The organism is Streptomyces sp. NPDC026515 (genome assembly GCF_055567595.1).
This window is the reverse complement of the sequence record NZ_JBVHQD010000009.1, coordinates 1-56,570: the sequence shown is the minus strand read 5'-3', so window position 1 is coordinate 56,570 and position 56,570 is coordinate 1. Positions and strand designations below refer to the sequence as shown.

Sequence of the window (56,570 nt, the reverse complement as noted above, 5' to 3'; positions counted from 1 at the left end):
GACTCGGCGATCGGCTCGGTGCTCTCCCAGCCGACGCGGGAGGGGGCGTAGGCGTTCTTGGCGGCGGTGAGGTCGCCGGCCTTGATGGCGTCGACGAACGTCTCCACCTTCGGGATCGTCGCGTCGGCCTCGCCCTGGGCCCACTCGCGGTAGTCGGCGACGGCCTTGTCGAGCGTCGGGTTGCGCTTGGCGGCCGCACCGGAGCCGGTGACGGTCAGCTTCTGCCGCACGCCGTGCCCCTTCATCCCGGGGCGGCAGGCTATCTCGTACGACCCCGCCTTCACCTCGGCGGTCAGCGTGTACTTGGTGCCCGGGCCGATGTTCTCCTTCTCCGAGACGATGCGGTCGTCGGGGAAGAGGATCTCGACCTCGGTGGCCTTGGAGCCCGTGTTCTCGATGGCGAGCGTGACCTGCCCGGCCGGCACGGACTTGACCGACGTCTCGCACTTGGCGTCGGCAGCGGTCACCTGGATCGCGTCGTCGCCCTTGGCGTCGCTCTTCGCCGTGCAGGCCGAGAGGGCGGTCAGAGCGGCCACGGTGGCGGCAGCGGTGACGGTGAGTCGGACGGCACGCATGCAGGCTCCAAGCAGGGGAGGTGTGGTGAGGCTGACCTAAGTTACATGAGGCTTACCTCACTGGTACCCACCCGGGTCGGGATTGACCGGACACGGATAGATCACAGATACGGCTTGATCTCGGCGGCGAAAAACCGCCACCAAGGAATGGTCAAGGGAAGGTCAAGCAAGCCGTTTCGGGCTTACGACGGGCCGGCTCCGCCGGTCTGACGCGGAGGACGACCGCCACGGACGCAGCCGGCTCGGCGAGCGGCGGCGTCACCGGTTCCATCACCGGCGGCACCGGCGGCAGTCTCGCCTCCACCGGCTCGGCCCTTCCGGCCGCCGCCCTCGGCACGGCCGCCGCCGTCACGGTTTCGGCGGGCGCGGGCGTGGTGTTCGCGATGCGCAGGCGCCGCACCGAGGCGTGATCCCCGCCCGGCGGCGGCCGCAGAGCCCTCGCAAGGGGCGACCCGGCCGCCGCCGCGGTGCTTGAATGCCGGAGTGACTGACTACGACGTGCTGCGGGTCTTCTGCGCGGCGAACGGCGGATACGGCAACGAACTCGGGGTCGTCCGGGACGGCTCGCTGCTGCCCGCGCGGGAGGACCGGCAGGCGCTGGCGGCGAAACTCGGATTCAGCGAGACCGTGTTCGTCGACGACCCCGAGCGCGGGGTCGTCGACATCTACACCCCCACCCTGCGGCTGCCCTTCGCCGGCCACCCCTGCGTCGGCACCGCGTGGCTGCTGGACGTGCCCGAACTGGTCACACCGGCCGGTGTGGTCGGCGCCCGGCTGGACGGGGAGTTCAGCTGGATCGAGGCACGCCCCGAGTGGGCCCCGCCGCGCACCCTGCGCCAGTACGCGACGGCCGCCGAGGTGGACGCCCTGCCGGTGCCCGGGCCCGGGGAGTGGGTGTACGCCTGGGCGTGGGAGGACGAACCGGCCGGGCGGGTCCGGGCCCGGGCCTTCCCCGGCCGCGGCGACGGCATCGACGAGGACGAGGCGACCGGCGCGGCCGCGCTGCTGCTCACCGACCGGCTGGGCCGCGCCCTGAACATCACCCAGGGCCGGGGCTCGCAGATCCTCACGGCACCGCAGCCGTACGGCTGGGTGGAGATCGGCGGGCGGGTCCTCCTGGAGGGCGCCGAACGGCAGCCGGGTCTCAGCTAGCGACCGGCTTGTCCGCGCGCCCGCGCCGCACGTAGTACCAGGTCATGTTCGACGACAGCCCCGTCAGCAGCACCCAGACGACACCGATCGGCCAGCTGCCCCGGACGAAGGAGACGACGGCGGCGACGACGGCGAGGACGCAGACGGCCAGGGAGTAGAGGGCGAGGCGGGGCATGGCGGAGTCACTTTCGGGATCGGTCGGCCGGGGGACACCGGTGGGGGCAGCCACCAGTGTCCCCCATCCGCTCAGACGTCCGTGACGCGGAGCCCGGCGTGTGCCTTGTAGCGCCGGTTGACCGAGATCAGGTTGGCGACCAGCGACTCCACCTGGTGGGCGTTGCGCAGCCGCCCCGCGAAGATGCCCCGCATCCCCGGGGTGCGCCCGGCCAGCGCCTGCACGATCTCCACGTCCGGGCGCGCCTCGCCCAGCACCATCACATCGGTGTCGATCTCCTCGACCTCCGGGTCCTGGAGCAGCACCGCCGACAGGTGGTGGAAGGCTGCCGTGACCCGGGAGTCCGGCAGCAGCGCCGCGGCCTGCTCCGCCGCGCTGCCCTCCTCCGGCTTGAGCGCGTAGGCGCCCTTCTTGTCGAAGCCGAGCGGGTTGACGCAGTCCACGACCAGCTTCCCGGCCAGTTCCGCGCGCAGCGACTCCAGCGTCTTGCCGTGCCCGTCCCACGGCACGGCGACGATCACGATGTCACTGCGCCGCGCGCACTCGGCGTTGTCGGCACCCTCGACACCGTGCCCGAGTTCGCCGGCGGCGGCCTGCGCGCGCTCCGCGGCCCGGGAGCCGATGATCACCTTCTGGCCGGCCCGGGCCAGCCGGTAGGCGAGGCCCTTGCCCTGCGGGCCGGTGCCACCGAGCACACCCACGACCAGGCCGGAGACGTCGGGCAGGTCCCAGGGATCCTTGGCGGGGGCCTTCTCGGCCGCCGCCTGCTGTGCACTGTCGGAAGTGTCGGAAGAGGTCATGGGCCGACTCTACGTGCGTGGTGGCGGCCGCACCCGGTCAGGTGAGCCGGTTCACGGGCACCCTGCGGAAGGTGATCGTCGTGTACGCGCTGAAGTCGCCCGTCTCGTACAGGAGGCCGACCGTTTCGGCGTCGACCCGGGTCAGGTCGGAGTAGGCGGCGGGCAGCCCGTCGACCGTGTACACCGGCCGCCAGGTGGTCCCGCCGTCGGCGGAGGCGCGGATCGTCATCAGGGCACGGGTCGCCGGGTCCGCGGGGCCGGAGTACAACAGCACGTCGGGACCGAGGAGTTGCAGCACGCTGGCCTCGCAGACCGGCGCGGTGAGCCCGGCCTGCGGCCGGAACGGCTTCACCAGCGTGCGCCCGCCGTCCGCCGAGTGCGCGTCGGCCCGGCTGCCCGGCGACGGCGAGTCGTTGCGGGTGTTGAAGTAGACCCGCCCGTCGGGGAGTTCGGCCGCGGAGGTCTCGTTAACATTGATGTAGCCGTCGGTGTTCTCGTCGACGTAGCCGAGGTACCAGGTCTCGCCCCGGTCGTCGCTGAGCAGACAGTGCCCGCTGTTGTACCTGGCCTCGGTGCCGTTGTCGGTCCCGGTCGGCGCGAGGGTGTGGTTCGCGGCCACGACGACCCGTCCGGTGCGCAGTTGGACGGCGTGCCCGGGTGTGGTCGCGTACCACCGCCACCCGGCCCTCTTCACCGTCTCGGTGATCTCCGTAGGGGCGGACCACGTCATCCCGTCGTCGTCGCTGTGCCGCACCCACACCCGCCGCCCGTCCGCCTCCGGCACCTGTCCGCGCAGGATGGCGTCCTCGGTGGCGGAGGCGGCGTTGCGGACGTGGACCAGCAGGATCCGGCCGGTGTCCAGCACGACCGGGGCGGGGTTGCCGGCGAGGTCGGTGCCGTTGCCCGCGGCGACCTGCAGCGCCCCCCAGGTACGCCCCCCGTCGGTGGACCTCTTCAGCACCACCTCGATGTGCCCGTGATCGGCGGCGGAGTCGACCCTGCCCTCGCAGAAGGCGAGCACGGTGCCCGCCCGGGAGACCACCACGGCCGGGATCCGGAAACTGGCGTAGCCCTCGGTGCCCGCGCGAAAGGGAACGCTTGCCTCTACGTCGCTCATGGGCCGCCTTCTCCCCGGGTCGGGCGAATTCGCGGTGAACTCCGCGTCACGAGTGACCGATTGCGGCAGTATGCCGGGACATGGACGCCGTACGGGTCGCACTGCTGCGTGAAGTGCTCGCCGGAACCGAGTGGCTGGGGGCGACGCGGCGCTTCGCGGGCGCGCTGCGGGGCTCGGTGGTGAATCACGGCGGCGGACTGCTGCTGCTCGGCACCCCGGAGTACGAGCCGTGGCACCTCGCCGCGCACCTCGTGGACGAGGCCACGTGGTCCGGTACGCCGGAACTGGCGCCGACGCTGGTACGGCACGGGGCCCGCCCCACGGACCCGGCGCATCTCGCCGCCGGCCTCGGCCGCATCGGGGCGGCCCGCCGGGGGGAGACGCTGCTGGTGGTGGCGCCGGCCGCGTCGGCACCGCTCCTGGACCACGTGCACACCGCCCGCCGGGCCGGCGTGACGGTACTGGCGCTGTCCGCCACGGCCGACGACGCGCTGACGGCGATGGCCCACGAGACGCTCACCGTCCCGGACGGCGCGGAACTGGACCTGGACACGGTCCAGCACCTGGTCAGCGCGGCGACGGGGGAGAACGGACCGTCTCCGCGAGCCCGCCGCCGCTTCAGGGACCGCCTGTCCAGGCTGGCCGAGACGGTGACGGCCCCGCCCCCGACCCCCTGGTGATCTCCGCCCGCCCCGGCCGGCCACCTGCCTCCGGCCGCACCGGAGAAGGTTCTTCCCCGCCCCTGCGCCGACCGAGTCGGGTGGGTGACGGAAAAGCGGTTGAGGCGGCGTCGGCGGCCGTTCAGCATGGCTCAGCGTGACCGTGCTTCCCGACCTCGCCCCCTGGCGGGCCTCCGTCGACTTCCGTCGGCTGTGGGCCTCCGGCCTGATCAGCAACTTCGGGACCTTCCTGACGTTCGTGGCGCTCCCGGTGCAGATCAAGGACCTCACCGGGAGCGCGACCGCCGTGGGGGCCATCGGCGCGGTGGAGCTGATCCCGCTCATCCTCTTCGGCCTCTACGGCGGGGCCCTCGCCGACGCCCTCGACAAACGGCTGCTCATCCTGTGGACCGAGGCCGGTCAGGGCCTGCTCAGCGCGGCCCTGCTGCTCAACGCCCTGCTGCCGCGCCCGGCCGTCTGGCCGCTGTACGCCGTCGCCGCGCTCTCGGCCGCACTGGGCTCGGTCCAGCGCCCCGCCCTCGACTCGCTGTGGCCGAGGATCGTCGCCCACGACGACCTCCCGGCCGCCGCCGCCCTCAACTCGTTCCGCTGGACGGTCGGCGGCGTCGCCGGGCCCGCCGTCGCCGGTCTGGTCGTGGCGTACGCGGGCCTCGGCTGGGCGTACGGCGCCGACCTCGTCACGTTCGCCGTCTCGGTCGTGCTGATCGTGCCGATCGCGGCGTCCCCCGCCGCCCACGAGGCCGTGAAGCCCTCGCTGCGCTCCATCGCGGAGGGCGCCCGCTACGCCTGGGGCCGCAAGGAACTCCTCGGTACCTACGCCGTGGACCTCGCGGCGATGTTCCTGGCGATGCCGCTCGCCGTGCTGCCGTTCCTGGCCGACGAGTTGGACGCGAAGTGGTCGCTCGGGCTGATGTACGCGGCCATCCCGGCCGGTTCCCTCCTCGTGAGCCTGGTCAGCGGCTGGACCGGGCGGGTGCGCAGGCACGGGCGGATGGTGGTGCTGTCGGCGGCGCTGTGGGGCCTGGCGATCGCCGCCGCCGGCGCCGTGCGCCACGTGTGGCTGGTCCTGTTCCTGCTGGCCGTGGCCGGCGGCTGCGACATGGTCAGCGGGATCTTCCGGGGCGCCATGTGGAACCAGACGATCCCCGACGAGCTGCGCGGCCGGCTCGCCGGGATCGAGCTGTTGTCGTACTCGGTCGGGCCGACCCTCGGCCAGGTGCGTGCCGGTGGCATGGCCGGACGGCTGGGCGTCCGGGCGTCCGTCGGCGTGGGCGGCCTGCTGTGCACGGGCGCGGTCGGCCTGCTGGCCCTGTGCCTGCCCGCGCTGATGGCGTACGACGCCCGCACCAACGAGCACGCCGTGCGGCTGCGCGCCCAGCGCGCGGCCGCACCCACCCGGCTCTGATCAGCTCTCTTCGGAGGAGTCCCCGGCCGGGGCGTCGTGCCAGCGCGGATCGTTCTCCCACTGGAGGTTGCGCTCCCGTGCCATCTCCATCGCGTGCTCGGCCTCCCCACGGGTGGCGTAGGGGCCGAACCGGTCCTTGGCAGGGCACTCGGGGCCCTCCTCGACCTTCTTGTGCTCCAGGCAGTAGTACCACTCACCCGGCTTACCGACGGTCCGCTTCTTGAACAGGGCCATGAACGCTCCTTTCGCCATCCACATGTTCCCGCATGTCCGCTGGTTAGACTCGCTGGTATGTCTGGCCAGTCGCTGCTCGTACCAGGGGAGCTGTCTCCCACCCGTTCGGTACCCGGAAACATCCGCCGCCCCGAGTACGTCGGCAAACCCGCGCCGACCCCGTACACCGGGCCCGAGGTGCAGACCCCGGAGACCATCGAGGCGATGCGGACCGCCGGCCGTATCGCCGCGCAGGCGATGGCGGAGGCGGCGAAGATCATCGCGCCGGGGGTGACCACCGACGAGCTGGACAAGGTCGCGCACACGTACATGTGCGACCACGGGGCCTACCCCTCCACGCTCGGCTACCGCGGCTTCCCCAAGTCGCTGTGCACCAGCCTCAACGAGGTCATCTGCCACGGCATTCCGGACTCGACGGTCCTCCAGGACGGTGACATCGTCAACCTGGACGTGACGGCGTACATCGGCGGGGTGCACGGCGACAACAACGCGACCTACCTGGTCGGGGACGTCGACGAGGAGAGCCGGCTGCTGGTCGAGCGGACCCGGGAGTCCCTCGACCGGGCGGTCAAGGCGGTCAAGCCCGGCCGGCAGATCAACATCATCGGCCGGGTCATCGAGTCGTACGCCAAGCGCTTCGGGTACGGCGTGGTGCGGGACTTCACCGGCCACGGCATCAACTCGTCGTTCCACTCCGGGCTGATCATCCCGCACTACGACAGCCCGCACGCGACGACCGTGATGCAGCCCGGGATGACGTTCACGATCGAGCCGATGCTGACGCTCGGGACGCACGAGTACGACATGTGGGACGACGGCTGGACGGTCGTCACCAAGGACCGCAGGCGGACCGCCCAGTTCGAGCACACCCTGGTGGTGACCGAGACCGGCGCGGAGATCCTCACCCTGCCCTAGCGACCTGATCCGAACGACAGGGCCCAGCCCCGCCGTTTCGCCGGGCCCGTCCTCCGCGTCGGAGGGCGGGCCTTTTTTCGGGTACGCTTTTACCGACATGGTGTCGGTAACTTTCCCGACAGGGCGTTGGCAAGGCGTTGACTTAGGTAAGGCTTACCTTAGAGGATATGCCCATGGACTCCTTCTCGGCACTCATCCGCACCGCGTCCCACGAGCAGCACGCGGTGGCGGAGGCCTCGACGTTCATGAGCGACCTGCTGGGCGGCCGGCACGGCGTGGCCGCCTACGCGCGCTACACCGAACAGCTGTGGTTCGTGTACGAGGCACTGGAGAGGGGGGCCGCACGGCTGGCGTCGGACCCGGTGGCCGGGCCCTTCGTGCAGCCCGAGCTGTTCCGGCTGGCCGCGCTGGAGCGGGACCTCGCGCACCTGCGCGGCGCCGGATGGCGGGCGGGACTCGCGGCGCTGCCGGCCACCGAGGAGTACGCGGCCCGGATACGGGAGTGCGCCGAGGCCTGGCCCGCCGGCTACATCGCCCACCACTACACCCGCTACCTCGGTGACCTCTCCGGCGGCCAGATCATCCGGGACCGGGCCGAGCGGACCTGGGGTTTCGAGAGGAAGGGCGACGGCGTCCGCTTCTACGTCTTCGAGCAGGTCGCCAACCCCGCCGCCCTCAAGCGCGGCTACCGCGACCTCCTGGACGCGGTGGACGCCGACGACCTGGAGCGGCAGCGGATCATCACCGAGTGCAAGCGGGCGTTCGCCCTCAACACGGAGATGTTCCGGGAACTCGGCGAGGAGTTCCCGCTCACCGCGTGAGGATCAGCCGGCCGAGCAGTAGTCGTTCGTCCCCTGCCAGAAGCGGTAGAGCGCGTAGCCGCAGTACTGGGAGTCGGAGTCGACGCCCAGCCCCCGCAGCAGCGTGTCGATCACGTCGAAGAACGCGCTGTTGATGGACGGCACCCACAGCAGCGCGAAGACGAAGAGCAGGCCGAAGGGGGCGAACGGCTCCACCTGGCGCTTGATGCCGTACGACAGCCAGGGCTCGATCACGCCGTAGCCGTCCAGGCCCGGCACCGGCAGGAAGTTCAGGATCGCGGCCGTGACCTGGAGCAGGGCCAGGAAGGCGAGGGCGTAACGGAAGTCGCGCGGCACGCCGTCCAGGGAGTGCAGCCAGAACGGTGCGGTGCAGACGGCGGCGAAGACCACGTTGGTCAGCGGGCCGGCCGCCGAGATGAGGCTGTGCCGCCAGCGGCCGCGGATCCGGTTGCGCTCGATGAAGACCGCGCCGCCCGGCAGACCGATCCCGCCCATGATCACGAACAGCACGGGGAGCACGATGCTCAGCAGGGCGTGCGTGTACTTCAGCGGGTTCAGGGTCAGGTAGCCCTTCGCGCCCACGGTGATGTCACCGCTGTGCAGGGCGGTGCGCGCGTGCGCGTACTCGTGCAGGCACAGCGAGACGATCCAGGCCGCCGTCACGAACAGGAACACGGCGACCCCGGGCTGCTCGGCGAACCCGGACCAGGTGGCCCACCCGGTGACCGCGGTGACGGCCGCGATCCCGACGAAGACGGGAGAGATCCGCCGGTCGCTGTGGCGGGTGGTGGTGGCGGTCATGGTCCGGGACTCCTGGGGCGCGTCGGTGGTGGCGTGCGGGGTCGACCGTACAGGTGACGGATGAAGGACGTCATGCGGAGGGCTGTGGGTTCCTGGTGGTCGTCACGCTGATATCAAGTCGAACCATGGGGTGCTCATGACGATCGCAGACGGATGGGTTGAACTGGTCCAGAACCGGATCGGTGTCCCGCGTAGCGCGCGCCTCCGGCTGACGGAGAACGGTCTGACATCGGTACCGGTAACCCAGGCGCACACGACAACGGCACGGCGCATCCAGAACCAGATCGAGGCCGGGCTGCCCGGCTGGGCGGCGGTCGGCGAGTTCTCGTTGGTCCCGCCCCGAGAGGGATACAAGCCCGAACCCGATGCCGTGGCGCTGCCGCTGGACCAGGTTCACCCGGGTGAGAGCGAGATCAACGAGGCGTTGCTGCCTTTCGTCGTCGAAGTCGTCTCCCCGGAGAGCAAGAACCGGGGCTTCGACACGAAGCCGAGCCACTAGGCACTGCGCGGCATTCCGGTGTACCTCATCGTCGACGTGCTCTCCGCGACCTGGACGCTCCTGACCCAGCCGGAAGGCGGCACCTATCAGTGCACGCAGTCCGGCCTCTTCGGCGAGGAGATCACCGTTCCCGTAGCCGACCAGACCCTCACCCTCGACTCCTCGCAGTTCATGCGCATCTGAAACCCGCCAGCGGGGTCCGGGCGTCCCCAGGGACAATGGACCCCGTGCGCTACGCGATTCTCGGCACCACCCAGGCCCTCCGCCCCGACGGCACGGCCGTCCCCGTGGGCGGGGCACGGCTGCGTGCCCTGCTGACCGTGCTGGCGTTGCGGCCCGGGCGCGCGGTGCCCGCCGGGCTGCTCGTCGACGAGGTGTGGGGCGAGGACCCGCCCGCGGACGCCGGTGGCGCCCTCCAGGCGCTGGTGGGCCGGCTGCGCCGGGCGCTCGGCGCGGACGCGATCGAGTCCACCGGCGGCGGCTACCGGCTCGCGGCCGCCTCCGACGACATCGACCTGCACCGCTTCGAGCGGCTCACCGGCGAGGGCCTGCGCGCGCTCGCCGACGGCGACCCCGCCAAGGCGGCGACCGTCCTCGACGACGCCCTCGCCCTGTGGCACGGCCCGGCCCTGGCCGACCTGCCCGACCGTACCGCCGAGGCGGCCCGCGTCGACGTCCGCCGTCTGGACGCGCTGCGCGCCCGCCACACCGCGGCCCTCGGCCTCGGCCACGCCGAACAGGCCCTGCCCGAGCTGACCGCCCTGTGCGACGCCCACCCCCTGGACGAACCCCTCCAGACGCTGCGCCTGCGCGCCCTGCACGCCTGCGGCCGTACCGCCGAGGCGCTGGCCGCCTACGACGACGTACGGCGTCTGCTCGCCGACCGGCTCGGTTCCGACCCCGGGGCAGAACTGCGGTCCCTGCACTCCGAGTTGCTCGATCCGGCGGCGGCACCCGAGGTGCCGTCCAGGCCCGGCAACCTGCGCGCCCGGCTCACCTCCTTCGTCGGACGCGACAGGGACCTGGAGGTCATCCGGGGCGACCTCGCCGCCGCCCGGCTGGTCACCCTGCTCGGGCCCGGCGGGGCCGGCAAGACCCGGCTGTCCCAGGAGGCCGCCGAGTCCGTGCGGAACACCGTCCGGGACGGGGTGTGGCTGGCCGAACTGGCCCCCGTCGACGACCCGGCGGACGTCCCCGAGGCCGTGCTCAGCGCCCTCGGTGCCCGCGAGACCGTGCTCTACGGCGCCGGCGCCGAAGGCATGCGGGCCGCCGCCGACCGGCACGACGACCCGGTCGAGCGGCTCGTCGACCACTGCTCCCGGCGCCGGCTGCTGATCGTCCTCGACAACTGCGAGCACGTCGTCGACGCGGCGGCCGACCTCGCGGCCCGGCTCCTCGAACGCTGCCCGGACCTGACGATCCTCGCCACCAGCCGTGAACCCCTCGGTGTCCCGGGGGAGTTGCTGCGGCCGGTGGAGCCGCTGCCCGACCCGGTGGCGCTGCGGCTGCTCGCCGACCGGGGCGCCGCGGCCCGGCCGGGCTTCACGGTCGACGCCGACGAGGAGACGACGGCGGCCTGCGCCGAGATCTGCCGCCGCCTGGACGGACTGCCCCTCGCCATCGAACTGGCCGCCGCCCGGCTGCGGATGCTCACGCCCCGGCAGATCGCCGACCGGCTCGACGACCGTTTCCGTCTCCTCACCTCCGGCAGCCGTACCGTGCTGCCCCGCCAGCAGACCCTGCGCGCCGTGGTCGACTGGTCCTGGGACCTGCTCGACGCCGACGAACGCGGCGTCCTCGGCCGGCTCTCCGCGTTCGCGGGCGGCTGCGACCTGGCCGCCGCCGAGGCGGTCTGCGGCCCCGCCGCCCTCGACGCGCTCGCCTCCCTGGTCGACAAGTCCCTGGTCGTCGCCGCCCCTTCGGACGGGCAGGGGATGCGCTACCGGCTCCTGGAGACCGTCGCCGAGTACGCCGGTGCCCGCCTGGACGAAAGCGGTGACCGTCCGGCCGCCGAGCGCGCCCATCTGACGTACTACCGCGAACTCGCCCGCACCGTGGACCCGTTGCTGCGCGGCACCGGCCAGCGCGCCGCCGTGGCCCGGCTGGAGCTGGAGTACGAGAACCTGCGCACCGCCATCCGTCACGCCATCGCCGCCAAGGACGAGCACGAGGCGTTGTGCCTGGCCCACTCCCTGGTCTGGTACTGGCAGTTGCGTGACAAGCGGGTCGAGTCCCGTACCTGGTGCGCCGACATCATGGCCCTCGGTCCGGACCCCTTCGCCGAGCCGGTCCGCCGCGCGGAACCGGTCTGGCAGCGCGTGCACGACACCCCGCCGCCGTACGCCGGAGAGCTCCTCGTCGAGGCCCGGCGTGGCATCCATCTGGCTCACCTGGCCTGTATGGACACCGAGTTGGACGCCTGGCAGACCCCGGCCGCGCAGGCCAAGATGCGCGCCGTCGTCCAGGCCTACCAGCCCGGCCTGCCGCAGACCTGCCGGGCCCCCGGCATGTTCTGGTTCTTCGCCGTGATGCTGACCGGCGGCCTGGAGCAGCTGCGTACCATCGTCGACGCCGGAGTGGAGACCTGCCGTCGTACACCCGGCTACGAGTGGGAACTCGCCGGCGCCCTCCAGCTGCGCGCCAACGTGTTCGCCAACTTCGCGACCTCGGCCGGTGCCGCCACCCGTGACGCGGACGAGGCCCTGGAGATCTTCCGGCGCCTCGGGGACGACTGGGGCACCGCCGAGGCGTTCTCGGCGCGCGCCGAGTCCCGCGAACGCATGGGGGAGTACCGGGAGGCCGCCGACGACTACGAGGCCGCCATCGAGCGCGCCGGACGGCTCGACGCCCGCACCCAGGTCGCGGTGCTCAACGCCCGCCTCGGCATGGCGCTGCTCGAACTGGGCGAGATCGAGCGTGGTGAACGGCTGCTGCGCGAGGTCATCGCCGATCACGACAGCAGCCACAACGAGGCGATGCCCGCCGCCCGGCTCTTTCTCACCGTGTGGCTGCTGCTGACCGACCGGATCACCGAGGCCCGCGAGCAACTCCGGTTGCTGCGCGATCAGTTCAGGATCTCGCACTTCGTGGTCTTCGACGCCATGATCCTCGTCCAGGAGGCCTGGGTGGACGCCCTCGACGGCCGCCACCAGGAAGCCCTGGCCAAGCTGCGCGAGGCGATAGCGCACTCCACCGACCCACTGGCCCAGGCCGTCACCCCGCAGTCCGGCTCCTCCAGCCTGACCGTCGCCGCCTTCGCCCTGGCCGGCATGGACGACGGCGCCCGCGCCCAGGACGCCGCCCGCTGTCTGGGCGCCGCCGACGCCCTGCAGCCGGCCGGGCATGTCTCCTCCGGCATGGAACGCAGGCTGCACGCCCGCGCCGAGGCCCGGGTCCGCGCCGCACTCGGCGACGACGCCGCCTACGAGGCCGCGTATGCCGAGGGCGGTGGCCTCTCCCTCGCGGAGGCCACCGCCCTGCTCTGATCCGGACTCCCGGACCTTCAGCTCTTGGTGCGGAACCTGTAGACCGCGTACGGGGCGGCCACCGCCGTGATCGCCACCGACCAGCCCAGCGTGATCCACAGGTCGTGGGCGACCGGGCCGCCGATCATCAGGCCGCGGGCCGCGTCGGCGAGCGTGGACAGCGGGTTGTAGTCGGTGAAGGCCTGCAGCCAGCCCGGCATCGACTTCGTCGGGGCGAAGATCGACGAGCCGAACTGCAGCGGGAACAGCACCAGGAACCCCATCGCCTGCACGGACTGCGCGCTCTTCAGGATCACGCCGAGGGTGAGGAACACCCACATGATCGAGGAGGCGAACACCGCGGACAGGCCCACGGCCGCGAACAGCCCGGCCCAGTGGGTGATGTGGAACCCGACCAGCACGGCGACGACCATCAGCACGGCGGTCGCGAACAGCATCCGCACCAGCTCGACGGAGATCTTCGCGAACAGCACCGAGCCGCGCCCGATCGGCAGCGACCGGAACCGGTCCATCACGCCGGAGTTGAAGTCCTGGCTGAAGCCGGTGCCGACGCCCTGCGAGAGCGTCATGCTCATCATCGCGATCATGCCCGGGATGACGTACTGGACGTAACCGTCCTGGCCGCCGCCGAGAGCCTGCCCGATCGAGCCGCCGAAGACGTACACGAACAGCAGCGTGAAGACGACCGGCATCAGCAGCGCGTCGAACATCGACTCGGGGTCCTGCCGGATCCACAGCAGGTTGCGGCGGATCAGGGCGCCGGTGTGCCGCAGGTGCCCGCGCAGCGGGATCCGGGCGTCGGCGGCGCCCGGGGTGGTGACGGCCGGGGTGGTGGTGACGGCGCTCATACGGCGACCTCCTCGCGGTCGTCGGCGGGCGTGGCGTCCTGCGGGGCACTGGCGCGGTGGCCGGTGAGGGACAGGAAGACCTCGTCCAGGCTGGGCAGTTCGGTGACGATGGAACTGATGGTGATACCGCGGGCGGTGACGGCGCCGACCACCGCGGTCAGCTGCTCGTCGCTGAGGATCGGCACCAGCAGGGTGCCCCGCTCGGCGTCCACGGTCGTGTTGGCGAGCCCGGTGATGCCCAGCTCGTCGATCATGGCGGCGAGCGGCCGTACCTGCAGCGGGTCGACCGGCTGCACGCGCAGCGTCCGCCCGCCGACCTTGGCCTTGAGCTCCTCCACCTTGCCGCCGGCGATGACCTTGCCGCGGTCCACGACGGTCAGTTCGGAGGCGAGCTGCTCGGCCTCCTCCATGTACTGGGTGGTCAGCAGGACGGTCACGCCCTCGCCGACCATCGCCTTGACCTCGTCCCACACCTCGTTGCGGGTGCGCGGGTCGAGACCGGTGGTCGGCTCGTCCAGGAACAGCACCTGGGGGTGTCCGATCATCGAGGCGGCCAGGTCCAGGCGCCGCCGCATGCCACCGGAGTAGGTGCTCGCCGGGCGCTTGGCGGCGTCCGTCAGCGAGAACCGCTCCAGCAGATGGTCGGCCCGGGCCCGGGCGTCCTTGCGGGACAGGTCGAGCAGGCGCCCGATCATGTAGAGGTTCTCCCAGCCAGGCAGCTTCTCGTCGACCGAGGCGTACTGCCCGGTCAGTCCGATCACCCGGCGCAGCTGGCGGGGCTGGGAAAGGACGTCGTAGCCGGCGACGGTGGCCTGACCGGCGTCGGGCTTCAGCAGCGTGGACAGGATCCGGACGATGGTCGTCTTGCCGGCCCCGTTCGGCCCGAGGACACCCATCACGGTGCCCTCGCGGACGTCCAGATCAACTCCGTCGAGAGCCTTGGTGTCGCCGTAGTGCTTCACCAGCCCCCGTACGGTCACGGCGGTGTTGTCGATTCGCGTCATGGGAAGAACCGTGCCAGGCCCCACCGACAAACCACCGACAGGCCGCCGACACCGGCCGACAGCCGGCCGACACGGGTTCCTGGCGGGGGCGTGCCCGGCCACACCGCCCAGGCCGGCGACGCCGGCCGACCGGACCTGCGGCCGCGCGCCGGGTCCTGCCTGACGGGCTGCGTCCGGGCGACGCGCACCTGCCCGGTCGCCCGGATCACCCGCGTGGTGGGAACCCGCCGGCATGGCAGGGGCACCGCCGTCGAGGCGGCCCGCGCCGTGGTCGACCGGCCGGCCCGGCCGCCGGGACCGTCCGATGCGGATCCACGCCGGCGAACCCCGGTCCGCGAGAGCGGCGCCGCCCCGGCGCGAACGGCAGCCGGCCCGCCGACGGGGGAAGATCGGCGGGCCGGCCTGGGTGTTGCCGCAGTGGCTCTAGTGGACGGAGTGCTCCTCCAGCGGGAACGTTCCGCCGATGACGTCCTCGGCGTAGGCCCGCGCCGCGTCGCCCATGACCGCGCGCAGGTCCGCGTACTTCTTCACGAACTTCGGCACCCGGCCGGAGGTCAGGCCCAGCATGTCCGTCCAGACCAGGACCTGTGCGTCGGTGTCGGGACCGGCGCCGATGCCGACGGTCGGGATGTGCAGCACCCGGGTCACCTCGGCCGCCAGCTCCGCGGGGACCAGTTCGAGCACGACCGCGAACGCGCCCGCGTCCTGGACCGACTTGGCGTCGCGCAGCAGCTGCTGGGCCGCCTCCTCGCCACGGCCCTGCACGCGGTAGCCCATCGCGTTGACCGACTGCGGGGTCAGGCCGATGTGCGCCATCACCGGGATGCCGGACTCGACGAGCAGCCGGATCTGTTCGTGCGAGCGCTCGCCGCCCTCCAGCTTGACCGCGCCGACCCCGGCCTCCTTCACCATCCGGGTCGCCGAGCGCAGCGCCTGCACCGCGCCCTCCTGGTAGGAGCCGAAGGGAAGGTCGCCGACGATGAGGGCGCGCCGGGTGCCGCGGACCACGGCCGCCGACAGCATCGTCATCTCGTCCAGGGTGACCGGCACCGTGGACTCGTAGCCGAGGTGGCAGTTGCCCGCCGAGTCGCCGACCAGGAGCACCGGGATCCCGGACTCGTCGAAGACGGACGCGGTCATCGCGTCGTAGGCGGTGAGCATGGGCCACTTCTCGCCGCGTTCCTTGGAGAGGGCGATGTCGCGGACCGTGATGCGGCGGGTGCCCTTACCCCCGTACAGCGTCCTGCTGCCGTCGGAGGGAGTGTTCTGCGCGGGCTGGGCAGCCGAGAGCTGCGTCATGGCAACGGCTCCTTCAATTCATCTCGAGGCACCCTCACGGTGTCCCCGGACCGCTTCCATGGTGGCACTTCGTGCCGTCCTCGGCCAGGGGACCTCCATGTGATCCATCGGTCACCGGCCGTCGGCCCGCGGCGGGCTCGACGGGTCCCGTCATGACGCGTTGTGTAAGGCCTGGGCAAAGGAATTCAGATACGAGACGGTGCCGTATTGAAATGGGCCTAGGCTCGTCGGCATGACAACTCCTGCCGACCGCGCTCCAGCCGGCCCCCGCATACCCGAGGAGGTGCACCGGCGCCGCTGGGCGATCCTCGGCGCGCTCATGTTGAGCCTGCTGATCGTGGTGCTCGACAACTCGATCCTGAACGTCGCCATCAAGACCATCTCCACCCCAGCCCCGACCGGTCTGGGCGCCACCCAGAGCCAGCTGGAGTGGGCGATCAACGCCTACACCCTGGTCTTCGCGGGTCTGCTGTTCACCGCCGGCCTCATCGGCGACCGGCTCGGCCGCAAGAAGGTGCTGATCGGCGGCCTCGTCGTGTTCGGCGTCGGCTCCGCCCTGGCCGCCGAGTCCGGCTCGCCGGGCCAGCTGATCGCCTACCGTGCGCTGATGGCCCTCGGTGCCGCCTTCGTGATGCCCGCCACCCTCGCCGTCCTGATGAACGTCTTCGAACGCCAGGAACAGCCCAAGGCCATCGGCATCTGGGCCGGCGGTGTCGGCCTCGCCATCGCGATCGGCCCGATCACCGGCGGTGTGCTGCTCGACCACTTCTGGTGGGGCTCGGTCTTCCTCGTCAACGTGCCGATCGTGATCCTCGCGCTCGTGCTGATGGTGTGGCTGGTGCCCGACTCGCGCGACCCGCGTCCGGGCCGCCTCGACCCCGTCGGTGTCGTGCTCTCCGTCGTCGGCCTGGTCCTGCTGGTCTACGGCATCATCAAGGGCGGCGAACTGGCCGACTTCACCGACGCCAAGGTGCTCGCGACCGTCATCGCCGGTGTCGTGGTGCTCGCCGGTTTCGTGATCTACGAGATGCGCAGCGACCACCCGTCCCTGGACGTCACCTACTTCAAGAACAAGGTCTTCTCCTCCGCCATGGCCGCCATCGCGCTGGTCTTCTTCGCGCTGATGGGCGTGACCTTCTTCTCGGTCTTCTACACCCAGAGCGTGCGCGGCTACTCGCCGCTGCAGTCCGGTCTGCTGCTGCTCCCCCTGGCCGCCGCCCAGCTGATCTTCGCGCCGCGGGCCCGGCTGGTCGTGGACCGGATCGGCAACAAGGCCACCACCACCGCGGGCCTGGTACTGATCGCGGCGATGCTGGGCATGTTCGCGACGTTCGAGACCGACACCCCGATCTGGCTCCTGGAGGTCGTCTTCTTCCTGATGGGCACCGGCATGGCGCACATCATGACGCCCACCTCGGTCGTCATCATGCAGGCCCTGCCCCGGGAGAAGGCCGGTTCCGCCTCCGCGCTCAGCAACACCTTCCGCCAGGTCGGCGGCGCCCTCGGGATCGCCGTCCTCGGCTCGGTCCTGTCGACGTCGTACCGCAACGGCATCGAGGGCGAGCTCGGCGCGCTGCCGCCGGGGCTGCGCGGGACCGCCGGCGAGTCCATCGAGGCCACGCTGGGTGTCGCCCAGAAGCTCGGGGCGCAGGGCAAGGACCTGGTCACGCCCGCCAACGACGCCTTCCTGCACGCCATGCACATGACCGCACTGTGCGGCGTGGGCGTCGCGCTGATCGGTGCCGTGGTCACGGCCCTCTTCCTGCCGGGCAAGCCGCCGGCCGGTCAGCAGGGCGACCGGGAGCAGGAGTTGGTCGCCGCCGCGGAGTGAGCGGACACACGGTAGGGGGCGGATCCACGGGGGGAGGCTGGGGCTGCGGGAGAATTCCCGCAGCCAGTGAGAGGACGGTATGACGTGAGGCTTGCCGACAGCCGGCCGCGGTCCGTGGGTCCCGCCCGGGGGCGTCCCCGCAGCGAGGCGGTGGAGAACGCCATCCTGGAAGGGGTGATGAAGCTCCTGGAGGACGGTGTTCCGCTTGCCGAGCTGTCCATCGAGCGGATCGCCCGGACCGCCGGCGTCGGCAAGGCCACCATCTACCGACGCTGGAACGGCAAGGAGGAGCTCTTCGTCGACGTCATCCGGGCCGCCGAGCCCGCCGACCCCGAACTCCCCGGCACCTCCATGCGCGACGACCTCGTCGTCCTGCTCGAATCGCTGCGCCGGCGCGGACTGATGAACCGTTCGTCGGCGATCCTGCACAACGTGTACGCCCAGATGAAGAGCAGCCCCCGCATCTGGAACGCCTATCACGCCAACGTCGTCAACCCGCGGCGCGAACTCGGCAAGGAAGTGCTGCGCCGCGGTCAGTGCAACGGCGAACTCCGCGCCGACATCGACGTCGACCTGGCCAACGACATGTTCACCGGCCCGATGCTGCTCCGGGCCATCCTGCGCCCGGACACGGACCTCCCCGAGGGTCTGGCCGAGGAGATCGTCGACTCCGTACTGGCCGGCCTACGGCCCGTCAGCTCCCCGGACCCGCAGCCGTAGCGGCTGCCGCCGTCATCGGCGGAATGTGCACGTTTCGTCACAGTGCACCCGAACCGGCCGGTAACCGGAACCTCTTCGGCCGGTGTCTTCGTCCTCGTCTTCCGTACGGCCGTCATGTGACGGCGGGATCGAGCCGATCATCCCCTAGGGTCGTATCCCGGGGGGACGACGGTGTGCACGGCAGGTTGTGAGGCAGGCGTATGGCGCAGCAGGCGTACATGACGGAGACGGACAACGGCGGCTCGGGGCCCGAGCGTCGGGGAGACCGGTTCCGGCGCCTGGTGAACCGCCTCCTCGCGGGCTGGCGCGACGATCCACGCATCTGGCGCCGGGGAGTCGTCCTCGCCGCCGTCGCGCTGCTGCTGGCCGGCGTGATGCTGATGCACTCCCGCATCCCCAACGCCATCGGCAACCTCGGCAGCCTCACAGAGACGTTCCTGCCCTGGCTGGGCCTGCTGATCCCGGTGCTGGTGCTGCTCGGCTTCCTGCGCAGGTCCGCGACCGCGCTCATCGCCGTACTCCTCCCGCTGATCGTCTGGCTGAACATGTTCGGCGGGCTGCTCACCGACAAGTCCGGCACCGGCGGCGACTTCACGGTCGCCACGCACAACGTGAACGCGGAGAACCCCGACCCGGCGGGCACCGCCGGTCAACTCGCCGCGTCCGGCGCCGATGTGGTGGCCCTGGAGGAACTGACGGCGTCGGCCGTGCCGGCGTACGAGAAGGCGCTGGCGCCGACGTACAAGTACCACGCGGTCGAGGGCACCGTGGGGCTGTGGAGCAAGTACCCGCTGACCGGGGTGAAGGCCGTCGACATCAAGCTCGGCTGGACGCGCGCGATGCGGGCCACGGCCGCCACGCCGGAGGGTCCCCTCGCGGTCTACGTCGCTCATCTCCCCTCGGTGCGGGTGAAGATGAACGCCGGGTTCACCGCCCGGCAGCGGGACAAGAGTGCGGACGCGCTGGGCGAGGCCATCGCCGACGAGAGCCTGCCGCGGGTGATCCTCCTGGGCGACCTCAACGGCACGATGAACGATCGTTCCCTCAACGGCGTCACCTCGCAGATGCGCTCCACGCAGGGCGCGGCGGGCAGCGGGTTCGGGTTCAGCTGGCCGGCCGCGTTCCCGATGGCGCGCATCGACCAGATCATGGTGAAGGGCGTGGAGCCGGAGAGTTCCTGGACGCTGCCGAGGACGGGCAGCGACCACCTGCCCATCGCCGCCCGTGTGAACCTGACCACATCGGACTAGTCAAAGCTGCTGGTCAGACCGCCGCCGCGCGCTTTGTAAGGACAATCGGACATCGCACGGTAACCCGCCGGAATACTTTGCCTGGGATGCTTTGTTCCGTAGCTGAACTTAAAACACGTCCGCACGGAACCCGCTCCCCGAAAGGCGAAGCCCTCCCATGCCCCTGGCCCTGCTCGCGCTGGCCGTCGGCGCCTTCGGTCTCGGCACCACCGAGTTCGTGATGATGGGCCTGCTGCCCGACGTCGCCGACGACCTGCACATCTCGATCCCTGCCGCCGGGCACCTGGTCTCTGCGTACGCGCTGGGCGTGGTCATCGGCGCCCCGCTCCTGGCCGCACTGACCGCGCGCATACCCCGCCGCACCGTGCTGATCTCCCTGATGGCCCTGTTCGTGGCCGGCAACGCGCTGTCGGCCCTGGCCCCCACCTACGACTGGCTGCTCGCCGCCCGCTTCCTCAGCGGCCTGCCGCACGGCGCCTTCTTCGGCGTCGGCGCGGTCGTCGCGACGAACCTGGTGGCACCGGAACGCAAGGCCCGCTCGGTCTCCCTGATGTTCATGGGCCTGACCGTCGCCAACGTCGCGGGCGTCCCCGTCGCCACCCTCATGGGCCAGCACCTGGGCTGGCGGGCCACCTTCCTGGGCGTGAGCCTGATCGGCGTCGCCGCGATGGCCGCGGTCGCGCTGCTGATCCGCCGGACCGACACCCCGGCCCCGGTCCCCGGCCTGCGCGGCGAAGTGACCGCCCTGCGCTCCCTGCCGGTCTGGCTGGCCCTCGCCACCACCGTCGTCGGCTTCGGCGCCCTCTTCTCCGCGTACAGCTACATCACGCCGATGCTGACGGACTCGGCCGGGTACGCCGACTCCGACGTCACCCTGCTGCTGGCCCTCTTCGGCGTCGGCGCCACCGCGGGCAACCTGATCGGCGGCCGGCTCGCCGACCACGCGATGCGCGGCACCCTCTTCGGCGGCCTGGCCTCCATGGTCGTGGTGCTGCTCCTCTTCCCCGCCCTGATGCACGCGCAGTGGAGCGCGGCCCTCGCGGTGACCCTGCTCGGCGTGGCCGCCTTCGTCACCGGCTCCCCGCTCCAGCTGATGGTCATGGAACGCGCGGCGGCCGGCCCCTCCCTCGCCTCCTCCGCCAACCAGGCGGCCTTCAACCTCGCGAACGCGGGCGGCGCCTGGATCGGCGGCGTGGCCCTGGCCGCGGGCTTCGGCGTCACCTCCCCGGCGGTGGCGGGCGCGGCGCTCGCGGTCCTGGGCCTCGGCGTGGCGAGCGTGGCCTTCGCGGTGGACCGGCGCCGGGACATCCCGTCACCGGGCCGCGAACGGCTGATCGCGTCCCACGTACCGGACCCGGCGGAGCCGGTCCGCTCCTGACCGCCGGCGGATCCGGGCGCACACGTCCGGGTGACCGCCGCTCCGGGGGCCACGGCGGACACGGGCCGTGCGCCGCGCCGTCGGCCGACGCCCGCCGCGGGCGTCTCCCCCGGGTCCGGAGGAGGCGGCGGGTGTCTTTCCTGGGTCCGGACGACGCGCAGGGGCGTGAGGTCTTCGAGAAGACCTCACGCCCCTGCGCTCAGCCGCTGAAGGCAGCGGCGGCGGGATCAGTGCTTCCGGTGCGCCTGAGCCTTGTACGACTCGACGTAGCCGCCCGCGGGCGAGCCCACGCCCGTCACGTCGTCGTAGCCCTTCACCGCGGACAGGGAGCTGTCCTTGCCGAGGCTGCGGACCGAGGTCAGCAGACCGTCGGCGGCGTCGACACCGTTGGCGAAGTCCACGCGGGCGACCGCGAGACCCTTGCCGGTCGGGTTGTCGGTGACGTCGTGGAAGACGCCCTTCTTCCCGTACTTGGCGTAGATCGACGGGTTGGCGAAGCCGAGGGCCTTGCCGCCGGCCGCCTCCTGGGCGAGCGCCTGGACCGCAGCGATGGTCGGCGCGGCCAGCGAGGTGCCGCCGATGCGGTACTCGCTGTACTGCTGCGAGCCGTCGGGGAAGGTCTGGGTCTGGCCGACCAGGAAGCCGGTGTTGGGGTCGGCGATCGCGGAGATGTCCGGGACCACGCGGTTGCCGGTGGCGCTGTTGGCCGTCGCCAGGGAGTTCGGGACGACGCCCTTCTGGTAGTACGGCTCGGCGACCGTCGCGCTGGTGCCGCCGCCCGCGCCCGAGGTGAAGGCACCCGGGAAGGAGGTCCAGCTCTTGCCGTCCGCCGACAGGGTCGCCTTCTGGGTGCCCCAGCCGGTCTCCCACTGGTACTTGTCGCCCTTGCCGACGGCCAGCGAGGTACCGCCGACCGCCGTCACCCACGCCGAGTTGGCCGGGGTGTCGACCTGCTTCGTACCGGTGTTGGCGACCTCGTCGCCGTTGTCACCGGAGGAGAAGTAGAAGCCGATGCCCTGTACCGCGCCCAGCTGGAAGACCTGGTCGTAGGCGGCCGCGAGGTCCGGGGTCTGGTTGGCCTCGATGTCGCCCCAGGAGTTGGAGACGATGTCGGCCAGGTGGTTGTCCACGACCTTGCTGAGCGAGTCGAGCAGGTCGTCGTCGTAGCAGGAGGCGGCGCCCACGTAGGTGACGTCCGCGTCCGGCGCGACCGCGTGCACGGCCTCGACGTCGAGGGTCTCCTCGCCGTACCAGCCGGCCGCCGAGCACTCCTCGGTCTTGGTGTACGTGCCCGGCAGCACCTGGTGCAGCTGGCTGGTCTTCCAGGCCGCGTCGCCGTTCTTCTTGGCGTAGGTGCCCGCGTCGAAGGCGATGGTCGGCGAGGCGTACGCGTCGGTGATCGCGACGCGGACCTTCTTGCCGGTGTACTTGCCGGCGCCGTAGGCCGCGCGCAGCTGCTTGCCGGTGTAGCCCTTGATCGCGTAAGGGATCTTCGAGCCGTAGGCCGACGGCAGCGTGGTCGCGGTCTTCGAGCCGTAGTACGACGAGAACGGCCCGGCGTTCTTGAACACGGCGTCCGGGGGCGGCAGCGTGTCGTCGTGGCTGGCCTTGTGCGGCGCGCTGTCCAGGCCGGTGACGGTCAGGATGGAGCTGCTCACGGCCGCCGGCACCGACGCGGTCTTCTCCGGCGCGCGGTAGGTCTTCGAGCCCTTGGCGTAGTTGTGTAGCTGGGTGCCGAACGCCTGCTCGACGGCGGAGACGTCGCCGGAGACGGCTATGTAGTGCTGGGTGACGCCGGTGACCTTCAGGCCGGACGCGGTCAGCCAGGACTTGACGGCCTTCACCTGGGCCGCGGTGGCGCCGAAGCGGGCCTGTGCCTGCTTGGCGCTGAGGTACTTGCCGTAGTACGGCGAGCTGGGGTCGGACACGGCCTTCGCGTAGGCCGCGAGGCCGCTGGCGTTCCGGCCGGCCAGGTAGACCCGGGCCTTGACCTGCGCGCTGTTGGAGGTGGCGCCCTTGTCCGCCTTGGCCGTGGCCCAGGTGGGCTTGGTGCCCTTCAGGGTGTCACGGGCCGGGCTGTCCGCGGCGTGCGCCGCGGGTATGCCGAGCGCGAGCGCGCCGGCGATCATCGGCAGTGTCGCTGCCATGCTCACGCTGGCCCGCACCTTGGCACGGTTCGATCTCATACTGCCCCCTGCTATGCGGTTCGACGCATGGAGTGGTCGGTCAGGCGTGATCATCAGGAGGCCAGCGGCGGAACGGCCCGTGAATGGATCACACGATGGGGGTCACTCTTGCGGTGAACTGTTCATGCCAGGGGAATGAAAAGGCCAAGGAAACCCCAAGTCGGCGATAATTAGGGGTCTTTGGCCCGATTTTGATGCCGCACCGAACGTTACGGATCGATTGCGATTGTCGGCTTGCTCTTGCGGTGCCGTTAAGTCGACAAATCCCCCACCCGGTAGGGCGGTTCAGTCACGCGGCTCGGCGCCGCGCTCCTTCAGCATCTGCGCCATCGTCGTCAACTCCGACTGCTGCGCGTCCACCATGCCCTGGGCGAGGCTCTTCTCCACCCCGACGGTGCACTTGGCCACGCATCCCTCGGCCATGTGAATACCGCCCTTGTGGTGGTCCGTCATCAGCTGCAGATAGAAGATCTCCGCCTGCTTGCCGTTCAGGGTCCCGAGCTTCTTCAGCTCGGTGTTGGTCGCCATGCCCGGCATCAGCGAACCGTCCTTGCCGGAGGCCATGTCACCCATGCCCATCCAGGTCATCGGCGGATCGGCCGACACCTTCGGCAGCCCCCACAGGTCGAGCCAGCCCAGCAGCATGCCGCGCTGGTTGGCCTGCGTCTGCGCGATGTCGTAGGCGAGCCGCCGCACATCGGCGTCCCTCGTGCGGTCGCGCACGATGTACGACATCTCGACGGCCTGCTGGTGATGGACCGCCATGTCCCGTGCGAACCCCGCGTCCGCGGAGCCGGCGCCCGGGACCGCGCCGGCGCCGTCGCCGTCCTCGCCCGCGACCGCGTAGGTGATCGCGCCGGCCGCGACCAGCACCGCCACCGCGGAGCCCGCGATGAGCACCGACCGCATCACTGGCCCTTACCGCCCGTGCACGCGGCACCCGGCTCGGGTGTCTGCTTGCCCTGCACGAACTCCTCGAAGAACTTGCCCACGTTCGGGTCGTCGGCCCCGGTCACGGTGCGCTGGTGCGCCCACGCCGTCAGCATGATCGGGTCCTTCTGCTTGTCGTCCGGGCTCATCAGCGTGTACGGCGTCTGCTTCACCTTCGCCGCGAGCGCGTCGACGTCGGCCTTCTTCGCCTTGCTGTTGTACGTCACCCAGACCGCGCCGTGCTCCAGGGAGTGCACCGCGTTCATGTTGTCGAGCGCCTCGGTGTAGACGTCGCCGTTGCAGTTCTGCCAGACCGGGTTGTGGTTTCCGCCCACCGGAGGCTCGGCCGGGTAGTGCACGGCCGTCGTCACGTGCGTCCGCCCCAGCGTGCCCTTCCAGGTGTTCACCCCGTCCTTGCCGGCCACGAAGTGCCCGGAGGTCTTCGCGTCGGCCGCCGCGGTGTCGTCACCGGACCCCTTCTTCACCAGCGCCACCCCGCCGACCACGAGACCGGCCACGACCACCACGCTCGCGGCGATCACCAGGATCCGGTTGCGACGCTCGCGCGCCTGCTCCGCGCGCCGCATCTGCTCTATGCGCGCCTTGCGTTCGGCGTTGCTGCTCTTCTTCGCGGAACCCATGGGGTGTGTCCTTCTGGGGGGTTGAGAGGTGTGAGAAGTGGGCCCGCTGATCGTAATCGGGAGAGGGGGCCAGTCGTAGGGAGGGCACAGGAAAGGCCTGGAAAGTCCTGTGATCCGACAGGAAACCGATAATTTGAACGACGGATGCGTATTAACCTACGCTGGCCGGTATGAGGCTGTTGCGCTCCACCGACCTGGCCCTGCGGCTCCTGATGCGGCTCGCCGTCGCGGGCGAGTCCAGCCCCACGACCCGCGAGGTCGCCGGCGACATGGACGTGCCGTACACGCACGCCGCCAAGGTGGTCGCCGAACTGCAGCACCTGGGACTGGTCGACGCCCGGCGCGGCCGGGGCGGCGGGCTCACGCTCACCGAGCGGGGCCGTACCGCCTCGGTGGGCGCGCTCGTGCGGACCTTCGAGGGGGACGGTGACGTCGTCGACTGCGAGGGCACCGCCCCCTGCCCCCTCCACACCGGCTGCCGGCTCCGTGGCGCCCTGCGCCGGGCCCAGGAGGCCTTCTTCGCGACCCTGGACCCGGTGACCGTGACGGACATCGTGCGGGAGCCCACCGGGCCGCTGCTGCTGGGGATCACGCAGCGGCCGCACGACGCCTGAACGCCGACGGGGTCTTCTCAGCCCCGCGCGAGCCACAGGTCGGGGCCGAACACCTCGTAGTGGATGTCGGCCGGTGCCACGCCCTTCTCGATCAGCCGCGTCCGCACGGCGCGCATGAAGGGCAACGGACCGCACAGGTACGCGCGCGTGCCCGGCCGCACGAGGACGTCCGCCCGGTCGAGGTCGACCCGGCCGGGGTGGCTGCCCGGGGCCGCGTCGCGTTCGTAGAAGAAGTGGACGGCCGCGTCCGGGAGCTTCGCCGCGTAGGCCTCGTGGTCGGCGCGCAGGGCGTGGTCGGCGGGGGAGCGGTCGCCGTGCACGACGGTGACCGGGGCGCGGTGACCGTCGGCCGCGAGGGCGGCGAGCATCGCCACCATCGGGGTCACGCCGATGCCGGCGGAGGCGAGCAGCAGGGGCCGGTCCGTGGCGCCGCCGAGGACCAGGTCGCCGTAGGGTTCCGACAGTTCGAGGACGTCACCCTCCCGTACGCGCGCGTGCAGGTGCCGGGAGACCTCGCCGTCGGGCGCCGTGCCGTCGCCGCGCACCCACTTGACGCTGAACTGGCGGACCGACTCGTCCGGCGCGCCGGACAGGCTGTACTGGCGTATCTGGCGGGCGCCGTCGGGGAGCGTGACGCCCACGGAGACGTACTGGCCGGCCCGGAAGCCGCGGACCGCCCCGCCGTCGGCCGGCCGCACGCGGAAGGTGACCACGTCCGCGGTCTCCCTGATCCGCTCGACGACCTCGAAGGGCCGCGGACCCGTCCCGCCGCTCTCCTCGTACAGCCGCTTCTCGATCGCCACGAGCGCGTTCGCCATCAGCCAGTAGACCTCGTCCCAGGCGGCCGCGATCTCGGGTGTGACCGCCTGGCCGAGCACCTCGGCGATGGCGGCGAAGAGGTGCTCGTGCACCACCTCGTACTGCTCGGGCGCGATCCCGAGGGAGGCGTGCTTGTGGGCGATGCGGCCCAGCAGGGCGTCGGGCCGCTGCTCCGGGCGGTCCAGCAGATGGGTGGCGAACGCCGCGATGGAGCCGGCGAGAGCCTGGCGCTGGGTGCCGGCGGCCTGGTTGCCGCGGTTGAAGAGGTTGCGCAGGAGGTCGGGGTGGGCGTCGAAGAGCCGGGCGTAGAAGCGCTCGGAGATCTCGCCGATGGCCGCGCCGACGGCGGGGAGGCTGGCGCGGACGGTGACTGCGGACTTCTCGGACAGCATCGGGGCTCCTTGGGGCGTGGCGCGGTGCGACGTCTCGCACGCTATTAAAACTTGCATCTGAGATTCAAATTAAAGAGCCGTGGTGTCCGTCACCCCGGAACCCGATCAGCCATTACGGATGTCGGCGCGAGCAGGCAAGATGGGCGCCAGGGCGGTACACCTGCCGTACGGGAGCCGTTCAGGCCGATGGCGTCGGGGCGATCATGGTCCGCAACGCGCATGAAATGCTGTTGTGGTGTGATGCTCAGGTGCCCGACCGCCTCCCGTGGGACCGGGAGAGGCGGCCTGACCAGCAAGGATGGGGAAGCGGAAGATGGACAAGCAGCAGGAGTTCGTGCTCCGGACCTTGGAGGAGCGGGACATCCGGTTCGTACGTCTGTGGTTCACGGACGTGCTGGGTTTCCTCAAGTCCGTCGCGGTGGCCCCGGCCGAGCTGGAACAGGCCTTCGACGAGGGCATCGGCTTCGACGGCTCCGCGATCGAGGGCTTCGCCCGGGTCTACGAGTCCGACATGATCGCCAAGCCGGACCCGTCCACCTTCCAGGTCCTGCCGTGGCGCGCGGAGACCCCCGGCACGGCCCGCATGTTCTGCGACATCCTGATGCCGGACGGTTCCCCGTCGTTCGCCGACCCGCGCTACGTCCTCAAGCGGGCCCTGGCTCGCACCTCCGACCTGGGCTTCACCTTCTACACCCACCCGGAGATCGAGTTCTTCCTGCTCAAGGACCGTCCGCTGGACGGCTCCCGCCCGATCCCGGCCGACAACTCGGGCTACTTCGACCACACCCCCACCAACGTCGGCATGGACTTCCGCCGCCAGGCGATCACCATGCTGGAGTCGATGGGCATCTCGGTCGAGTTCTCCCATCACGAGGGCGCGCCCGGCCAGCAGGAGATCGACCTCCGCTACGCCGACGCGCTCTCCACGGCGGACAACATCATGACGTTCCGCCTGGTCATGAAGCAGGTGGCGCTGGAACAGGGGGTGCACGCGACCTTCATGCCGAAGCCGTTCTCCGAGCACCCCGGCTCGGGCATGCACACCCACCTCTCCCTCTTCGAGGGCGACCGGAACGCGTTCTACGAGTCGGGCGCGGAGTTCCAGCTCTCCAAGGTCGGCCGTTCCTTCATCGCGGGCCTGCTGAAGCACGCGGCGGAGATCTCGGCGGTCACCAACCAGTGGGTGAACTCCTACAAGCGCATCTGGGGCGGCTCCGAGCGCACCGCCGGCGCCGGCGGCGAGGCCCCCTCGTACATCTGCTGGGGCCACAACAACCGCAGCGCGCTGGTCAGGGTCCCGATGTACAAGCCCGGCAAGACGGGCTCGGCGCGCGTCGAGGTCCGCTCCATCGACTCCGGAGCCAACCCGTACCTGGCCTACGCCCTCCTGCTGGCGGCCGGCCTCAAGGGCATCGAGGAAGGCTACGAGCTGCCGCCCGGCGCCGAGGACGACGTCTGGGCGCTCTCCGACGCGGAGCGCCGCGCGATGGGCATCGAACCCCTCCCGCAGAACCTCGGCGAGGCCCTCACCCTGATGGAACGCAGCGACCTGGTCGCCGACACCCTCGGAGAACACGTCTTCGACTTCTTCCTGCGCAACAAGCGCCAGGAGTGGTACGAGTACCGCTCCGAGGTCACCGCCTTCGAGCTGCGCAAGAACCTGCCGGTGCTGTAGGCGCGGGCCGGGGCGCGTTCCCGGCGTCCCGGTGCGAAGGCCGGCGGTCGTGGATCGCCGGCCCTTTCGCGTCCCGGGCGGACGGGCGGTGAACAGGGCGCGGCCCGCCGTACAACCAACAGGCCACCTCGCGTGTCTTCCGCACGCCCGGACGAGGATCCGGCTGATCGTGTGGGAGAGAGATGCACATCCGTACGGCCGCGGCCGCCGCCGCGGGCACCCTGGCGGTGCTTGCCCTGTCCGCCCCCGCCGCGCAGGCGGACACCCACAGGGGCGACACCGCCTTCACGTCGGTGATCTTCAGCAAGTCCACCGTCTATCTCGGCGTCAGCAAGGGGCACGGCCTGACGGTCACGGCGACCGTCAAGGACAACTCCGGCATCAAGAACATCTACGGCGACAAGCTGGTCAGCCCCGCCGGCCGCATCGCCTTCGCCAGGAGCGCCGACTGCACCAGGCCCTCGTCGACGACGATGAAGTGCGTCTTCACGTACGTCCTGGACCCGAACGGCGCCGACTACGAGAACCTCAAGAACGCCGACGCCGGCACCTGGCACCTCGACGCCGAGGCAGCGGCCTACGACGGCGACTACTACCAGCTGACCACCAGCAAGTGGATGAAGGTCAAGCGCTACGCCCGGCTCACCGCGACCCAGGCGGGTCCGGAGCCCGTGGCCAAGGGGCACGCGCTCACCGTGACCGGGGCCCTGACCCGTGCCGACTGGACCACCGGCGCCTACGCCGGCTTCGGCGGCCGGCACGTCGCCCTGCAGTTCAAGAAGGCCGGCTCCTCGACGTACCGCACCGTCAAGACGGTGACCACGGACGGCGGCGGGAAGCTGAGGACGACCGTCACCGCGGACTCGGCCGGTACCTGGCGCTGGAGGTTCGCGGGCACCGGCACCACCGGCGCGGCGAACGCGGCCGGGGACGGCGTGGCCCTGAAATAGCGGCTCCGGGCATTCGCGGCGGACCGGCTCCCAGGGCTTCGGGGGCCGGTCCGCGCCGTTCCGTGCGGGTCAGGGCAGGTACGCCGGCGACACCGCCGACACGCTGATCTGCCGCGGCTTGCCCGTGCCGTCCGCCGGGATCTCGTACAGGTCCGCCCCGTAGTCGCCCGGCATCGCGTAGACCAGGGTGTGGTCGTCCTTCCAGACCGCCTGGTCGTCGACGCTGCGGGGCTCCGCCAGGGGGGTCTCGCGCATCGTGTCGAGGCTGAGGACGTACAGGTGCCAAGGGGCGTCCTTCGGGAGGCCCCTGACGCGCTTCTTGTAGGCGATGCGGGTGCCGTCGGGGGAGAGGGACGGGCACTCGACGTTCGGGTGGAGGGTGGTGACGGTACGGGTGGAGAGGTCGCCCCGGACCAGGTAGGTCGAGCCCCTGGTCGCGAGCGTGGCGTAGAAGGTGCGGTCGTCGGACGCGAACGTCACGCCCCAGAAGTTGGCGTCCGCCGAGTGGTGGACGCTGCCGTCCTTCACGATGCGGAACGCCTCCAGGGAGGGGATCAGCGTGCCCGTGCGGGTGTCGGCGATCGCCGTGCGCGTGGAGAAGTCCGTGCCCGCGTACGAGTCGCCGCCCACGAACGCCGTCCAGGCCGCGAAGCGGCCGGTGGGGGAGACGCGGGCGCGGGACGGGATGCCCGGGACGCCGTAGTGCGCGGTGGTGTGCAGCCTCGCGTCCAGGATCAGGGCGCGGTAGGTGTCCGAGACCGGGCCGTGGACGGCCTGGAGGCAGACGCCGGTGCCCGCGGCCGCGTGGAAACGCAGGCACTTGAGGCCCGACGCGGTACGCGGGGCCGACGGGTCCGACGCCGGGACCGTCGTCAGTTCGTCGCGGTGCGGGCCCCATGCCATGTTGCGGAAGACCATGCGGCCGGGGGCGGTCAGGGTGACCGTCCCCGCGGTGACCTGGGGACCGCCCGCCTGGGCCTGGTCGCGGCGCTCCGCCCGCGCCGACGCGTGCAGGACGGCGGTCAGGGCGACCGCTGCCAGGACCACCAGCGCCGAGAGCAGGATCAGGACGCGGGAGCGGAACGTCATCGGCGTCATGCGGCGGCCTTCCGGAAGGGGCGCAGGGAGACGGCGTAGGCGGCGCAGGCCGTGAGGGCGGCCGTGGCCAGCAGCAGCGCCGTACGGTCGCCCCACAGCGTCCACGCCGCGCCGAACGCCAGTGAGCAGGCGAAACGCGCCCCCGCCTGGCCCGTCTGGACCAGCGCCAGGCCCGACGAACGCAGCCCCGCCGGCACGCTGTCCGACGCGGCCGCCATCAGCACCCCGTCGGTGGCCGCGTAGAACGAGCCGTGCAGGGCGAGGACCGCGTAGGGCAGGGCCGTGCCGTGCCAGGACGTGAGCAGCAGGGCGTACACCAGCAGCAGGGCTGCGTGGCCGGTCAGGAAGACGCGCCAGCGGCCCCAGCGGTCCGCCAGGCGGCCCAGGGGAACGGCCAGCAGGAGGAACGCGGCCGCCGTCCCGAGGGGGAGGAGGGCGAACCAGCGGTCCGGGACGCCGAGCCGGCGTTGCAGCAGCAGGTAGACGAAGGAGTCGCTCACCGTCGCCAGGCCGAGAAGCAGCGCGCAGACCGTGATCCGGCGCAGGCCGCGGTGGGTGAGCAGGGCCAGCGCCGCGCGGAGGGTGGGAGGGGTGGCGGAGGGGGCCGCCTCGCCACGGCCTCCCGGCACGAAAAGGACCAGCACCAGGACCCCGGCCACCGCCACGCAGAAGCTCACCGTGAACACCGCGTCGTAGCCGTCCACCGTCGCCCGGAGGATGAGAAACGCGGCCAGGGGGCCGAGCAGGGCGCCCGCCGTGTCCATGGCGCGGTGGACACCGAAGGCGCGGCCCCGGTTCTCCGGGGTGCTGGAGAGCGAGATCAGGGCGTCGCGCGGAGCCGTGCGCAGGCCCTTGCCCGTACGGTCCGCCGCCAGCACCAGACCGATGGGGGTGAGGGTGTGAGCGATCAGCAGCAGGGGTTTGCACAGGGCCGACAGGGCGTAGCCGGCACCCGCCACCCACTTGTGCCGGCCGCCGCCGCGGTCGGCGAGATGGCCGCCGGCCAGGCGTACGACCGCCGAGAAGCCGTTGTACACGCCGTCCAGGAGGCCGAAGCCCAGCGGGGACAGGCCCAGGCCCGCCACCAGGTACAGCGGGAGGACCGCCGTCACCATCTCGGAGGACACGTCCGTGATCAGGCTGACCGTGCCGAGGGCGAGGACGGTGGGGGCGACCGCGGTGCGGTACCGCCCGGCTGTCGTCGGCCGGGCGGTACCTTCCGCGGACGCCGCCGCAGTGCTCGCGCGGCTGTCCGCTACGTACACGTCAGGACGCCCAGATCCCGGTGATGTCGTCGGCCGAGGCCGCGTTGCCCGCGTGCGCGCTCAGGCCCTGGCCGTCCTCCAGGGTGCGCAGCAGGTCGTAGTGGTTGTAGGTGGTGGCCGAGGTCGCCCCCGCCTTGACCGGCTGTCCGTACAGGACCGTCGGGATGCGGTTGCCGGCCAGCCGGTTGTCCTCGTCCATGGTGACGACGAGGAGGCTGTTGTGCGTCTTGGCCCAGGTCGCGTACGCGCCGAGCTTGTTCTTCAGCCAGGTGTCACCGGTGGACACCGAGCAGTCGTGCATGTCGCTGCACAGGTTCGGGGTCACGAAGGAGAGCTGGGGCAGGGTGGTGAAGTCGGTGGGGAACTGGGCGAAGGTCTTCGCGCTCGACGTCGGCACGTTCTTGAAGCCGAACCACGGGTTGTGCTTGCGCGCGTAGTCGCCGCTGCTGCACGTGGTCGAGCCCTGGCTGGGCAGCGTCTCGTTGTAGCTGGCCCAGGTGCGGCCGGCCGCGAGCTGCTCGGAGGCCAGGTTCGCCGCCGAGGAGAAGCCCGCGGTGTAGCAGCTGTCGTCGGTGATGCCCTGGGTGGCGCCGGAGAACAGGGCGAAGTAGTTGGGCTGGCTCGGGTGGGTCTCGGCGTACATCTGGGTCAGGTTGGCGCCGCCGGCCGCCAGCGAGTTGATGTAGGGGGCACTGGACGAGCCGATGACCTGGCTGTAGGCGTGGTTCTCGAAGACCACGACGATCACGTGGTCCGGGGCCGGTACGGCACTCGCGGCGTGCGCGGACGTACCGCCGAGCCCGGTCCACAGGCCGACCGCGGCCGCGGTGAGGGCGGTGGCGGAGGCCACCGCCGTACGGGCTCGGCGCAGCATCGCCGAACGTGCGGAACTGCCGGACACATGAACCTCCGGTGCTGGAGAAGGGGGAGGGGATCGGTGGCGGTGCGGAGACAGCATGCGCACGCCAAAGATCTCCCTTCCCACCGCGCCCGGCCGGACGGATGAAGAGCGGGTGAACTGCTCCCGCCGGACGCCCGGGAGGGCCGAACGACAGGGCCTAGCTAGTCGCTCCAGGTCCACTTCGTCTGGCTGAACGGCTCGCCCTTGCCGAAGCCGAGGACCTTGCGGGGCCGGACCGCGAAGACCAGGGCCCGGCCGGGCCCGTGCCGGAAGCAGCCGTCGGCGACCTCGTAGTGCCAGACGGGGCCGTACTTCGCCTCCCAGGCCGCCGCCAGCTCGTGCAGCCGGCCGTCGTCGGTGACCCGAGCCGCCGCACCCTCGACGGTCAGGTCGTACCCCTGGGCCCAGGTGTTGGTGCCGGTGGTCAGGACGACGTGCGGGTTGCCGGCGAGGTTGTGCGCCTTGTGTTCCCCGGGGCCGGTGCTGAAGTGCAGGGCGCCGTCGTGCCACACCGCGAGCAGCGGGGTGACGTGCGGCCGCCCGTCCGGCCGTACCGTGGAGAGCCAGAACAGTTCGGCGCCGGTGAGCAGCTTCTCCGCCTCGGACCAGTCGTGGGCCCGGATGCCGGGGCTGCTGTAGCGGGCGTCCAGCACACCCTCGGGTTCGCGCATGACGACTCCTTCCGTCTCGTGCCGGTGCACACCGGGTACAGACCACGATCGCGCCGCGAACTCATCGGCGCCCGTGAGCGGGTCTGCGGTTAGGCTCTGGCGTGGACGACCTTGATCCGGTTCTCGATCCCTGGGGAGGCCGCGGATGACGCCGGGGCGCAGGAGCAGCACCTTCACGCGACTGCTGCGGCACGGCTTCACCGATGCCTCGGCGGCCGAGCGCCTGCTGGACAGCCCCGAACTGGCGGCCGTACGCGACGACCCGGTCCTCCTGGAGGCACTCGGTGCCACCGCCGACCCGGATCTGGCCCTGCACGGCCTGGTACGGCTGCTGGAGGCCCAGCCCGGCCCCACCGCCCACCAGGGGCTGCTCGACACCCTGATAGCGGCCAAGCCGCTGCGGGACCGCCTGCTGGGCGTCCTGGGCGCCTCCGCCGCCCTCGCCGACCACCTGGCCCGGCACCCGCGGGACTGGGAGGCCCTGGTCACCTACGAGCCCCGCGACCTGCACCCCGGCGTCGCGGAGTTCGAGCGCGGCCTGGCCGAGGCCGGCGACCCGGTCGGCCTGCGGGTCGCGTACAAGCGCTGCCTGCTGTCCATCGCCGCCCGGGACGTGTGCGGCACCACCGACGTCGCCGAGACCGCCGCCGAGCTCGCCGACCTCGCCACCGCCACCCTGCGCGCCGCCCTCGCCCTCGCCGAGCGCGCCGCGCCCGAGGACGCCGCCGCCTGCCGGCTCGCGGTGATCGCCATGGGCAAGTGCGGCGGCCACGAGCTGAACTACGTCTCCGACGTCGACGTCATCTTCGTCGGCGAGGCGGCCGCCGGCGCGGACGAGGCCAAGGCCCTGCGCTCCGCCACCAAACTCGCCTCGCACATGATGCGGATCTGCTCCGAGACCACGGTGGAGGGCTCGATCTGGCCGGTCGACGCCAACCTCCGGCCCGAGGGCCGCAACGGCCCCCTCGTGCGCACGCTGAGCAGCCACCTCGCCTACTACCAGCGCTGGGCCAAGACCTGGGAGTTCCAGGCACTGCTCAAGGCCCGTCCGGTCGCCGGCGACCCCGACCTGGGCCAGGAGTACCTCGACGCCCTGGAACCGATGGTCTGGAAGGCCGCCGAGCGCGAGAACTTCGTCGCCGACGTGCAGCAGATGCGCCGCCGGGTGGTGGAGAACATCCCCCTCGCCGAGGTCGACCGCGAGCTGAAGCTCGGCCCCGGCGGCCTGCGCGACGTCGAATTCGCGGTCCAGCTCCTCCAGTTGGTGCACGGGAGGGCCGACGCCACGGTCCGCTCCGGCACCACCCTCGTCGCCCTGAAGGCCCTGGCCGCGGGCGGCTACGTGGGCCGCGCCGACGCCACCCAGCTCGACGACGCCTACCGGTTCCTGCGCTCGATGGAGCACCGCATCCAGCTCTACCGGCTGCGCCGCACCCATCTGGTCCCCGAGGACCAGGCCGACCTGCGCCGCCTCGGGCGCTCGCTCGGCCTGCGCACCGACCCGGTGGCCGAGCTGACCCGCGAGTGGAAGCGGCACACCGGTGTCGTACGGCGTCTGCACGAGAAGCTCTTCTACCGCCCGCTGCTCGACGCGGTCGCCCAGCTCGGCCCGGGCGAGGCGAGGCTGAGCCCGAAGGCGGCCCGGGAACGCCTGGAGGCGCTCGGCTACGCCGACCCGGCGGCCGCCCTGCGCCATCTGGAGGCCCTCGCCTCGGGCGTCACCCGCAAGGCCGCCATCCAGCGCACCCTGCTGCCCGTCCTGCTCGGCTGGTTCGCCGACTCCGCCGATCCGGACGCGGGTCTGCTGAACTTCCGCAAGGTCTCCGACGCCCTCGGCAAGACCCCCTGGTACCTGCGGCTGTTGCGGGACGAGGGCGCCGCCGCGGAGAACCTCGCCCGGGTGCTGTCGGCCGGCCGGCTCGCCCCCGACCTGCTGATGCGCGCCCCGGAGGCGGTCGCCCTGCTCGGCGACGGCGACGCTGGTGCCCGCGAGGGCGGCGGCCCGGGCGGCGGCCTCGAACCCCGCCCGCGCGGCCAGCTGGAAAGGGAGACCCTGGCCGCCGTCGGCCGCGCCGACAACGCCACGGACGGCGTGCGGGCCGCGCGGGGCGTGCGCCGCCGTGAGCTGTTCCGTACGGCGGCGGCCGACATCGTCGACTCCTACGGCACCGAGACCAACCCCGCCGAGGCCGACCAGGGCGCCCTGGTGGACCGGGTCGGCGGCGCGGTCTCCGACCTGACGGCGGCGACCCTGGCCGGAACCCTGCGGGCGGTGGTCCGCGAGGGCTGGGGCGACACCCTGCCGACCCGGTTCACGGTCATCGGGATGGGCCGGTTCGGCGGGCACGAGCTGGGATACGGCTCCGACGCGGACGTGCTGTTCGTGCACGAACCGCGGGACGGCGTGGCCGACCGGGAGGCCGCCGACGCGGCGAACAAGGTCGTCTCCGAGATGCGCCGGCTGCTCCAGATCCCGAGCGCAGACCCGCCGTTGCTGATCGACGCCGACCTGCGGCCGGAGGGCAAGTCCGGGCCGCTGGTGCGCACGCTCAAGTCCTATGAGGCCTACTACCGCCGGTGGTCGTTGGTATGGGAGTCGCAGGCCCTGCTGCGGGCCGAAACGGTCGCCGGCGACGAGGAGTTGGGCAGCCGGTTCATCGAGCTGATCGATCCGCTGCGGTATCCGGCGGAGGGGCTCGGCGAGGACGCGGCACGCGAGATCCGGCGGCTGAAGGCCCGGATGGAGTCCGAGCGGGTGCCGCGCGGGACCGACCCCAAGCTGCACACCAAGCTCGGGCCGGGCGGGCTCTCCGACGTCGAGTGGACCGTGCAGCTGCTCCAGCTGCGGCACGGCTGGGCCGAGCCGGGTCTGCGGACCACCCGGACCCGTGAGGCGCTGGCCGCGGCGTGCGCGGCGGGGCTGCTCGGGCCCGAGGAGGCAGCGATCCTGGACGAGGCGTGGGTGCTGGCCACGCGGGTGCGGAACGCGGTGATGCTGGTGCGGGGGCGGGCCGGCGACACGTTTCCCTCCGGGAGCCGGGAGCTGGCCGCGGTGGGCCGGTACCTGGGGTACGGGGAGGGGCACGCGGGGGACATGCTGGATGCGTACCGGCGGACCGCGCGGCGGGCCCGGACGGTGGTGGAGGAGCTCTTCTACGGGGCGTAGGAGTCCTGACCGGGGGCCAGGTCGCGCCTTCGGTGCAGGCGGGTGGGGGCTGGTCGCGCAGTTCCTCCCCCAGCCTTCGGCCGGCGGTACCACGAGCGCCCCTCACGGGGCGCCGAGCATCGACCGTGCGCGGTTCATCAGGCCCGTCGGGCCCACCCCGAAGGCCCGGCCGGCGGGGCGGTCCGCCGCCGGCGCCTCGGCCAGCCGCGGGGCCGGGGTCCGCGCGGTCAGCTCCCACATCGTCTCCTGGCGCCGCCGGCTCCAGCGCCGTCCCCAGCACCAGGTTCCCCAGGGCGATCAGCAGCGGCATGACGTCCGCGGCGGCGAAGCCCGCGTCCAGCGGCACCGTTACCGCACGCTCGTACTGCTCCAGGACCCTGGGGGCCCGCACCGGCGAGGTCATCAGGAGCGGGATCGCCTTCGGGTGGGCGGTGAACGCGGCCCGGTAGGAGCGGGCCCAGGCCTCCGGCGCGCGGTGTCCCGGGGGTGCCGGATCCCACCGTCACGGTCGAGCGCCGTCGCCGCCGAGCGCCCGCGCGGCGGCGACGAAGGACCGGCGGACGCGGGAGACCAGCGGGTGGAGGAGGCTGGTGGCCGCGGCGGGGCTACGTCCGTTTCGGCAGGGCGTGGGGCGGTCTGCCGTACCACAGGCGGGCCAGGGTCAGGCCGAACGCCAGGCACAGCATGCCGCCCACCGCGTCCAGCCAGAAGTGGTTGGCCGTGGCGACGATGACCAGCAGGGTCGCCGTCGGGTACAGCAGCCCCAGCACCCGTGCCCACGGCACCGACGCCAGCGCGAAGATCGTCAGTCCGCACCACAGGGACCAGCCGATGTGCATGGACGGCATCGCCGCGTACTGGTTGGACATGTGCTTGAGGTCGCCGGAGGCCATCGAACCCCAGGTGTGGTGGAGCGTCACCGTGTCGACGAAGCCGCCGCCGTACATCAGCCGAGGCGGGGCGAGCGGGAACAGGTAGTAGCCGAGGAGGGCCACGCCGGTCGTGGCGAAGAGGGCGAGACGGGCCGCCGCGTAGCGGCCGGGATGGCGGCGGTAGAGCCACACCAGTACACCCAGCGTCACCAGGAAGTGCAGCGTCGCGTAGTAGTAGTTCATCCCGACGATCAGCCAAGTCACCGAGTTCACGGCATGGTTGACCGACTCCTCGACGGCGACCCCCAGGTGGTGCTCGACCCCCCAGATCCGGTCCGCGTTGTGCAGCGCCTGCGCCTTCTGTTCCGGGACCGCGTTACGGATGAGCGAGTAGGTCCAGTAACTCACCGCGATCAGCAGGATCTCGAACCACAGCCGGGGCCGGCCCGGCGTGCGCAGCCGGCGGAGGAACCCCTGTTCTCCCTCGCCCGTGACGGTCCGCGGAAGGGTCTGTGGTGCGCGACCTTCCGGCTCTGTCACGGTCGAGTCACTCATAGGCACAGAGTCTGCCAGAAAAGACGTCTTCGACAGATCATCCCAAGGCTGGGTTCACCACGCATGTCCGTCAGGGGCGGCTGGCGCGCTCCCGGTCTCCCGGTGCCGACGCCGTAGAACCGCGTACCACCAATTCCGGCATGAAAACGAACTCGCTGTGCGGAGCCGGCGTCCCGCCGATCTCCTCCAGCAGTGTGCGGACCGCGGCCTGGCCCATCGCCGGGACCGGCTTGCGGATCGTGGTGAGCGGCGGGTCGGTGAAGGCGATCAGCGGGGAGTCGTCGAAACCGACCACCGAGATGTCCTTGGGGACGTCCAGACCCCGCTGCCGGGCCGCCCGTATCGCGCCGAGGGCCATCATGTCGCTGGCGCAGACGATCGCCGTGCAGTCGCGGTCGATGAGCGCCGTTGTCGCCGCCTGACCGCCCTCCAGGGTGTAGAGGGAGTGCTGGATCAGCTCGGTCTCGATCGTCTCGGCCGGCAGCCCCAACTGGTCCTGTACGGCCCGTACGAAGCCCTCGATCTTGCGCTGTACGGGGACGAAGCGCTTCGGACCGAGGGCGAGGCCGATGCGGGTGTGGCCGAGGGAGGCGAGGTGGGTGACGGCCAGGGTCATCGCCGCCCGGTCGTCGGGGGAGATGAACGGCGCCTGCACCTTGGGCGAGAAGCCGTCCACCAGCACGTACGGCACACCCTGCGCCCGCAGCCGTTCATAGCGCTGCATGTCGGCGGTCGTGTCCGCGTGCAGGCCGGAGACGTAGATGATGCCCGCGACCCCGCGGTCCACCAGCATCTCGGTCAGCTCGTCCTCGGTGGACCCGCCGGGGGTCTGGGTGGCGAGCACCGGGGTGTAGCCCTGCCGGGTCAGCGCCTGGCCGATGACCTGGGCCAGTGCCGGGAATATCGGGTTCTCCAGCTCGGGGGTGATCAGCCCCACCAGTCCCTCGCTGCGCTGCCGCAGCCGTACCGGCCGCTCGTAGCCGAGCACGTCCAGCGCGGCGAGCACGGACTGGCGGGTGGTGGCGGCGACGCCCGGCTTACCGTTGAGCACCCGGCTGACGGTCGCCTCGCTCACCCCCGCCTGCGCTGCGATGTCGGCAAGCCGTGTGGTCACGGCACTGGACTGTACCGGCCGTATGTCCCCTTGCACACCGACCGGGCGCCTGATGCGGCCTGGGGGGCGGCCCGTTCCGGGCTGCTGCGTCATCGCACTCCCTCGTGAAACGTGATGGCAAGAGCTTGCAGAGTCTTGCACAAGTGACGGCCGTACCGCTCTACCGCCGTAAACAAGCAGCAAGCAAGCGTCTCACGGTGGTCGCCGACAGGTCACGTGCGGATAACTTCGGAGATCTCTTGCACTTTTTTGCTGCAAGGTCTTTCGTCGCGCTTACATCGCTGTTACGTTCCCTGACGCCCGGCCGCCGCAAAGGCGCTGTCGGCACGACAGCGAGGACGGCGGACGGGGCCGCCCTCGCATCACTCGGGCTTTTCACCCTCAAGGAGAACTCATGCGGCGTGGCATAGCGGCCTCCGCGCTGGTGGCGTCCCTCGCCCTCACGGCGACGGCGTGCGGCGGGAGCGACAGCGGGAGCAAGTCGGACGGCCCGGTCACCATCACCTGGTGGGACACCTCCAACGCCACCAATGAGGCACCGACGTACAAGGCCTTGGTCAAGGAGTTCGAAGCCGCGAACAAGGACATCAAGGTCAACTACGTCGACGTCCAGTTCGACCAGGCGCAGAACAAGTTCGACACGGCTGCCCAGTCCGGCAAGGGCGCCCCCGACGTGCTGCGCTCCGAGGTCGGCTGGACCCCCGCCTTCGCCAAGGCCGGCTACTTCCTGCCGCTCGACGGCACCAGCGCGCTCGCGGACAAGGACAAGTTCCAGTCCAGCCTGATGACCCAGGCCCAGTACGAGGGCAAGACCTACGGCGTCCCGCTGGTCACCGACACCCTCGCGCTCGTCTACAACAAGGCCCTGCTGAAGAAGGCCGGCATCGCCGAGGCCCCCAAGACCTGGGACGAGGTGCGGACCGACGCGGCCAAGATCCAGGACAAGGCCAAGGTCACCGGCTACTGGGGTCCCGAGGCCGCGTACTACACGCAGCCCTTCCTCTACGGCGAGGGCACCGACATGGTCGACGCCTCCGCCAAGAAGATCACCCTCACCTCGGCGGCGGCCAAGAAGGGCTACCAGACCTGGCTGGACCTGTACTCCGGCAAGGGCCTGCAGAAGGCGGACACCACCGCCGACGCCTACGCCCACCGCCAGGACGCCTTCGTCAACGGCAAGGTCGCCATGACCATCGAGGGCCCCTGGGAGATCACCAACTTCTACAAGGGCTCCGCGTTCAGCGACAAGTCCAACCTCGGCATCGCCACCGTCCCGGCCGGCTCCACCGGCAAGGCGGGCGCCCCGACCGGCGGCCACAACCTCTCCATCTACGCCGGCATCGACAAGGCCCACCAGGAGGCGGCCGAGAAGCTCGTCGCCTTCATGACCTCGGCCAAGACCCAGACGCAGATCGCGCTGAAGAACTCCACCCTGCCGACCCGCTCCGACGCCTACACGGCCGAGGTCAAGGCCGACCCGGGCATCGCCGGCTACCAGGCCGTCCTGTCCTCCGCGCAGCCGCGTCCGGCGCTCGCCGAGTACTCCTCCCTGTGGGGTCCGGTCGGCACCGAGCTGACCAAGATCGCCGGCGGCAAGGAGTCGCTCGACAAGGGCCTGAGCACCGCCGAACTCGGGGTCGAGAAGCTCGTCCCCGACTTCAGCAAGTAAGCCACGCGTGGCCGTCGGATCCCCCCGGAACGCCGGGAGAGGGTCCGGCGGCCACCGGCCTGTGCCCAGCCCGATCCCGGAAAACCCAGAAGGTGTCGAACCATGACAGTCGCCATCGACCGCGCGACCGGCAAGCGCCACGGCGACCGCGTGCCCCGCCCAGGGCTGGGCCAGCGGATCCGCAGCAACTACCAGAAGTACTGGTACGCCTACGCGATGATCGCCCCCGTGGCGGTCGTGCTCGGGGCGCTCGTCATCTATCCGCTGGTGTACGGCTTCTACCTGACGCTGACGGACGCCAACAGCCTGAACACCGCCCGCACCATCGGCGTCAACCACATCGACGCCACCTACAAGTTCATCGGCCTGGACAACTACAAGGACATCCTGTTCGGCCCGACGTCCTACGACCGCTTCTGGTCGCACTTCGTCTGGACGATCGTCTGGACCGCGCTCTGCGTCACCCTGCACTACACCATCGGCCTGGGCCTCGCCCTGCTGCTCAACGAGAAGTTCCGCGGCCGCACCTTCTACCGCATGGTCCTGGTGCTGCCCTGGGCGGTGCCCACCTTCGTCACCGTGTTCGGCTGGCGGTTCATGCTCGCCGACGGCGGCATCATCAACGCGACCCTGCACTTCCTCCATCTGCCGCAACCCGACTGGCTGGAGGACACCTTCTGGCAGCGGACGGCCGCCATCCTCGTCAACACCTGGTGCGGTGTGCCGTTCATGATGCTCTCGCTGCTCGGCGGCCTCCAGGCCATCGACGGCACGCTCTACGAGGCCGCCGAGATGGACGGCGCGACCGCCTGGCAGCGCTTCCGCCACGTCACCCTTCCTGGTCTGCGGTCCGTCAGCTCCACGGTGGTCCTCCTCGGCATCATCTGGACGTTCAACCAGTTCGCCGTCATCTTCCTGCTGTTCGGAAACACGGCCCCCGACGCGCAGATCCTGGTCACCTGGGCCTACTACCTCGGTTTCGGGCAGCAGCCGCGTGACTTCGCCCAGTCCGCCGCCTACGGCATGCTGCTGCTGGCCGTCCTGATCGTCTTCACCTCCTTCTACCGCCGCTGGCTCAACCGCAACGACCAGCAGCTCGCGATCTGAGGCAGGAGTTCCCATGAGTACGACCACTGTCGAGACCTCCGCCCAGGTCGCCGAGGAGGCCCCTGTGACCAGCAGTACCCGCCGTGTCCGCGGCCGGGGCGAGCGCGGCCCGCTCGGCACCGCCGTCACCCACGGCATCCTGGGCGTCGCGAGCCTGATCGCGTTCTTCCCGGTCGGCTGGCTGATCTTCCTGTCCCTCGGCCCGGACAAGGACGACTACCTCCATCCGAGTGGCATCTGGCACAAGATGACGCTGGACAACTACTCCTTCGTCCTCCAGCACACCGGCTTCTGGGACTGGTTCAGGACGACGATGATCGTCGTCGGCGGTACCACGGTCATCGGGCTGATCCTCGCCTCCACCACCGGCTACGCCGTCTCCCGGATGCGGTTCCCGGGGTACCGGAAGTTCATGTGGCTGCTGCTGGTCACCCAGATGTTCCCGATCGCCGTCCTGATCGTGCCGATGTACCAGATCCTGTCGCGGCTCGGCCTCATCGACAGCTACCTCGGGCTGATCCTGGTCTACTGCACCACCGTCGTCCCCTACACGGCCTGGCTGCTCAAGGGCTACTTCGACACGATCCCCTTCGAGATCGACGAGGCCGGCCGGGTCGACGGGCTCTCGCCGTTCGGCACCTTCTTCCGGCTGATCCTGCCCCTGGCCAAGCCGGGCCTCGCGGTCGCCGCGTTCTACAACTTCCTCACCGCCTTCGGCGAGGTGGCGTTCGCGTCCACGTTCATGCTCAGCGACGACAAGTACACCTTCGCGGTGGGGCTGCAGAGCTTCATCAGCGAGCACGACGCGCAGCGCAACCTGATGACCGCGACGGCCGTGCTGATCGCGATACCGGTGGCCGTGTTCTTCTACCTCGTGCAGAAGAACCTGGTGACCGGGCTCACCGCCGGCGGCACGAAGGGCTGACCGCCCGGTGCAGCCGTGAGGGCCGTCGTCCGTCCGCGGCCTCACCGTGGCTGGTCGCGCAGTTCCTCCCCCAGCCTTCGGCCGGGGGGACCCCAGCGCCCCTTCGGGCGCGGGGTGGCGGCCGCGGTCACCATCCGACCCCGCTGCGACCGCGGCCGCCCCATCCCTCACCTACCTCTGACCGATGACTCCGTTACGCATCAAGGACGCCATGAGCCAGCAGCAATCCGCCGCACCGGCCACCGCCACGACCACCGTCGCCCGTCGCCGCGACTGGTGGCGGGACGCGGTGATCTACCAGGTCTATCCGCGCAGCTTCGCCGACAGCAACGGCGACGGTATGGGCGACCTGGAGGGCGTACGTTCCAGACTCCCGTACCTGCGCGACCTCGGCATCGACGCCGTGTGGCTCAGCCCGTTCTACGCCTCCCCGCAGGCCGACGCCGGCTACGACGTCGCCGACTACCGGGCCGTGGACCCGATGTTCGGCAACCTGCTCGACGCGGACGCGCTGATCCGGGACGCCCATGAGCTGGGCCTGCGGATCATCGTCGACCTGGTCCCGAACCACTCCTCCGACCAGCACGAGTGGTTCAAGCGGGCACTGGCGGAAGGCCCCGGCTCGCCGCTGCGGGACCGGTACCACTTCCGCCCGGGCAAGGGCGCGAACGGCGAACTGCCGCCCAACGACTGGGAGTCCATCTTCGGCGGCCCGGCCTGGACGCGGGTGCCGGACGGCGAGTGGTACCTGCACCTCTTCGCGCCGGAGCAGCCCGACTTCAACTGGGAGCACCCGGCCGTCGGCGACGAGTTCCGCTCCATCCTGCGCTTCTGGCTGGACATGGGCGTGGACGGTTTCCGGATCGACGTGGCGCACGGCCTGGTGAAGGCGGCGGGTCTGCCCGACCTCGGCGGCGCGGACCAGCTGAAGCTGCTGGGCAACGATGTCATGCCGTTCTTCGACCAGGACGGCGTGCACGAGATCTACCGGCAGTGGCGGCACGTCCTCGACGAGTACGCGGGCGAGCGCATCTTCGTGGCCGAGGCCTGGACCCCGACCGTGGAGCGCACCGCCAACTACGTCCGCCCGGACGAACTGCACCAGGCCTTCAACTTCCAGTACCTGAGCACCGCCTGGGACGCGAAGGAGCTGCGCGCGGTCATCGACCGCACCCTGGAGGCGATGCGCCCGGTCGGCGCCCCCGCCACCTGGGTGCTGTCCAACCACGACGTCACCCGGCACGCCACCCGCTTCGCCAACCCGCCCGGCCTCGGCACCCAGATCCGCACCGCCGGTGACCGGGAGCTCGGGCTGCGCAGAGCACGGGCGGCCAGCCTCCTCATGCTCGCGCTGCCCGGGTCCGCGTACGTCTACCAGGGCGAGGAGCTGGGCCTCCCGGACGTCGTCGACCTGCCCGACGAGGTCCGCCAGGACCCCGCGTACTTCCGTGGCGCCGGGCAGGACGGCTTCCGGGACGGCTGCCGGGTGCCGATCCCCTGGACGCGGGAGGGCTCGTCGTACGGCTTCGGCGACGGGGGCAGCTGGCTTCCGCAGCCCGCGAGCTGGGGGGAGCTGAGCATCGAGGCGCAGACCGGGGTGGCGGGCTCCACCCTGGAGCTGTACCGGTCCGCGCTGCGCGTGCGTCGTGCCCAGTCCGACCTGGGTGCGGGCGAGGCGGTGGAGTGGCTGCGCGCCGCGGACGGTGTACTCGCCTTCCGGCGCGGGGAGTTCGTGTGCGTCGCGAACACCGGCGGGGAGTCGGTGACCACTCCGGCGTACGGCCGGATGCTCCTGGCCAGCGGTGAGGTGACCGAGGCGGACGGCGAGGCGAAGCTGCCGGCCGACACCACCGTGTGGTGGAGCACCGCCTGACGGACCATCACGCAGTAATTTATTGCGGCAACTTCTGAGGGCCCGCTACCCATCCGGGGAGCGGGCCCTTAACATCTGCGCAACCGCAAGGTTTCAGCAACCTTTCAGCAAGAGCCTTCCATGGCGCCTTCAATGTCGAAGGAACCCCCACATGGCATCCAAGACCCTCTCCGCCGCGCTGGCGCTCGCCGCCTGTAGCGTTGTCATGACCCCGTCCGTCGCCTCCGCCTCCCCGCCCGGCACCAAGGACGTCACCGCCGTCCTCTTCGAGTGGAGGTACGCCTCGGTCGCCAAGGAGTGCACCGCCACCCTGGGCCCCGCCGGCTACGGATACGTCCAGGTCTCCCCGCCCGCCGAGCACATACAGGGCTCCCAGTGGTGGACCTCCTACCAGCCGGTGTCGTACAAGATCGCGGGCCGGCTCGGCGACCGCACGGCCTTCCAGAACATGGTGAACACCTGCCACTCGGCCGGTGTGAAGGTGGTCGTCGACTCGGTCGTCAACCACATGTCGGCGGGCAGCGGCACCGGTACCGGCGGCTCGTCGTACACGAAGTACGACTACCCCGGCCTGTACTCCTCCTACGACTTCGACGACTGCACCTCGCCCGTCTCCAACTACTCCGACCGGTGGAACGTCCAGCACTGCGAGCTCGTCGGCCTCGCCGACCTGGACACCGGCGAGGAGTACGTCCGCAAGACCATCGCCGGCTACCTGAACGACCTGCTGAGCCTCGGCGTCGACGGCTTCCGCATCGACGCGGCCAAGCACATCCAGGCCGAGGACCTCGCCAACATCAAGTCCCGGCTCACCAACCCGTCGGCCTACTGGAAGCAGGAGGTCATCTACGGTGCCGGCGAGGCCGTCCAGCCCACCGAGTACACAGGCAACGGGGACGTCCAGGAGTTCCGCTACGCCTACGACCTCAAGCGTGTCTTCAACGACGAGAACCTCGCCTACCTCAAGAACTACGGCGAGGGCTGGGGGTACATGAGCAGCTCGGTCGCCGGGGTCTTCGTCGACAACCACGACACCGAGCGCAACGGGTCGACCCTCAACTACAAGGACGGCGCCAACTACACCCTGGCCAACGTCTTCATGCTCGCCTACCCCTACGGCGCCCCGGACATCAACTCCGGTTACGAGTGGTCCGACGCCGACGCGGGGCCGCCGAACGGCGGGACGGTCAACGCCTGCTGGCAGGACGGCTGGAAATGCCAGCACGCCTGGCCGGAGATCATCCGCATGGTCGCCTTCCGCAACGCGGTGCGCGGCCAGGCGGTGACGAACTGGTGGGACGACGGGGCCGACGCGATCGCCTTCGGACGGGGCGCGAAGGGATACGTGGCGATCAACCACGAGACGGGGTCCCTCACCCGGACCTACCAGACGTCCCTGCCGGCGGGCACCTACTGCAACGTGCAGAACAACACGAGCGTGACGGTGAACGGCTCCGGACAGTTCACCGCGACCCTCGGCAGCAACACGGCCCTCGCGGTCTACGCCGGGAAGTCCACCTGCTGATCCTTCCGGCTCCGCCGGTTCCTGCCGCGGGCGGACCTGTCCGCCCGCGGCGTCGTCGGCCGCGTGGTCACGGGGTGATGTCGATGTGCTTGGCCAGGGCGGTGATTGAGAGGTCGGCGTGGTCGACCCACTGCGGGAAGGCGCCCGTCTTGTGCTGGGTGGCGGCGGGCGGGGTGATCTCCAGGTAGGAGGCGTGCACCGCGTCCGAGGTGCCGGTGTTGGCGTGCGTCCAGGCCGCGACGGCCTCGGCGCTCTCCCCGTCCTTCAGTACCAGGGTCTTCTTGCCGGGGTCCTTGGCGTACCAGGTGCTGCCCCAGTGCGTGTGGGTGGTGAGCCCGTGGTGCGCGGAGTTCTCCAGACCGAGACCGGGGTAGCCACGCAGGACGCAGGTCCTGCCGCTGAGGTTGCGCAGTCTGATGACGACACCCTCGTGGTTCATGCCGCCGGCGAGCTGCCGGCCGAAGGTGGCCTTGAGCGCGCCCGCGGAGCAGGTCGGCACCGGATTCGCGGTGCTCGGGCTCGCCGCCTCCGCGGTGCCCGCCCAGGCGAGCCCCAGGCCGGTGACGGCGGCCACGGCGAGCACCGTGCGCCCGAGCCTGCGGTAAGTGCGGTGCTCGGCGGTGCGGGCCTGGTCGGTGATGTTCCGGTGATCGTTCACGGTGACAGTGCTCCACTCGTGCTCCGCGGCGCCCTCGGCGACGGTGTCTCCACCCTCGTCGCGCGCCGTCCTCTGGTGACCTACACCAGGTTCGATGCGCGATACGGCCGATTTGTTCACCGGAGCACGGAAAATCTCCCACGTGTCGCTTCCCCCGGTGCCCCACCCGCCGGAGACGGGTGGGGCACCGGCGCCTTCGCTGCTTCCAGCTGTCGCTCGTCGTGTAACCGGAGGAGCCGTCCGTGGTGTGGGAGCGGCTGGTGCCCGGCTCCCACGTCACGTTCCCGGAGCCGTCCTTCTTGACGTACTTGCAGGTGAAGGCCGTGTTCTTCGGGACGATCACCAGCCTGCTCCAGGTCGGGTACGACTCCGACGACAGGGGAACGGCGTCGGCGGTGTTCCAGGAGCCGAGGGACGCGACCGAGCCGGCGACGTAGACGTCGGTGCCCCAGTCGGTGGTGGCGTCCTCGTGGAAGGTGACGTCGGTGGCCGGGCCGCTCGCCGGGTTCCAGGAGCTGTTCAGCGAGAGCGCCGAGGTCGTCGTGGTCGCCGTTCTATTGGTGTTCGATTCCCGCGTGACGTTCCCGGAGGCGCCCTTCGCCAGGTATTTGTTAGGTGAAGGACGTGTTGAGCGGGACGTTCACCGCGCCCGACCAGGCCGGGTGGCCGCAGGACGGCAGCCGGACCGCCTTCGAGGTGTCCCAGCCGCCCAGTGCCTCGATGGAGCCGACGACGTAGGTGGCGCCGCCGTCGACCACGTCGGAGTACATGCCGTCGGCCATGCCGGTCGAGAAGGTACAGGCCACCGCGATCGAACCGTTGTTGACGGCGAAGAAACCGGCGCCGCTGCGGCCGAAGCCGATGACCGAGGACGACTTGGTCTGCCAGCCGGAGACGGCCGCGCCGCCGGTCGCGTTGTGCCGGGCGACCATGCCGACGACGGCCGTGTCCCGGTCCGGGCAGTCCGAGCCGTTGGAGCAGCCGGTGTCGGTGGCGCACCCGGCCGAGTTCGGCGGCGCCTGGTCGCTCTGCGTCCACTGCCGGCCGGCGTAGACGGTCGGCGTCGACCACTTGTAGGCCGGCTCGAAGAGGGTGGCGAGCTTGTGGCTGTCGCCGTCCTGGTAGCTCATGTGCAGGCCGTTGCGTTCGGTGTCGTGGTTGGGCCTAGGACGTCGGTGCATCCGGGCGCGATCGAGTTCCACTTCCCCTCCCACAGGCTGGCGATCACATCGCCCTTGGCCGTGGTGTCCGCCTGGGGCGCGGCCGGGAGGGCGATCAGGCCGGCCAGGGCGAGGGCGCCCGCGGTGAGCGCGCCCGCCGTGCGGCGGAGGGTGCCCGGGGGTCGGTGTCCGGTGGTCATGTGCGGCTCCGGAGCGACTCCAGAAGCAGGGAGCGGGCCTCGACAACCCGTCAGAGTGCGGCAGTTGAGAAGAGCACGTCAATACAGTGGTTGAAAGTCCTTTCTGTGAATTGCAAGGCTCTTGCTGTAAGCCTTTCGGCGGCGGTACGGTCGCGCGGGGTCGGACCCAACAGAGCCGCAATCGCTAGGAGTTCACACCGGTGATACATGTCAGACGGGTCGCGGCCGTCGCCGTCGCCGCCCTCGCCGCCGCGCTCGTGCAGCCCCTCGCCGCACATGCCGCCGCACCGCCCGCACCGCCCTCCGACGCGAAGCTCGCGGCCGAGCCCGCCCGGCACGACGACACCCGTGAGCAGTTCTACTTCGTCATGCCGGACCGTTTCGCCAACGGTGACACCGGCAACGACAAGGGCGGCCTCACCGGCTCCCGTCTCTCCACCGGCTACGACCCCACCGACAAGGGCTTCTACCAGGGCGGTGACCTCAGGGGCCTGACCAAGCGGCTCGACTACATCAAGGGGCTCGGCACCACCGCCCTCTGGATGGCCCCGATCTTCAAGAACAAGCCGGTGCAGGGCACGGGCAGCAACGCCTCGGCTGGCTACCACGGCTACTGGATCACCGACTTCACCCAGGTCGACCCGCACTTCGGGACCAACAAGGATCTGGAGACCCTGATCTCCAAGGCGCACGCCAAGGGGATGAAGGTCTTCTTCGACGTCATCACCAACCACACCGCCGACGTCGTCGACTACGAGGAGAAGTCCTACGACTACCTCTCCAAGGGCGCCTTCCCCTACCTGACCAAGGACGGCCGCCCCTTCGACGACGCCGACTACGCGGCCGGCGGCAAGGGGTTCCCCGCCGTCTTTGACGCCTCCTTCCCGCGCACGCCCACCGTGACCAGCCGGTCGAAGGTGCCCTCCTGGCTCAACGACCCGACGATGTACCACAACCGGGGCGACTCCACGTTCGCCGGCGAGTCCGCCACCGACGGCGACTTCTCCGGCCTCGACGACCTGTGGACCGAGCGTCCCGAGGTCGTCAGCGGCATGGAGAAGATCTACCAGCGGTGGGTGCGGGACTACGACATCGACGGCTTCCGGATCGACACCGTGAAGAACGTCGACATGGAGTTCTGGACGCAGTGGGCGACCGCGCTCGACACCTACGCGGCGCGGCAGGGGCGTAAGAACTTCTTCATGTTCGGCGAGACCTACTCCGCCGACACCTCGGTCACCTCCCCGTACGTCACCCAGGGGCGGCTGGACGCGACCCTGGACTTCCCCTTCCAGGACGCGGCCCGCGCCTACGCCTCCCAGGGCGGCAGCGCGCAGAAGCTGGCCTCGGTCTTCGGCGACGACTACAAGTACACGACCGACAAGGCCAACGCGTACGAGCAGGTCACCTTCCTGGGCAACCACGACATGGGGCGGATCGGGTACTTCCTGGAGCAGGACAACCCGAAGGCCACGGACGCCCAGCTGCTGGCCAAGGACCGGCTCGCCAACGAGGTGATGTTCCTCAGCCGGGGCAACCCGGTCGTCTACTACGGCGACGAGCAGGGCTTCACCGGCTCGGGCGGGGACAAGGACGCCCGGCAGACGATGTTCGCGTCGAAGGTCGCCGACTATCTCGACGACGACGAGATCGGCACCGACCGGACCGCCGCGAGCGACGCCTATGACACCAGTGCGCCGCTCTACCGGCAGATCAGCGCTCTTTCCAAGCTGCGCGCGGCCAACCCGGCCCTCGCCGACGGGGTGCAGACAGAGCGCTACGCGGCCGACGGCGCCGGCGTCTACGCGTTCACCCGGACGGACGCGAGGACCGGCCAGGAGTACGTCGTCGCCTTCAACAACGCCGAGGCGGCGAAGACGGCGACCTTCACCACCGGCTCCGCCGGCATGCGCTACCGCGCCCTCTACGGCACGGACTCCACCCTGACCTCCGACGGCGCGGACCGGTTGACCGTCACCGTCCCGGCCGGATCCGCCGTCGTCTACAAGGTCGCCGGCCCCCTCACCAGGCCCGCCACGAGCCCGGAGATCACCCTCGCCGCCCCGGCCGCCGGCGCCACCGGCACCGTCGACCTCACCGCGAACGTCACCGGCGGTCAGCTCAACCGGGTGGTCTTCGCCGCCCAGGTCGGCAACGGCAGGTGGACCACGCTCGGCTCCGCCGACCACGCCCCCTACCGGGTCACCCAGACCCTCGCCGCCGACGTGCCGGCCGGCACCGCGCTGCGCTACAAGGCGGTCGTCGTCGACTCGGCGGGCCACCGCACCGCCGCCACGGCCGAGAGCGCCTCCGGCACCCCGCCGGTCCCCGAGACCCCCACCGCCTCCTCCCGGAACTACGCGATCGTCCACTACAAGCGCACCGACGGCGACTACGCCGACTGGGGCCTGTACGCCTGGGGCGACATCGCCGACGGCGAGGCGACCACCTGGCCCGCCGGCCACCCGTTCACCGGCCGTGACGCGTACGGCGCCTTCGCGTACGTCAAGCTGAAGCCAGGTGCCTCGAACGTGGGCTTCCTCGTCGTCGACAAGGACGGCGACAAGGACGTCTCCGCCGACCGCTCCATCGACGTCACCGAAACGGGCGAGGTCTGGATCGAACAGGGGAAGGCGGACGTGATGACCGAACGGCCCGCCTACCCCGCCCAGGACACCGCCAAGGCGGTCATCCACTACCACCGTGCCGACGGGGACTACGACGGCTGGGGCCTGCACGTCTGGACGGGCGCCGCGAACCCCACCGACTGGTCGAGCCCCCTCAAGCCGGTGCGGACCGACGCCTACGGCGCCGTCTTCGAGGTGCCGCTCACCGACGGCGCCACCAGCCTCAGCTACATCCTGCACGACGGCGACGAGAAGGATCTGCCCGCCGACCAGTCCCTGGACCTCAAGGCCGACGGCTACGAGGCGTGGCTGCTGAACGGCCAGGAGCAGTACCTGCTCCCGCAGCCCGCGGGCAGCGCCGCCGCACTCGACCTGACCACCTCCAAGGCGGTCTGGATCGACCGTGACACGGTCGCCTGGGACGGTGTCGACGGTGCCGTCTCCACGCAGCTCCTCTACTCCCGCGACGGTTCGATCGCCGTCAAGGACGGGACGCTGACGAGCGACGACGAGCGGTGGCTGCGGCTGACGAAGACCACCCTCACCGACGCCCAGAAGGCCAGGTTCCCGCACCTGAAGGAGTACACCGCCTGGTCGGTCGACCCGCGCGACCGGGGCCGGGTGCGCGAGGCGCTCGGCGGACAGCTCGTCGCCTCCCAGCGGACCGCGAACGGCGCGGTACTGGCCGCGACCGGGGTCCAGACCGCCGGGGTGCTCGACGACCTGTACGCCAAGGCGACGACGGCCAGTCTCGGCCCGGTCTTCCACCGCGGAAAGCCGACCCTCTCCGTCTGGGCGCCGACCGCACAGAGCGTGGGAGTCGAGATCGACGGCTCCACCGTTGCCATGAAGCGGGACGCCAGCACCGGCGTCTGGTCCGTCACCGGCCCCGGGTCCTGGAAGAACAAGCCCTACCGGTACGTCGTGAAGGTCTGGGCTCCCAGCGTCCGCAAGGTGGTGACCAACAAGGTCACCGACCCCTACTCGGTCGCCCTGACCGCGAACTCCGAGCGCAGCCTCGTCGTCGACCTGGACGACCGGTCCCTCGCCCCCGGCGGCTGGGCCGGCTACACCAAGCCCAAGGCGGTGCCCCTGAAGGACGCCCAGATCCAGGAACTGCACGTCCGGGACTACTCGGTGGCGGACTCCACGGTCCCGGCCGCCGACCGGGGCACGTACCTGGCCTTCACCGACAAGGGCAGCGACGGCTCGAAGCACCTGCGTGAACTCGCGAAGTCCGGTACGTCGTACGTCCATCTCCTCCCGGCCTTCGACTTCGCCACCGTGCCCGAGAGGAAGGCGGACCAGGCGAGCCCCGGCTGCGATCTCGCCTCGTACCCCGCCGACTCCGACCGGCAGCAGGAGTGCGTCGCCGCGACCGCCGCCAAGGACGCCTACAACTGGGGTTACGACCCCTATCACTTCACGGTCCCCGAGGGCTCGTACGCCACCGACCCCGACGGCACCGCCCGCACGGTCCAGTTCCGGCAGATGGTCAAGTCGCTGAACGAGGACGGCCTGCGGGTCGTCATGGACGTCGTCTACAACCACACGGCCGCCAGCGGGCAGGCGGACACGTCCGTCCTCGACAAGATCGTGCCCGGCTACTACCAGCGGCTGCTCGCCGACGGCTCGGTCGCGAACAGCACCTGCTGCGCCAACACCGCTCCCGAGAACGCCATGATGGGCAAGCTGGTGGTCGACTCGATCGTCACCTGGGCCAAGGAGTACAAGGTCGACGGCTTCCGCTTCGACCTGATGGGCCACCACCCGAAGGCCAACATCCTGGCCGTCCGGAAGGCCCTGGACGCGCTGACCCTCGCGAAGGACGGCGTCGACGGCAAGAAGATCATCCTGTACGGCGAGGGCTGGAACTTCGGCGAGGTCGCCGACGACGCCCGCTTCGTGCAGGCCACCCAGGCCCACATGGCCGGCACCGGCATCGCCACCTTCTCCGACCGGGCGCGGGACGCCGTACGCGGCGGCAGCCCCTTCGACGAGGACCCCGGCGTCCAGGGTTTCGCGTCCGGGCTGTACACCGACCCCAACGCGTCGACGGCCAACGGCACTGCGGCCGAGCAGAAGGCCCGGCTGCTGCACTACCAGGACCTGATCAAGATCGGCCTGAGCGGCAACCTGGCCGCGTACCGGTTCACCGACACCGACGGCAAGGAGGTCACCGGCGCCGAGGTCGACTACAACGGCTCGCCCGCCGGGTACGCGGACGCGCCCGGTGACGCCCTCGCCTATGTCGACGCGCACGACAACGAGTCGCTGTTCGACGCGCTGACGTACAAGCTGCCGGCCGGCACCAGCGCCTCCGCCCGGGCCCGGATGCAGGTCCTCGCGATGGCCACGGCCGCCCTGTCGCAGGGCCCGTCGCTCTCCCAGGCGGGCACGGACCTGCTCCGCTCCAAGTCCCTGGACCGCAACTCCTTCGACAGCGGCGACTGGTTCAACGCCATCCACTGGAACTGCTCCGACGGCAACGGCTTCGGGCGCGGGCTGCCGATGGCCGCCGACAACGCCTCCAAGTGGCCGTACGCCAAGACGCTGCTGGGTTCGGTGCGGGTCGGCTGCGCGGAGATCGACGAGACCTCGGCCGCCTACCGTGATCTGCTGAGAATCCGTACGACCGACAGTGTGTTCTCGCTGGACACGGCTGGACAGGTGCAGTCGAAGCTCTCGTTCCCGCTGTCCGGAAAGGACGAGACGCCCGGCGTGATCACGATGGAACTCGGTGATCTGGTCGTCGTGTTCAACGCGACGCCGGAACGCCAGGAACAGCGGGTCGGCGCGCTGGCCGGAACCGGATACCGGCTGCACCCGGTGCAGGCGGCAGGGGCCGATCCCGTCGTCAAGTCCGCGTCGTACGACCGGAGCGCGGGTACGTTCACCGTTCCGGGGCGCACTGTGGCGGTGTTCTCCCGGACCGCGTGACATCGGCATTACGTTGGTGGGGCAGGCCCAGAACCGGGTGCTGCCCCACCGGCGTTGTCCAGGGGTTGGTAAATGGACGTCAACGGCAACCTCGCCGACACCACCGTGCTGATCGTGGACGACGAGGCCGCGAGCCGGTACGCGATGGGCACCGTGCTGCGCCGGGCCGGGCACGAGGTCGTCCCGGTCGCCCGCGGCCAGGAGGCGCTCAGCGAAGTCGACGTACGGCTGCGCAAGGGCCGGCTGCCCGACGTGGCCCTCATCGACGTGCACCTGCCGGACATGAGCGGCTTCGAGCTGTGCCGCCGGCTCAGGGAACGGCCGCACATGGCCGGTCTGCCCGTCGTGCACTTCTCGGCCCAGTCGGCCGTCCCGGCGGACCGCTGCCAGGGGCTGGAGACCGGCGCCGAGGCGTATCTGACCGTGCCCGCCGAGCCGGAGGACATCGAGGCCGCGGTCCGGGCCGCGGTCCGCGCCGCCCGGCTGCGCGCCGACGACCAGGCCCTGGTGCGGCGGCTCAGGCTGCTGTCGGAGACGATCGTCGCCATCCAGTCGGCGCGCTCGCTGCACGAACTGGCCGACGCGGCGGCGGACGGCGCCGCCCGGCTGCTCGGTGGCCCCGCCGCCGTCTTCGTCCTCGACCGGGACGGCGAGCTGTACCGCGGTCTGAGCCGCGCGCGCACCTCCCTCGCCCTGCCCGACGAGGGTGCCCACCGGGAGGTGGCCGGGCTGCTGCGGCGGCTCACCCGGGGACAGCCCGGGGTCCGGATCACCACCGTGCCGGCGCCGCTGTGGCCCACCGGGTTCTTCCGGCCCGGGGTGCAGCACGACGCCCGGCTGACCCTGGTTCTCACCCAGGACGGCAGGACACCGGTCTGTCTGGCCACCCCCACCCGCGGCCGGCGCCGGGTCAGCCCCGAGAACGAGGCGCTGCTGGCCCAGCTGGCCCAGGCCACCGCGCTCGCCGCCGAGCCGCTGCTCATGTACCAGGTGGAGCGGCATGTCGCGCTCACCCTCCAGCACAGCTTCCTGCCCCGTCCGCACCAGCTGCCCGAACTGCCGGGCGTCGACATAGCGGTGCGGTACGAGCCGGCCTCCCAGGAGACGGAGATCGGCGGCGACTTCTACGCCGCGCTGCGGGTCGGCGACGGCGTGCTCACCGCGGTGGGGGACGTCGTCGGGCACTCGCTGGACGCGGCCACCGTCATGGTCGAACTGCGGCACGCGCTGCGCGCCTACTGTCTCGCGGAGAGCGACCCGGCCGCGCTCGCCGAGCGGCTCGACCAGCTCCTCCAGCACTACCACGCCGAGGTCACGGCCACCGTCTGCCTGGCCCTGATCGACCCCGGCACCGGACGCACCCGTATCGCCAACGCCGGCCACATCCCGCCGCTGATACTGGGCGACGACGGCAGCGCCGAGTACGTCAAGGCGTCCGGTCCGCTGCTCGGCGTGGGGCTGCCGCACCCGCCGCCCACCGAGCTGGTCCTCGGACCCACCGACCGGCTCCTCATGGTCACCGACGGCCTGATCGAGACCCGGGGCACCGACCTCTCGGTCTCGATGGAACAGCTCCGCGCCGCCGCCGTCGGCGCGCTGCCCGGCCTGGAGGCCCTCTGCGACACCCTGCTGGCCTGCTTCGGCCGGGACCGCGAGGACGACGTGGCCCTGCTGGCGCTGAGCCTTGCGGACTAGGCCGGGCGCCGGTTCGACGCTGACCAGGAGGGCCCATGCCGCAGATCACCGTCGACTGCTCGCACCCGGTGGAGGACGCCTTCGGCTTCGAGGGCTTCGCACGGGAGCTGCACGAGCGGCCGCCGAGATCGCCGCGGCGAAGCCGGAGGCGTGCAAGACCCTGTTCAGGCCCACCGAGTACTGCGCGTTCGGATACGAGGATCCCCGGGCGGGCGGCCACGCCATCGTGCACGTGACCTTCGGGCTCCTCGCCGGGCGCAGCGACGAGACGAAGGAGCGGCTGACGCAGGCGGCGCTGGAGCTGCTCCGCAAGTACGTCGAACCGGAGGACGGGGTCGTCCTGCACGCGTCCGCGGAGGTGCGGGACCTGGACGCGTCGTACCGCAAGTACGACGGCTAGGTGTATTGCCCGGTGAGACACCTCAGGGTTCTAACTCGTCAAGCGGCGGGGGCGAGTTCGACGAGGAAGGCGGTTTGTTCGTCGAACAGCTTGCGGTGCTGGAGGCAGTGGTAGAGCTGGCCGAGCATGCGGTTGAAGAGGTTTCTCTGGGCGGCAGCGTGCCAGTCTCCGTGGTCGTCGCGGCGTCTTCGGTAGTGGGCTTTGGCACCGGGTGAGGCGGTGATGGCGGAGAAGGCCCAGAGGTAGCCGGCGTGGTTGAGCCGGTCGTTCTTCACCCATCGCCGAGTGATGCTCGACTTCTTGCCGGAGGCCCTGGTGATGGGCGAGGAGCCGGCGTATGCCTTGAGGCCGCGGGAGTCGGCGAACCGGGTGCGGTCGTCGCCGATCTCGGCCAGCACCCGGGCGCCGAGCTGGACGCCGAGGCCGGGGAAACTGAGGATGATCTCAGCGTCCGGGTGCTGAGGGAACGTCTCCTCCACCGCCTTGGCCAGGTTGTCGGTGGCTGTGCAGGCGGCTTCAAGCTGGATCACGAGGGCGAGCATCTGCTGGCCGAGCGCGTCTTCGACCGTGGGCGGCTGGTGGGCCCACTCAGCGCGGAACACGTCGCGAAGCCGGTCGGCTTCGGTTGCGATGCCGCGTTGGCGGCCGGCTCGCTTGAGCGCGGCCTGCAGCTGCGTGCGCGTCAGGGAAGCGGCGCGGGATGGTGTCGGAGCCGCCCGGAGGACCTTAAGGGCCTCCGGGCGGCAGAGGCCGTTCTTCCAGGGCTCGAAGGCCACCAGCGCGGCCGGGTAGTACTCGCGCAGCAGAGACCTGAGCTGGTTGGAGATCTGCTGGCGGTTCCAGGTGGCGTCCTGCTGCGCGCGGGCCAGGACAGTGATGGCGCGGGCCAGGTCGCTGTCCTGTGGCAGCGGCCGGTGGGCGTGCATGTCGGTGCGCAGGATGTTCGCCAGCAC

At 71.0% G+C, this 56,570-nt stretch carries 46 protein-coding genes and 3 pseudogenes (1 of these 49 running past the window's edge); 24 read left to right on the top strand and 25 right to left on the bottom strand.

What is annotated here, in order from left to right:
- Window positions 1–575 carry the 5' portion of an iron uptake system protein EfeO gene (efeO, locus tag ACZ4O3_RS20085; RefSeq protein WP_467723322.1) on the bottom strand. It extends 562 nt beyond the left edge of the window, so 575 of the gene's 1,137 nt are visible here — the first part of the coding sequence; it begins with the start codon at window positions 573–575; its stop codon lies beyond the left edge, outside the window.
- A 483-nt stretch (window positions 576–1,058) separates the two neighbouring features.
- On the opposite strand from efeO, the gene ACZ4O3_RS20080 reads away from it, so the two are divergent.
- The gene (locus ACZ4O3_RS20080) at window positions 1,059–1,727 is read left to right on the top strand and encodes a PhzF family phenazine biosynthesis protein (protein ID WP_384987465.1); all 669 of its coding nucleotides are present in this window, start codon (window positions 1,059–1,061) and stop codon (window positions 1,725–1,727) included.
- On the opposite strand, the gene ACZ4O3_RS20075 is transcribed toward ACZ4O3_RS20080, so the two are convergent.
- From ACZ4O3_RS20075 to ACZ4O3_RS20065, 3 genes are all read right to left on the bottom strand, one after another.
- Window positions 1,720–1,902 (bottom strand): hypothetical protein, encoded by a 183-nt coding sequence (locus tag ACZ4O3_RS20075; protein WP_362725217.1) that lies wholly within the window; start codon window positions 1,900–1,902, stop codon window positions 1,720–1,722. The genes ACZ4O3_RS20080 and ACZ4O3_RS20075 overlap by 8 nt on opposite strands.
- A gap of 71 nt (window positions 1,903–1,973) precedes the next feature.
- Window positions 1,974–2,702, bottom strand: coding sequence for an NADPH-dependent F420 reductase (gene npdG, locus ACZ4O3_RS20070; RefSeq protein ID WP_467723320.1), 729 nt, complete (start codon window positions 2,700–2,702; stop codon window positions 1,974–1,976).
- 37 nt (window positions 2,703–2,739) lie between these two features.
- Entirely contained in the window at window positions 2,740–3,819 is a 1,080-nt protein-coding gene (locus tag ACZ4O3_RS20065; RefSeq protein ID WP_467723318.1) for a sialidase family protein, read from the bottom strand.
- Between the two features lie 80 nt (window positions 3,820–3,899).
- Between ACZ4O3_RS20065 and ACZ4O3_RS20060 the strand changes: the two genes are divergently transcribed.
- Both ACZ4O3_RS20060 and ACZ4O3_RS20055 read left to right on the top strand, forming a co-directional pair.
- Window positions 3,900–4,499, top strand: a complete 600-nt coding sequence (locus ACZ4O3_RS20060; RefSeq protein WP_362725225.1) for a hypothetical protein — start codon at window positions 3,900–3,902, stop codon at window positions 4,497–4,499.
- A 136-nt stretch (window positions 4,500–4,635) separates the two neighbouring features.
- Complete coding sequence (locus ACZ4O3_RS20055) at window positions 4,636–5,904, top strand: MFS transporter (RefSeq protein ID WP_467723316.1); 1,269 nt, start codon at window positions 4,636–4,638, stop codon at window positions 5,902–5,904.
- Here the strand turns inward: ACZ4O3_RS20055 and ACZ4O3_RS20050 are convergent, their stop codons facing one another.
- The gene (locus ACZ4O3_RS20050) at window positions 5,905–6,138 is read right to left on the bottom strand and encodes a hypothetical protein (RefSeq protein ID WP_362728149.1); all 234 of its coding nucleotides are present in this window, start codon (window positions 6,136–6,138) and stop codon (window positions 5,905–5,907) included.
- A gap of 57 nt (window positions 6,139–6,195) precedes the next feature.
- Here ACZ4O3_RS20050 and map point away from each other — a divergent pair, with 57 nt between their 5' ends.
- Both map and ACZ4O3_RS20040 read left to right on the top strand, forming a co-directional pair.
- The gene (gene map / locus ACZ4O3_RS20045) at window positions 6,196–7,053 is read left to right on the top strand and encodes a type I methionyl aminopeptidase (RefSeq protein WP_467723314.1); all 858 of its coding nucleotides are present in this window, start codon (window positions 6,196–6,198) and stop codon (window positions 7,051–7,053) included.
- 173 nt (window positions 7,054–7,226) lie between these two features.
- Complete coding sequence (locus ACZ4O3_RS20040) at window positions 7,227–7,874, top strand: biliverdin-producing heme oxygenase (RefSeq protein WP_467723312.1); 648 nt, start codon at window positions 7,227–7,229, stop codon at window positions 7,872–7,874.
- Between the two features lie 3 nt (window positions 7,875–7,877).
- On the opposite strand, the gene ACZ4O3_RS20035 is transcribed toward ACZ4O3_RS20040, so the two are convergent.
- Window positions 7,878–8,675, bottom strand: coding sequence for a site-2 protease family protein (locus ACZ4O3_RS20035; RefSeq protein WP_362728144.1), 798 nt, complete (start codon window positions 8,673–8,675; stop codon window positions 7,878–7,880).
- Window positions 8,676–8,811: 136 nt separating this feature from the next.
- On the opposite strand from ACZ4O3_RS20035, the gene ACZ4O3_RS20030 reads away from it, so the two are divergent.
- The 3 genes from ACZ4O3_RS20030 to ACZ4O3_RS20020 are packed head-to-tail and all read left to right on the top strand — an operon-like array spanning window position 8,812 to window position 12,659.
- Window positions 8,812–9,174, top strand: coding sequence for a hypothetical protein (locus ACZ4O3_RS20030; protein WP_467723310.1), 363 nt, complete (start codon window positions 8,812–8,814; stop codon window positions 9,172–9,174).
- 18 nt (window positions 9,175–9,192) lie between these two features.
- Entirely contained in the window at window positions 9,193–9,357 is a 165-nt protein-coding gene (locus tag ACZ4O3_RS20025) for a hypothetical protein (RefSeq protein ID WP_467723308.1), read from the top strand.
- 35 nt (window positions 9,358–9,392) lie between these two features.
- The gene (locus tag ACZ4O3_RS20020; protein WP_467723306.1) at window positions 9,393–12,659 is read left to right on the top strand and encodes an AfsR/SARP family transcriptional regulator; all 3,267 of its coding nucleotides are present in this window, start codon (window positions 9,393–9,395) and stop codon (window positions 12,657–12,659) included.
- Window positions 12,660–12,676: 17 nt separating this feature from the next.
- On the opposite strand, the gene ACZ4O3_RS20015 is transcribed toward ACZ4O3_RS20020, so the two are convergent.
- The 3 genes from ACZ4O3_RS20015 to panB form a co-directional block, all read right to left on the bottom strand.
- Window positions 12,677–13,507: an ABC transporter permease gene (locus tag ACZ4O3_RS20015; protein ID WP_362730990.1), complete on the bottom strand. Its 831-nt coding sequence runs from the start codon at window positions 13,505–13,507 to the stop codon at window positions 12,677–12,679.
- Window positions 13,504–14,511 carry an ATP-binding cassette domain-containing protein gene (locus ACZ4O3_RS20010; protein ID WP_362730992.1) on the bottom strand — a complete coding sequence of 336 codons (1,008 nt, stop codon included), beginning with the start codon at window positions 14,509–14,511 and terminating at the stop codon, window positions 13,504–13,506. Before ACZ4O3_RS20010 ends, ACZ4O3_RS20015 begins: the two co-directional genes overlap by 4 nt.
- A 423-nt stretch (window positions 14,512–14,934) precedes the next feature.
- Window positions 14,935–15,810, bottom strand: coding sequence for a 3-methyl-2-oxobutanoate hydroxymethyltransferase (gene panB / locus ACZ4O3_RS20005; protein WP_467723304.1), 876 nt, complete (start codon window positions 15,808–15,810; stop codon window positions 14,935–14,937).
- 232 nt (window positions 15,811–16,042) lie between these two features.
- On the opposite strand from panB, the gene ACZ4O3_RS20000 reads away from it, so the two are divergent.
- The 4 genes from ACZ4O3_RS20000 to ACZ4O3_RS19985 all read left to right on the top strand — a co-directional run bounded on the left by ACZ4O3_RS20000 (window position 16,043) and on the right by ACZ4O3_RS19985 (window position 20,989).
- Window positions 16,043–17,641: an MFS transporter gene (locus tag ACZ4O3_RS20000; protein WP_362725961.1), complete on the top strand. Its 1,599-nt coding sequence runs from the start codon at window positions 16,043–16,045 to the stop codon at window positions 17,639–17,641.
- 84 nt (window positions 17,642–17,725) lie between these two features.
- Window positions 17,726–18,361 (top strand): TetR/AcrR family transcriptional regulator, encoded by a 636-nt coding sequence (locus ACZ4O3_RS19995; protein ID WP_384987438.1) that lies wholly within the window; start codon window positions 17,726–17,728, stop codon window positions 18,359–18,361.
- Between the two features lie 200 nt (window positions 18,362–18,561).
- Complete coding sequence (locus ACZ4O3_RS19990; RefSeq protein ID WP_362725967.1) at window positions 18,562–19,611, top strand: endonuclease/exonuclease/phosphatase family protein; 1,050 nt, start codon at window positions 18,562–18,564, stop codon at window positions 19,609–19,611.
- A gap of 157 nt (window positions 19,612–19,768) precedes the next feature.
- Window positions 19,769–20,989, top strand: coding sequence for an MFS transporter (locus ACZ4O3_RS19985; RefSeq protein ID WP_467723302.1), 1,221 nt, complete (start codon window positions 19,769–19,771; stop codon window positions 20,987–20,989).
- Window positions 20,990–21,216: 227 nt separating this feature from the next.
- On the opposite strand, the gene ACZ4O3_RS19980 is transcribed toward ACZ4O3_RS19985, so the two are convergent.
- From ACZ4O3_RS19980 to ACZ4O3_RS19970, 3 genes are all read right to left on the bottom strand, one after another.
- Window positions 21,217–23,136, bottom strand: coding sequence for a S53 family peptidase (locus ACZ4O3_RS19980; protein WP_467723650.1), 1,920 nt, complete (start codon window positions 23,134–23,136; stop codon window positions 21,217–21,219).
- A 324-nt stretch (window positions 23,137–23,460) separates the two neighbouring features.
- Window positions 23,461–24,084 (bottom strand): DUF305 domain-containing protein, encoded by a 624-nt coding sequence (locus tag ACZ4O3_RS19975; RefSeq protein ID WP_467723300.1) that lies wholly within the window; start codon window positions 24,082–24,084, stop codon window positions 23,461–23,463.
- The gene (locus ACZ4O3_RS19970; RefSeq protein ID WP_362728216.1) at window positions 24,084–24,746 is read right to left on the bottom strand and encodes a DUF3105 domain-containing protein; all 663 of its coding nucleotides are present in this window, start codon (window positions 24,744–24,746) and stop codon (window positions 24,084–24,086) included. Before ACZ4O3_RS19970 ends, ACZ4O3_RS19975 begins: the two co-directional genes overlap by 1 nt.
- A gap of 170 nt (window positions 24,747–24,916) precedes the next feature.
- Here ACZ4O3_RS19970 and ACZ4O3_RS19965 point away from each other — a divergent pair, with 170 nt between their 5' ends.
- A complete protein-coding gene (locus ACZ4O3_RS19965; protein ID WP_467723298.1) occupies window positions 24,917–25,360 on the top strand; it encodes an Rrf2 family transcriptional regulator in 444 nt (147 codons plus the stop codon).
- Window positions 25,361–25,377: 17 nt separating this feature from the next.
- Here the strand turns inward: ACZ4O3_RS19965 and ACZ4O3_RS19960 are convergent, their stop codons facing one another.
- Entirely contained in the window at window positions 25,378–26,571 is a 1,194-nt protein-coding gene (locus ACZ4O3_RS19960) for a globin domain-containing protein (RefSeq protein WP_467723296.1), read from the bottom strand.
- 313 nt (window positions 26,572–26,884) lie between these two features.
- On the opposite strand from ACZ4O3_RS19960, the gene ACZ4O3_RS19955 reads away from it, so the two are divergent.
- The gene (locus ACZ4O3_RS19955; RefSeq protein ID WP_362726517.1) at window positions 26,885–28,246 is read left to right on the top strand and encodes a glutamine synthetase family protein; all 1,362 of its coding nucleotides are present in this window, start codon (window positions 26,885–26,887) and stop codon (window positions 28,244–28,246) included.
- A 182-nt stretch (window positions 28,247–28,428) separates the two neighbouring features.
- Window positions 28,429–29,196 (top strand): calcium-binding protein, encoded by a 768-nt coding sequence (locus tag ACZ4O3_RS19950; protein ID WP_467723294.1) that lies wholly within the window; start codon window positions 28,429–28,431, stop codon window positions 29,194–29,196.
- A gap of 69 nt (window positions 29,197–29,265) precedes the next feature.
- On the opposite strand, the gene ACZ4O3_RS19945 is transcribed toward ACZ4O3_RS19950, so the two are convergent.
- The 4 genes from ACZ4O3_RS19945 to ACZ4O3_RS19930 form a co-directional block, all read right to left on the bottom strand.
- Window positions 29,266–30,285, bottom strand: a complete 1,020-nt coding sequence (locus ACZ4O3_RS19945; RefSeq protein WP_362726526.1) for a TolB family protein — start codon at window positions 30,283–30,285, stop codon at window positions 29,266–29,268.
- A 5-nt stretch (window positions 30,286–30,290) separates the two neighbouring features.
- The gene (locus tag ACZ4O3_RS19940; RefSeq protein WP_467723292.1) at window positions 30,291–31,559 is read right to left on the bottom strand and encodes an MFS transporter; all 1,269 of its coding nucleotides are present in this window, start codon (window positions 31,557–31,559) and stop codon (window positions 30,291–30,293) included.
- Between the two features lies 1 nt (window position 31,560).
- Window positions 31,561–32,433, bottom strand: coding sequence for an alkaline phosphatase family protein (locus ACZ4O3_RS19935; RefSeq protein WP_467723648.1), 873 nt, complete (start codon window positions 32,431–32,433; stop codon window positions 31,561–31,563).
- Window positions 32,434–32,621: 188 nt separating this feature from the next.
- Window positions 32,622–33,131, bottom strand: a complete 510-nt coding sequence (locus ACZ4O3_RS19930) for a pyridoxamine 5'-phosphate oxidase family protein (protein WP_362730401.1) — start codon at window positions 33,129–33,131, stop codon at window positions 32,622–32,624.
- Window positions 33,132–33,276: 145 nt separating this feature from the next.
- Between ACZ4O3_RS19930 and ACZ4O3_RS19925 the strand changes: the two genes are divergently transcribed.
- A complete protein-coding gene (locus ACZ4O3_RS19925) occupies window positions 33,277–36,297 on the top strand; it encodes a bifunctional [glutamine synthetase] adenylyltransferase/[glutamine synthetase]-adenylyl-L-tyrosine phosphorylase (protein ID WP_467723290.1) in 3,021 nt (1,006 codons plus the stop codon).
- 102 nt (window positions 36,298–36,399) lie between these two features.
- On the opposite strand, the pseudogene ACZ4O3_RS19920 reads toward ACZ4O3_RS19925, so the two are convergent.
- From ACZ4O3_RS19920 to ACZ4O3_RS19910, 3 genes and pseudogenes are all read right to left on the bottom strand, one after another.
- Window positions 36,400–36,793 (bottom strand): annotated as a pseudogene (locus tag ACZ4O3_RS19920) (TetR/AcrR family transcriptional regulator C-terminal domain-containing protein); the annotation flags it as partial.
- Window positions 36,794–36,902: 109 nt separating this feature from the next.
- Window positions 36,903–37,724 (bottom strand): phosphatase PAP2 family protein, encoded by an 822-nt coding sequence (locus tag ACZ4O3_RS19915; RefSeq protein ID WP_467723288.1) that lies wholly within the window; start codon window positions 37,722–37,724, stop codon window positions 36,903–36,905.
- A 70-nt stretch (window positions 37,725–37,794) separates the two neighbouring features.
- Entirely contained in the window at window positions 37,795–38,838 is a 1,044-nt protein-coding gene (locus ACZ4O3_RS19910) for a LacI family DNA-binding transcriptional regulator (RefSeq protein ID WP_362718488.1), read from the bottom strand.
- A 394-nt stretch (window positions 38,839–39,232) separates the two neighbouring features.
- Between ACZ4O3_RS19910 and ACZ4O3_RS19905 the strand changes: the two genes are divergently transcribed.
- The 5 genes from ACZ4O3_RS19905 (at window position 39,233) to ACZ4O3_RS19885 (ending at window position 45,937) form a co-directional block, all read left to right on the top strand.
- Window positions 39,233–40,507 (top strand): extracellular solute-binding protein, encoded by a 1,275-nt coding sequence (locus ACZ4O3_RS19905; protein WP_362718491.1) that lies wholly within the window; start codon window positions 39,233–39,235, stop codon window positions 40,505–40,507.
- Window positions 40,508–40,609: 102 nt separating this feature from the next.
- The gene (locus ACZ4O3_RS19900) at window positions 40,610–41,614 is read left to right on the top strand and encodes a carbohydrate ABC transporter permease (RefSeq protein WP_467723286.1); all 1,005 of its coding nucleotides are present in this window, start codon (window positions 40,610–40,612) and stop codon (window positions 41,612–41,614) included.
- Between the two features lie 13 nt (window positions 41,615–41,627).
- Entirely contained in the window at window positions 41,628–42,539 is a 912-nt protein-coding gene (locus ACZ4O3_RS19895) for a sugar ABC transporter permease (RefSeq protein WP_362718498.1), read from the top strand.
- Between the two features lie 211 nt (window positions 42,540–42,750).
- A complete protein-coding gene (locus ACZ4O3_RS19890; protein WP_362718501.1) occupies window positions 42,751–44,412 on the top strand; it encodes a glycoside hydrolase family 13 protein in 1,662 nt (553 codons plus the stop codon).
- A 151-nt stretch (window positions 44,413–44,563) separates the two neighbouring features.
- Window positions 44,564–45,937: an alpha-amylase gene (locus ACZ4O3_RS19885; RefSeq protein WP_467723284.1), complete on the top strand. Its 1,374-nt coding sequence runs from the start codon at window positions 44,564–44,566 to the stop codon at window positions 45,935–45,937.
- A gap of 67 nt (window positions 45,938–46,004) precedes the next feature.
- On the opposite strand, the gene ACZ4O3_RS19880 is transcribed toward ACZ4O3_RS19885, so the two are convergent.
- The 4 genes and pseudogenes from ACZ4O3_RS19880 to ACZ4O3_RS19865 all read right to left on the bottom strand — a co-directional run bounded on the left by ACZ4O3_RS19880 (window position 46,005) and on the right by ACZ4O3_RS19865 (window position 47,955).
- Entirely contained in the window at window positions 46,005–46,595 is a 591-nt protein-coding gene (locus ACZ4O3_RS19880; protein WP_467723282.1) for a DUF4232 domain-containing protein, read from the bottom strand.
- A 280-nt stretch (window positions 46,596–46,875) separates the two neighbouring features.
- A pseudogene (locus tag ACZ4O3_RS19875) lies at window positions 46,876–47,118 on the bottom strand (carbohydrate-binding module family 20 domain-containing protein); the annotation flags it as partial.
- 88 nt (window positions 47,119–47,206) lie between these two features.
- Window positions 47,207–47,725, bottom strand: coding sequence for a carbohydrate-binding module family 20 domain-containing protein (locus ACZ4O3_RS19870; protein ID WP_467723280.1), 519 nt, complete (start codon window positions 47,723–47,725; stop codon window positions 47,207–47,209).
- Window positions 47,722–47,955, bottom strand: coding sequence for a hypothetical protein (locus tag ACZ4O3_RS19865; RefSeq protein ID WP_467723278.1), 234 nt, complete (start codon window positions 47,953–47,955; stop codon window positions 47,722–47,724). Before ACZ4O3_RS19865 ends, ACZ4O3_RS19870 begins: the two co-directional genes overlap by 4 nt.
- Window positions 47,956–48,155: 200 nt before the next feature.
- Between ACZ4O3_RS19865 and pulA the strand changes: the two genes are divergently transcribed.
- From pulA to ACZ4O3_RS19850, 3 genes and pseudogenes are all read left to right on the top strand, one after another.
- The gene (gene pulA / locus ACZ4O3_RS19860; RefSeq protein ID WP_467723276.1) at window positions 48,156–53,522 is read left to right on the top strand and encodes a pullulanase-type alpha-1,6-glucosidase; all 5,367 of its coding nucleotides are present in this window, start codon (window positions 48,156–48,158) and stop codon (window positions 53,520–53,522) included.
- Between the two features lie 72 nt (window positions 53,523–53,594).
- The gene (locus ACZ4O3_RS19855) at window positions 53,595–55,217 is read left to right on the top strand and encodes a SpoIIE family protein phosphatase (RefSeq protein WP_467723274.1); all 1,623 of its coding nucleotides are present in this window, start codon (window positions 53,595–53,597) and stop codon (window positions 55,215–55,217) included.
- Between the two features lie 35 nt (window positions 55,218–55,252).
- Window positions 55,253–55,617, top strand: a pseudogene (locus ACZ4O3_RS19850) (5-carboxymethyl-2-hydroxymuconate Delta-isomerase).
- A gap of 38 nt (window positions 55,618–55,655) precedes the next feature.
- Here ACZ4O3_RS19850 and ACZ4O3_RS19845 read toward each other — a convergent pair.
- The coding region (locus tag ACZ4O3_RS19845) for a transposase (protein WP_467723272.1) at window positions 55,656–56,570 on the bottom strand (915 nt) is incomplete at its 5' end.

Bases quoted from the DNA above. Each gene is read 5' to 3' on its own strand.
- ACZ4O3_RS19950 (WP_467723294.1), top strand. From the start codon at position 28,429: ATGCACATCCGTACGGCCGCGGCCGCCGCCGCGGGCACCCTGGCGGTG.
- ACZ4O3_RS19865 (WP_467723278.1), bottom strand. From the start codon at position 47,955: ATGACCACCGGACACCGACCCCCGGGCACCCTCCGCCGCACGGCGGGC.
- ACZ4O3_RS19885 (WP_467723284.1), top strand. From the start codon at position 44,564: ATGGCATCCAAGACCCTCTCCGCCGCGCTGGCGCTCGCCGCCTGTAGC.
- ACZ4O3_RS20020 (WP_467723306.1), top strand. From the start codon at position 9,393: ATGGACCCCGTGCGCTACGCGATTCTCGGCACCACCCAGGCCCTCCGC.
- ACZ4O3_RS19965 (WP_467723298.1), top strand. From the start codon at position 24,917: ATGAGGCTGTTGCGCTCCACCGACCTGGCCCTGCGGCTCCTGATGCGG.
- ACZ4O3_RS19935 (WP_467723648.1), bottom strand. From the start codon at position 32,433: ATGCTGCGCCGAGCCCGTACGGCGGTGGCCTCCGCCACCGCCCTCACC.
- ACZ4O3_RS20040 (WP_467723312.1), top strand. From the start codon at position 7,227: ATGGACTCCTTCTCGGCACTCATCCGCACCGCGTCCCACGAGCAGCAC.
- map (WP_467723314.1), top strand. From the start codon at position 6,196: ATGTCTGGCCAGTCGCTGCTCGTACCAGGGGAGCTGTCTCCCACCCGT.
- ACZ4O3_RS20060 (WP_362725225.1), top strand. From the start codon at position 3,900: ATGGACGCCGTACGGGTCGCACTGCTGCGTGAAGTGCTCGCCGGAACC.
- ACZ4O3_RS20050 (WP_362728149.1), bottom strand. From the start codon at position 6,138: ATGGCCCTGTTCAAGAAGCGGACCGTCGGTAAGCCGGGTGAGTGGTAC.
- ACZ4O3_RS20035 (WP_362728144.1), bottom strand. From the start codon at position 8,675: ATGACCGCCACCACCACCCGCCACAGCGACCGGCGGATCTCTCCCGTC.
- ACZ4O3_RS19980 (WP_467723650.1), bottom strand. From the start codon at position 23,136: ATGGCAGCGACACTGCCGATGATCGCCGGCGCGCTCGCGCTCGGCATA.
- ACZ4O3_RS19945 (WP_362726526.1), bottom strand. From the start codon at position 30,285: ATGACGTTCCGCTCCCGCGTCCTGATCCTGCTCTCGGCGCTGGTGGTC.
- ACZ4O3_RS19930 (WP_362730401.1), bottom strand. From the start codon at position 33,131: ATGCGCGAACCCGAGGGTGTGCTGGACGCCCGCTACAGCAGCCCCGGC.
- npdG (WP_467723320.1), bottom strand. From the start codon at position 2,702: ATGACCTCTTCCGACACTTCCGACAGTGCACAGCAGGCGGCGGCCGAG.
- ACZ4O3_RS20010 (WP_362730992.1), bottom strand. From the start codon at position 14,511: ATGACGCGAATCGACAACACCGCCGTGACCGTACGGGGGCTGGTGAAG.
- ACZ4O3_RS19925 (WP_467723290.1), top strand. From the start codon at position 33,277: ATGACGCCGGGGCGCAGGAGCAGCACCTTCACGCGACTGCTGCGGCAC.
- ACZ4O3_RS19895 (WP_362718498.1), top strand. From the start codon at position 41,628: ATGAGTACGACCACTGTCGAGACCTCCGCCCAGGTCGCCGAGGAGGCC.
- ACZ4O3_RS20075 (WP_362725217.1), bottom strand. From the start codon at position 1,902: ATGCCCCGCCTCGCCCTCTACTCCCTGGCCGTCTGCGTCCTCGCCGTC.
- panB (WP_467723304.1), bottom strand. From the start codon at position 15,810: ATGACGCAGCTCTCGGCTGCCCAGCCCGCGCAGAACACTCCCTCCGAC.
- ACZ4O3_RS20030 (WP_467723310.1), top strand. From the start codon at position 8,812: ATGACGATCGCAGACGGATGGGTTGAACTGGTCCAGAACCGGATCGGT.
- ACZ4O3_RS19975 (WP_467723300.1), bottom strand. From the start codon at position 24,084: ATGCGGTCGGTGCTCATCGCGGGCTCCGCGGTGGCGGTGCTGGTCGCG.
- ACZ4O3_RS19960 (WP_467723296.1), bottom strand. From the start codon at position 26,571: ATGCTGTCCGAGAAGTCCGCAGTCACCGTCCGCGCCAGCCTCCCCGCC.
- ACZ4O3_RS20015 (WP_362730990.1), bottom strand. From the start codon at position 13,507: ATGAGCGCCGTCACCACCACCCCGGCCGTCACCACCCCGGGCGCCGCC.
- ACZ4O3_RS19990 (WP_362725967.1), top strand. From the start codon at position 18,562: ATGGCGCAGCAGGCGTACATGACGGAGACGGACAACGGCGGCTCGGGG.
- ACZ4O3_RS20000 (WP_362725961.1), top strand. From the start codon at position 16,043: ATGACAACTCCTGCCGACCGCGCTCCAGCCGGCCCCCGCATACCCGAG.
- ACZ4O3_RS19955 (WP_362726517.1), top strand. From the start codon at position 26,885: ATGGACAAGCAGCAGGAGTTCGTGCTCCGGACCTTGGAGGAGCGGGAC.
- ACZ4O3_RS19915 (WP_467723288.1), bottom strand. From the start codon at position 37,724: ATGAGTGACTCGACCGTGACAGAGCCGGAAGGTCGCGCACCACAGACC.
- ACZ4O3_RS19855 (WP_467723274.1), top strand. From the start codon at position 53,595: ATGGACGTCAACGGCAACCTCGCCGACACCACCGTGCTGATCGTGGAC.
- ACZ4O3_RS19970 (WP_362728216.1), bottom strand. From the start codon at position 24,746: ATGGGTTCCGCGAAGAAGAGCAGCAACGCCGAACGCAAGGCGCGCATA.
- ACZ4O3_RS19900 (WP_467723286.1), top strand. From the start codon at position 40,610: ATGACAGTCGCCATCGACCGCGCGACCGGCAAGCGCCACGGCGACCGC.
- ACZ4O3_RS19890 (WP_362718501.1), top strand. From the start codon at position 42,751: ATGAGCCAGCAGCAATCCGCCGCACCGGCCACCGCCACGACCACCGTC.
- ACZ4O3_RS19870 (WP_467723280.1), bottom strand. From the start codon at position 47,725: ATGAGCTACCAGGACGGCGACAGCCACAAGCTCGCCACCCTCTTCGAG.
- ACZ4O3_RS19985 (WP_467723302.1), top strand. From the start codon at position 19,769: ATGCCCCTGGCCCTGCTCGCGCTGGCCGTCGGCGCCTTCGGTCTCGGC.
- ACZ4O3_RS19905 (WP_362718491.1), top strand. From the start codon at position 39,233: ATGCGGCGTGGCATAGCGGCCTCCGCGCTGGTGGCGTCCCTCGCCCTC.
- ACZ4O3_RS20065 (WP_467723318.1), bottom strand. From the start codon at position 3,819: ATGAGCGACGTAGAGGCAAGCGTTCCCTTTCGCGCGGGCACCGAGGGC.